Source organism: Methylovorus menthalis, assembly GCF_020523625.1.
Taxonomy (GTDB): domain Bacteria; phylum Pseudomonadota; class Gammaproteobacteria; order Burkholderiales; family Methylophilaceae; genus Methylovorus; species Methylovorus menthalis.
Map to the genome: position 1 here is coordinate 1 of NZ_JAJAQH010000003.1, position 54,886 is coordinate 54,886.

Below are 54,886 nucleotides of genomic sequence, written 5' to 3' on the forward strand. Positions count from 1 at the left end.
CGTATCCATCACCGTGGCGCTGATTGCCCCGATCGCGATGGAAGACGGTCTGCGCTTTGCGATTCGTGAAGGTGGCCGTACCGTAGGTGCTGGCGTCGTCGCGAAAATTATTGAGTAATTTATACTTCTCAGGCCGCAAGCTTATGCTTGCGGCCTTTTTGTTCTTTGGAAACATCGCTCTTTAAGGAAACAACATGGCTGCTCAAAAAATCCGTATTCGCCTCAAAGCATTTGACTATCGCCTGATCGATCAGTCTGCTCTGGAAATCGTAGAAACTGCCAAGCGCACCGGCGCAGTTGTCAAAGGCCCGGTTCCTTTGCCTACGCGTATTGAGCGTTTCGACTTGCTGCGCTCCCCTCACGTAAACAAGACTTCTCGTGACCAATTCGAAATTCGTACCCATCAGCGCCTGATGGACATTGTTGATCCTACGGATAAGACAGTGGATGCGCTGATGAAGCTGGATCTGCCAGCTGGTGTTGACGTAGAAATCAAGCTGTAATTTACAACTGTAAGTTGTGTTTGGTTGCAGGCTCGGATATAATCCCGGGCTTGCATTAAAAATCGGCCGATCAATTGTAATCGGCCTTTTAATTATTATAAGGAATTGATCATGAGCTTAGGGCTTATTGGTCGCAAAGTGGGTATGACCCGCGTATTTACCGATGAAGGCGAAAGCATTCCGGTAACTGTGCTCGAAGTTATACCTAACCGCGTGACACAAGTTAAGACACCGTCTAGCGACGGTTATGCTGGTCTCCAGGTTGCGCATGGCGAGCGTCGTGCTAGCCGTGTAACCAAGGCGCTGGCAGGTCACTATGCTAAGGCTGGCGTTGCTGCTGGTTCTGGCATCAAAGAATTCGCTGTTGCTGAGGATGTTCTGGCCAACTATGCAGTTGGCGGTCAGATCACCGTGGAGCTTTTCGAGGCTGGTCAGTATGTTGATGTAACTGGCGTATCACTTGGTAAGGGCTTCGCTGGTGCAATCAAGCGCCACAACTTCAGCTCCAACCGTGCTTCTCACGGTAACTCCCGTTCACACAATGTACCCGGCTCTATCGGTATGGCGCAGGATCCAGGTCGTGTATTCCCAGGTAAGCGTATGCCTGGTCACCTGGGCGCTGTGAAGACTACTGTGCAAAATCTGCAAATCGTTCGCGTTGATGCAGAGCGCAATCTGTTGCTGATCAAGGGTGCTGTTCCAGGATCCAAAGGTGGCGATGTTGTCGTTCGTCCCGCTGTTAAGGCAGGTGCATAATGGAACTCAAGTTAATCGATAAAAACGGCAAGCCGGCCAAAAGCGGTGTTGAAGTTTCCGAAGTAACCTTCGGTCGCGAATTCAACGAAGCCCTGGTGCATCAAGTGGTTGTTGCTTACCAGGCAAATGCGCGTACAGCTACGCGTGCACAACTGGGTCGTGGCAATGTAAGCCACACTACTCATAAGCCATGGAACCAAAAGGGTACTGGCCGTGCACGTGCAGGTATGAGCTCCAGCCCAATCTGGCGTGGAGGCGGTCGTGCTTTCCCAAATAGCCCTGATGAAAACTTCAGCCACAAGGTTAACCGCAAGGTTTACCGCGCTGGTATGCGTTCCATCCTGTCGGAATTGGTCCGTCAGGATCGTTTGAGCGTCATTGAAGAGTTTGTAGTTGATACTCCAAAAACCAAAGCTCTGGTCGAGAAGATCAAGGGTCTGGGTTACGGTGAAGGTGTTCTGGTGCTGGTTGATGGTTTTGATGAAAACCTTTACCTCTCCGCTCGCAATCTGCCTAACATTCTGGTTGTTGAAGCTCAATACGCTGATCCTGTTAGTCTGGTTCGCTTCCCGAACGTGGTGGCGACCAAGGCTGCAGTCAAGAAATTAGAGGAGATGCTGGCATGAGCGCAAATCTGAACCAGATCGCTACTCAAGATCGTTTGCTGCAAGTCATCCTGGCTCCGCAAATCACGGAAAAAGCGACTTACGTTGCTGACAAAAACCAACAGATCGCATTCAAGGTGCGTACTGATGCAACCAAGCCGGAAATCAAGGCTGCTGTTGAACTGGTTTTCAAGGTCGAAGTTGCCGCTGTTACTGTTGCCAATGTTAAGGGCAAAGTAAAGCGCGCAGGCCGTGTGCTGGGTCGTCGCAAGGACTGGAAAAAGGCTTATGTGAGCCTGAAGCCAGGCCAAGAAATTAACTTTGCAGCAGGCGAATAGGAGATATTATGGCACTGATTAAAGTCAAGCCGACTTCCCCTGGCCGTCGCGCAGTCGTTAAGGTTGTTACACCTGAGTTGCACAAGGGTAAGCCTTACGCGCCTCTGCTGGAGAAGCAAAGCAAAAAAGCTGGCCGTAACAACAACGGTCACATCACGACACGTCACCAAGGTGGCGGTCATAAGCAACACTACCGCGTGATTGATTTCCGTCGCAACAAAGATGGTATCGTCGCCAAGGTTGAGCATCTGGAATACGATCCAAACCGCAGCGCGCACATTGCGCTCTTGGTTTATTCGGATGGTGAGCGTCGCTACATCATCGCCCCTCGTGGCGTTTCTGCTGGTGCGCAACTGGTGAGCGGTTCTGATGCTCCGATCAAGGTGGGTAATGCATTGCCTTTGCGCAATATCCCGGTTGGTAGCACCATTCACTGCGTAGAGATCATGCCAGGCAAGGGCGCGCAAATTGCTCGCTCAGCCGGTACTTCGGTCCAGTTGCTGGCTCGCGAAGGCAGCTACGCTCAGTTGCGCCTTCGTTCCGGTGAAGTTCGTCGTGTACACGTTGATTGCAAGGCAACCATCGGTGAAGTGGGTAATGAAGAACATTCATTGCGCTCTATCGGTAAGGCTGGTGCGATGCGTTGGCGCGGTGTTCGCCCTACCGTCCGCGGTGTGGTGATGAACCCGGTTGATCACCCGCACGGTGGTGGTGAAGGTAAGACCGCTGCTGGTATGAATCCAGTAAGCCCATGGGGTACGCCTACCAAGGGTTATCGTACACGTAGCAACAAGCGCACCGACAACATGCGCGTAAGCCGTCGTCCGGCTAATAAGAGGTAAGGAAAATGGCACGTTCAATTAAAAAAGGCCCATTTATTGATGGGCACTTGGCTAAGAAGGTGGAAGTGGCTGTTGCTGCTCGCGATAGGAAGCCAATCAAAACTTGGTCCCGTCGTTCCACCATTCTTCCTGATTTCATTGGTCTGACGATCGCTGTACACAATGGCCGCCAACACGTGCCAGTGATGATCTCGGAAAATATGGTAGGCCACAAGCTCGGCGAATTCGCGCTGACCCGTACGTTCAAGGGTCACGCTGCCGATAAAAAAGCCAAGAAGTAGGAGATGACGATGCAAGTATCCGCAGTATTAAAAGGTGTTCATCTGTCCCCGCAAAAGGCTCGCTTGGTTGCTGACCTGATTCGCGGCAAGAAAGTTGATTACGCACTCAACATTCTGAATTTCACGCCTAAAAAGGGTGCTGAGATCATTAAGAAGGTTGTTGAGTCCGCTATCGCTAACGCTGAACACAACGAAGGTGCCGATATCGATGAGTTGAAGGTGACTTCAATTTATGTCGACAAAGGCATTGTTCTTAAACGTATTCGTGCGCGTGCCAAAGGTCGTGCTGGACGGATTATTAAGCCTACATGTCACATTACAGTGACTGTCGGTAACTAAAGGAATCGTTATGGGTCAGAAAATTCATCCGTTTGGTTTCCGTCTGAGTGTCCAGAAGAACTGGTCATCTCGTTGGTACGCCAACAGCAAGAACTTCCCGGCTATGCTGAATAGCGACATCAAGGTGCGTGAGTTTCTGAAGAAGAAGTTATCGCACGCCGCTGTTAGCAAGATCGTGATTGAGCGTCCTGCAAAGAATGCCAAGATCACTATCTACAGTGCCCGTCCAGGTGTGGTTATTGGTAAGAAGGGTGAAGACATTGAGTCTTTGCGTTCTAGCCTGCAAGGTCTGATGGGTGTGCCAGTTCACTTGAACATCGAAGAGGTGCGCAAGCCTGAAATCGATGCAACGCTGATCGCTGAGAGCATTGCTCAACAGCTTGAGAAGCGTGTGATGTTCCGTCGTGCAATGAAGCGTGCAATGCAAAATGCGATGCGTCTGGGTGCTCAAGGCATCAAGATCATGAGCTCGGGCCGTCTGAACGGTATCGAAATCGCGCGTACGGAATGGTATCGCGAAGGCCGTGTGCCGTTGCATACTCTGCGTGCTGACATCGATTATGGTGTTGCTGAAGCTAAAACCACCTACGGTATCATTGGCATCAAGGTGTGGGTATTCAAGGGCGAAGTGTTTGGCACTCATGCCGAGCAACAAGCTGCAGTACCTGCTGAACCAGAAAAGAAAGTAAGAAAGTCGGGGGCGAAAAATGCTGCAGCCAGCTAGACAGAAATTCCGTAAACAGCAGAAGGGCCGTAATAAAGGCATTGCTACTACCGGTAACAAGGTGAGCTTTGGTGAGTTTGGTCTGAAGGCTATTGGCCGTGGTCGTTTGACTGCGCGTCAAATTGAGGCTGCTCGTCGTGTGATGACACGTCACATCAAGCGTGGTGGTCGTGTGTGGATTCGTATTTTCCCCGACAAGCCAATCTCCAGCAAACCTGCTGAAGTTCGTATGGGTAACGGTAAAGGTAGTCCGGAATACTTCGTTGCTGAAATTCAACCGGGCAAGATGTTATACGAGATGGATGGTGTGAGTGAGCAGTTGGCCCGCGAAGCGTTCCGCTTGGCGGCAGCCAAGTTGCCAATCGAAACTACTTTCACAACTCGTCATATCGGGAGTTAAAGATGAAAGCTAGTGATTTAAGAAACAAGTCTGTTGATGAGTTGAACAATGAGTTGATCGACCTGCGTCGTGCTCAATTCTCGTTGCGTATGCAATTGTCTACTCAGCAATTAAACAAAGTTGATCAGGTAAGCAAGGTTCGCCGCGATATTGCTCGTGTACGTACCGTGCTGGCTGAAAAAGCTAAGCAAGCTTAAGGTGAGTAGATGATGACCGATACACAAGCAGATAAAGTTGTACGCAGTCTGACTGGTCGCGTAGTCAGCGACAAAATGGACAAGACCGTAACCGTATTGGTGGAGCGCAAAGTTAAGCATCCACTTATCGGCAAGGTCGTTCGCCGATCCAACAAATTCCATGCACACGATGAAAACAACGAGTGCAAGGAAGGTGACCTGGTAGTGATTGAGGAAAGCCGTCCGCTTTCTAAGACCAAAACCTGGAAAGTCAGCAAGATCGTAGAAAAAACACGCAACATATAATTTATATTGCATCCCGTCTGGGATGCAATATATAATGACGGACTTTTTGGCGCCCATGCAAGCTGGCGCCCCAATACTGACCGTAGTGCTGTCGGCCGTGATGCTCGCGGCCGGTGTTGGTTTAACGGATTAAGTTGGAGATTATTCTCATGATTCAAATGCAATCTCGGCTGGATGTTGCCGATAATACTGGTGCGCGTTCCGTAATGTGTATCAAGGTATTGGGTGGCTCCAAGCGTCGTTACGCCGGTATCGGTGATGTGATCAAGGTCACTATCAAGGATGCTGCGCCCCGCGGTCGTGTTAAAAAAGGCGAGGTATATAGTGCCGTAGTGGTTCGTACCACTAAGGGTGTTCGTCGTCCGGATGGTTCTCTGGTGAAGTTTGATGGCAATGCAGCAGTGTTGCTTAACAACAAGCTCGAGCCTATCGGTACGCGTATTTTCGGGCCTGTGACCCGTGAGCTTCGTGGTGAGCGTTTCATGAAGATCGTGTCTCTAGCCCCAGAAGTATTGTAGGAGCGTTGAGATGAGTAAGATTCGCAAAGGTGACGAAGTAATTCTGAATACTGGCAAGGATGCAGGTAAGCGCGGTACTGTATTGCGCATTCTGGATTCGGGCAAAGTGGTAGTTGAAGGCGTTAATTTGGTTAAGAAGCATGCTAAGCCTAACCCCATGCGTGGTGTGGCTGGCGGAATCATCAGCAAGGAAATGCCTGTTGATGCTTCTAATGTTGCTTTATTTAACCGCGCCACCCAAAAAGGTGATCGCGTGGGTTTCAAGACACTGGATGATGGCCGCAAGGTCCGTGTTTTTAAGTCCAGCGGCGAAGTTGTGGACGCGTAAGGGTTAATCATGGCTCGTTTAAAAGATTTTTATAAAGATACTGTGGTCAAGTCTATGACCGAGCAGTTCGGCTACACCTCGCCAATGCAAGTTCCACGCATTGAGAAGATCACTCTTAATATGGGTGTTGGTGAAGCGGTTGCTGACAAGAAGGTAATGGAAAACGCCGTTGGCGATATGGAGAAGATTGCTGGTCAAAAAGCTGTCATCACCAAGGCCCGTAAGTCCATTGCGTCATTCAAGATTCGTGATGATTATCCTGTTGGCTGCAAAGTCACCTTGCGTCGTGAGCGTATGTATGAGTTCCTGGATCGTTTGATTACTGTGGCTATTCCACGTATTCGTGACTTCCGCGGTATTTCCGCAAAGTCGTTCGATGGTCGCGGTAACTACAACATGGGTGTGCGCGAGCAGATTATTTTCCCAGAAATCGAGTACGACAAGATTGATGCTTTGCGTGGTATGAATATCACCATCACGACAACAGCAAAAACTGATGAAGAAGCGCGTGCACTGCTTGCAGCGTTCAACTTCCCGTTTAGGAACTGAGGCTAACAATGGCTAAAACCTGTTTAATTGAACGCGAACAAAAACGTCGCGATACAGTAGAAAAATTTGCCGCCAAGCGCGCTGAATTAACTGCTGCTATGAATAATGCTGCAGCAAGTCCTGAAGAGCGTCGCGCTGCACGCCTTAAGCTGCAAAGTCTGCCACGTAATTCCAGCCCAGTTCGCCTGCGTAATCGCTGCGCTCTGACTGGTCGTCCTCGTGGCGTATTTAGTAAGTTTGGTATTGCGCGCGGCAAGCTGCGCGAGTTGATGATGCGTGGCGAAGTGCCAGGCGTTACAAAAGCCAGCTGGTAACGGAGGAATTAGACGATGAGTATGAGTGATCCGATTGCCGATATGCTGACGCGCATTCGTAATGCGCAGAGCACCAACAAGCAAACTGTTTCTATGCCTTCTTCAAAGCTGAAGGGCGCTATTGCTAGCGTTCTGAAGGATGAAGGTTATATCGATGATTTTGCGGTGCAGTCTGTCGATGGCAAGCCACAATTGAATATCAGCCTCAAGTACTATGCTGGTCGCCCTGTAATTGAGAAGATCGAGCGCGTAAGTCGCCCTGGTCTTCGTATTTACCGTGGCAATCAGGATATTCCTGTGGTAATGAATGGTCTTGGTGTGACTATCGTGTCTACATCCAAGGGTGTGATGACTGATCGTAAAGCGCGTGCTGCCGGTGTTGGTGGTGAAGTGCTCTGCGTAGTAGCTTAAGGGGAATACAATGTCTCGTGTAGCTAAAAACCCAGTCGCTATTCCTGCCAAAGTTGAAGTTGCATTGACTGCAAGCAACATTGCAGTTAGCGGCCCTCTGGGCAAGCTGAATCAAGCGCTGACAGGTGTGGTTAATATTGTTCGCGAAGGAGATAGCCTGACATTTGCTGCCGCTAATGATAGCCAGCACTCTCGTGCAATGTCGGGCACCGTACGCGCTTTGGTCGCCAATATGGTGCAAGGCGTGTCACAAGGGTTTACCCGCAAGCTTAATCTGGTTGGTGTGGGCTATAAAGCTCAGGCGCAAGGCGCTACTCTTAATCTGGATCTGGGTTTTTCCCATCCGATTAACCACAAGATGCCAGAAGGTGTGACCGTGCAGACCCCAACGCAAACCGAAATCTTGTTGACCGGTGTCGACAAGCAGGTTGTTGGCCAGGTGGCTGCCCAGATTCGTGCATATCGTTCTCCAGAGCCTTATAAGGGCAAGGGTGTTCGTTATTCCGATGAAGTGGTCACTATCAAAGAAACCAAGAAGAAGTAAGGTTTAAGCCATGAATAACGTAAATTCACGCCTGCGTCGTGCACGTAAAACCCGTGCCAAAATCGCAGAATTAAAGGTAACGCGTTTGAGCGTTCACCGCAGTAATGGCCATATTTATGCCCAGATCATTGCGGAAACCGGCGACAAGGTGTTGGCAAGTGCCTCTACCCTTGAAGTGGAAGTTCGCAAAGACATCAAGAATGGTGGCAATGTGGCTGCTGCAGCTGTGATCGGCAAGCGTATTGCTGAAAAGGCGAAGGCTGCCGGCATTACTTCTGTGGCTTTTGACCGTTCGGGTTACAAATACCACGGCCGTATCAAAGCGCTGGCTGATGCTGCGCGCGAAAACGGTCTGTCCTTCTAATTACGAGGTTGATGATGGCTAAAGATATTGAACAACAGCAAACCGATGGTTTGCGCGAGAAAATGATCTCGGTCAACCGCGTCACTAAAGTGGTTAAGGGCGGTCGTATCATGTCCTTCGCTGCGCTGACAGTGGTTGGTGATGGCGACGGTGCCGTTGGCATGGGCAAGGGCAAGGCGCGTGAAGTTCCAGTTGCTGTACAAAAGGCAATGGATGAAGCGCGTCGCGGTATGGTTAAGGTAAGTTTGAATAACGGTACATTGCATCACGCAGTCACCGGTGTTCACGGTGCTGCCAAAGTATTCATCCAGCCAGCTTCTGAAGGTACCGGCATTATTGCTGGTGGCGCAATGCGCGCTATTTTTGAAGTGATGGGCATTACTAACGTGTTGGCTAAGTGCATTGGTTCTACCAATCCTTACAACGTTGTGCGTGCTACATTAAATGGCTTGCAGTCTATGAATACTCCGGCTGAAGTTGCTGCAAAACGCGGCAAGACCGTCGAAGAAATCAGAGGTTAATCATGGCTAAGGCAAAAAAAGCAGCAGCTACAGTAAAAGTGACTTTGGTAAAAAGTACCATTGGCCGTATTCAATCGCATCGTGCATGTGTTCGCGGCCTGGGTATTCGTCGTCTGCATCAAACCGTTGAAGTGCTGGATACACCAGCAAATCGCGGCATGATCAATACAGTCGGCTATCTGTTAAAGGTTGAAGCATAATGAAACTGAATTCCATCAAGCCCGCTGAAGGCAGCAAGCACGCCAAGCGTCGTGTTGGCCGCGGCATTGGTTCTGGCCTGGGTAAGACTGCAGGTCGTGGTCACAAGGGTCAAAAGTCCCGTACTGGTGGTTTCCACAAGGTTGGTTTTGAAGGCGGTCAAATGCCTATTCAGCGCCGTCTGCCTAAGCGTGGTTTCAACTCCCTGACCAAGGCTGACACTGCCCATGTGCGTACTAGCGAACTGGACAAAGTTCAGGCTGACGTAGTGGATCTGTTGGCATTGAAGCAAGCCAATGTTATCCCTGGATCTGCTCGTGCTGCAAAAGTATATCTTTCTGGCGACCTTTCCCGCGCGATCACTGTGCAGGGTTTGTTGCTGAGTAAAGGCGCCAAGGCTGCAGTTGAAGCCGCTGGCGGCAAGATCGTAGAGTAATTGCAAGTTGGCTAAGGATAATATTTTAGGTACGGTAAGCAAGACCAGTGAGCTGAAAAGCCGCTTGCTGTTTGTGCTTGGTGCCCTCGTTGTCTATCGCCTAGGTGCGCACATTCCGGTTCCTGGTATTGATCCGGATGTGCTCGCCAAGTTATTTGAATCGCAAAGTGGTGGCATTCTGGGCATGTTCAACATGTTCTCAGGTGGCGCTCTTTCCCGCTTCACTGTATTCGCGCTGGGTATCATGCCTTACATTTCGGCGTCCATCATCATGCAGTTGCTGACGGTGGTTTCCCCTCGCATGGAACAGTTGAAGAAGGAAGGTGAAGCTGGGCGTCGACAAATTACCAAATACACACGCTACGGCACGGTGTTCCTGGCTACTTTTCAGGCTCTGGGTATTGCGATTGCTCTGGAAGGTCAAGCTGGGTTGGTTTTGGATCCCGGTCTGATGTTCCGATTCACAGCGGTGATCACGCTGGTAAGTGGCACCATGTTCCTGATGTGGTTGGGTGAGCAGATTACGGAGCGTGGAATTGGTAATGGTATTTCGATTATCATTTTTGCCGGTATCGTTGCTGGTTTGCCACACGCTATTGGCGGAACGCTGGAGTTGGCTCGTACAGGGGCATTCTCCATACCACTTGTGATCTTCTTGTTTGCTGCTGCTGTTCTGGTCACTGCCTTTGTGGTGTTTGTAGAGCGCGGTCAACGCAAAATCACGGTGAACTATGCCAAACGTCAGGTTGGGCGCAAAGTATTTGGTGGCCAAACAAGTCATTTGCCTTTGAAGTTGAATATGGCGGGTGTTATTCCTCCTATCTTTGCTTCAAGCATTATTTTATTCCCTGCCACCATGGCAGGCTGGTTTGGAAGCAGTGAGAATTTTTCCTGGCTTAAGGATATTGGTACTACCTTATCGCCTGGTCAGCCGCTCTATATTATTTTCTTCGCTACTGCGATTGTGTTTTTCTGTTTCTTTTATACGGCATTGGTATTCAATCCAAAAGAAACAGCAGATAACTTGAAGAAGAGTGGTGCTTTTGTTCCAGGCATACGTCCTGGCGACCAAACTGCTAAGTACATTGATCGCATCATGGGTCGTTTGACTTTGGTAGGTGCACTTTATATTACTGCCGTATGTTTACTGCCTGAGTTCCTGATATTGAAATGGAACGTGCCGTTTTACTTTGGAGGGACTTCATTGCTGATTATTGTTGTTGTGACCATGGATTTCATGACACAAGTTCAAGCGCATTTGATGTCCAATCAATACGAAGGCTTACTCAAGAAAGCCAATTTTAAAGGCGGTGCGGGTATTACTCGCTAAACAGGCGCAGGTAGCGGCATGGCAAAAGAAGACAGAATCGAGATGCAGGGCGAGGTTCTTGAGAACCTTCCGAATGCAACGTTTAGAGTTAAGCTGGAAAACGGTCATGTAGTGTTGGGTTATATCTCTGGGAAAATGCGTATGCATTACATACGTATTCTCCCAGGTGACAAAGTCACAGTCGAAATGACCCCCTACGATTTATCGCGTGCGCGGATTATTTTCCGCGCCAAATAAAGTTTTTGCGAAGAGGTGAAATATGAGAGTTCGTGCTTCAGTCAAGGCGTTATGCCGTCATTGTAAAGTGGTTCGTCGCCGTGGTGTGGTACGTATTATTTGTACTGATCCACGTCACAAGCAGCGCCAAGGTTAATCAGGCAACGCATATTTAGTTGTGAAATCAGCGAATACGATTGTTAAAACTCGTACAAGCTGTTAAAATTTTGGGCTTTTTTGGCGATTTGTAAAAAAATTAAATGCGCCATTATTTTGGAGTAGGTACATGGCTCGTATAGCAGGGGTAAACATCCCAAATCATAAGCACACTGAAATCGCTTTAACTTCGATTTACGGTGTGGGTCGTAACACTGCGAAGCAGATTTGCTTGGCTGCTGGCGTTTCTGCCACTGCCAAGATCAAGGATCTGAATGATGCAGAAGTTGAAAAGCTGCGCGACGAAGTCGCTAAGCTCAAGGTTGAGGGTGACTTGCGTCGTGAAGTTACCATGAACATTAAGCGTCTGATGGATTTGGGCTGCTATCGCGGTGTACGTCATCGCCGTGGCCTGCCAGTCCGTGGTCAGCGCACCAAGACCAATGCGCGCACGCGCAAGGGTCCTATTAAGCCTATTAAGGCATCCAAGTAAGGAATAATGCAACATGGCTAAAGCTAACGTACGCGTACGCAAGAAAGTCAAAAAGAACATTGCCGAGGGCATCGCCCACGTGCACGCTTCTTTTAACAACACGATTATTACGATTACTGATCGTCAGGGTAATGCCTTGTCTTGGGCAACTTCTGGTGGTGCAGGTTTCAAGGGTTCACGTAAAAGTACTCCTTTTGCAGCGCAGGTTGCAGCTGAAGCCGCCGGTAAGGCAGCTCAGGAATGCGGCGTGAAGAACCTTGAAGTTCGTATCAAGGGCCCAGGTCCAGGTCGCGAATCTGCTGTTCGCGCACTGAACGCTGTTGGCTTTAAAATCACCAGCATTTCTGATGTGACGCCAGTCCCACATAATGGCTGCCGTCCACCCAAAAAGCGCCGCATCTAAGCCGCGCCTGATAGAACTAGGAGAATACCTTGGCTAGAAATCTTGATCCAAAGTGCCGTCAGTGCCGCCGCGAAGGCGAGAAGCTTTTCCTGAAAGGTGAAAAGTGCTTCACTGACAAATGCGCGATTGAAAAGCGTAACTTCCCACCTGGTCAGCATGGTCAGCGCCGTAATCAGCGTTTGTCCGACTATGGTGTGCAATTGCGTGAAAAGCAAAAAGTACGTCGTATCTACGGCATTCTTGAAGGCCAATTCCGCAGCTATTACGCTGAAGCTGATCGCCTGAAGGGCATCACAGGCGAAAACCTGCTGCAATTGCTGGAATGCCGTCTGGATAACGTTGCATATCGTATGGGTCTGGGTTCTTCCCGTACTGAAGCGCGTCAAATTGTTCGCCACAACAGCATTCTGGTGAACGGTAAGCGTGTGAATATTCCTTCATATCAGGTTCGTCCTGGTGATGTGGTGCAGGTTGCTGAAGCTTCCAAGTCACAACTGCGTATCAAGGGTGCTCTGGAAGCTGCTGAACAACGTGGTTTCCCTGAGTGGCTTGAAGTTGATGTCAAGGCTCTGAAGGGTACCTTCAAGGCTAAGCCTCAGCGTGATGAACTGCCTGCTACCATTAACGAATCGCTCGTGGTTGAACTTTACTCTAAGTAATCCAGGGCCGTAAGGAACATTATGCAAAACAGTCCTACCGAATATTTGAAGCCTCGCGTTGTTGACGTTGAAGTTATCTCGCCTGTGCGTGCACGGGTGACGCTTGAGCCGATGGAGCGTGGCTTTGGTTATACGCTGGGTAATGCGCTGCGCCGCGTATTGCTTTCTTCAATTCCTGGCTTTGCTATCACTGAAGTCAAGATCGACGGCGTGGTTCATGAATATTCCACGCTGGACGGCGTTCAGGAGGATGTCGTGGACATTCTGCTGAATCTGAAGGGTGTTGCCCTAAAGTTGAACAGCAAGTCGGAAACTACGCTGACACTGAAAAAGTCGGTTGAAGGCGTTGTAACTGCTGGTGACTTTGATACTGGTCACGATGCCGAGATCGCAAATCCTGGTCATGTCATTGCGCATCTGACCAAGGGTGGCAAGATTGATCTTGAAGTGAAGGTGGAAATGGGCCGTGGCTATCAGCCAGTTCCAGCTCGCCAGAAGACTGATGAAGATCGTATACTGGGTTTCATCATGGTGGATGCATCATTTAGTCCAATCAACAAGGTAAGCTACCATGTTGAAAGCGCTCGTGTTGAGCAACGTACTGATCTGGACAAGTTGATCATGGACGTTGAAACCAACGGTGTGGTTGAGCCTGAGCAAGCCATCCGTGATGCAGCTCGCATCCTGATGGGTCAGCTGTCTGTCTTTGCTGATCTGGAAGGTGCTCCAACCGAAGTTGAAGTGAAGCATACGCCGCAGGTTGATCCTATCCTGTTGCGTCCAGTTGATGATTTGGAATTGACTGTACGTTCGGCAAACTGCCTGAAAGCAGAAAATATTTATTACATTGGTGACTTGATTCAGCGCGGTGAAAACGAGCTGTTGAAGGCACCTAATCTGGGCCGCAAATCTCTGAACGAGATTAAGGACGTGTTGGCTTCCAAAGGGCTGACACTGGGCATGAAACTTGAAAACTGGCCACCTGTTGGCCTGGAAAAAGCATAACAGCAAAGGTGTGAGGGTATCACTATGCGTCATCGCAACAGCAATCGTAAATTAAACCGCACCAGCAGCCATCGTCAGGCAATGTTGCGGAACATGGCCACTTCACTGCTGCGTCATGAAGTTATTAAAACCACCTTACCCAAGGCTAAGGAGTTGCGTCGTGTCGCTGAGCCACTCATCACCTTGGGCAAGAATGCCACTCTGGCAAATCGTCGCCTGGCTTTCAGTCGCCTTCGTGACCGTGATATCGTTGGTAAACTGTTCAATGAACTGGGCCCACGCTATCTGACACGCAATGGTGGTTACCTGCGTATCCTGAAGTGCGGTTTCCGCGTTGGTGACAATGCGCCTATGGCACTGGTTGAGTTGGTAGATCGCCCAGATCTGAGCACTGAAGCTGTTGTTGCTGAGTAATTAGTCACAACATTGCTGTAAAAAAGGCCGGTTACCCCGGCCTTTTTTATTGGGCGCTTTCAATGAGTTTTGTTATCTCCCCAGCTGAAAATGGCCAGGACAGGCTAGCTTTATTCCCCATCGTAAGTACGGGAATTTTAAGGCTATACGCATTCATCAGTTCCTCGTCTTCGATAATGTCTATGTAATGCAGTGTTATGTTGGCATATGGTTGGGTAGCCTGGCTTACCAATTCAAATGCCTGATCGCACAAATGGCAACCTTCCGTACCGTATAGTTTCAATTGAATCATGCGTTTGTGCCAGTCATAGCAATGAGGAAGTGGCAGATTGCCTTCACCAGTGAATTTAAGGTTTTCGTTAAGTTTAAAAACCTCCATAATAACGAAGTTGCATGATGCACGCATAGGTTACCTGCAAAGCGCAGGCTGGATTTTCCTGATGTATTAAGTATTTCTTGGCGGGCTTTAAAGAATGGCTGATATTCAAGAATCAAAAGAAAGCTTGCAGGAAAGTTTACAGCAGGTCATTACCCTGTTGAGCAAACACAGGCTGGTCGAAGACCTGATCCACAAGCAGGACATGCCTAAGCAGCAGCTGGTAGAGACGCTAGTTCACAAGCAGAACCTGGCCGAACTGCAGAAAAAGCTCGATACACTACATCCGGCCGACGTTGCTTACATCCTTGAGGCCTTGCCGCTTGAGCAGCGTCTGGATGTATGGGAGCTGGTCAAGGCTGAGCGTGATGGTGAAATCCTTCTTGAGGTATCCGATGCCGTTCGACAAACTCTCATTGCCGACATGGACAGCGATGAGTTGCTCGCTGCTGCTGAACAGCTGGATACGGATGAACTGGCTGATCTGGCCCCCGATCTCCCTAAAGATGTGTTGCAAGAGCTCCTGGATAGTCTGGACATCCGCAATCGTGAGCGCCTGCAGTCAGCTCTGGGTTACGAGGATGACACCGTGGGTGCCCTCATGGACTTTGATATCGTCACAATCCGGGAAGACATAACCCTTGAAGTGGCCTTGCGGTATTTGCGGCGTATTGGCGGTTTGCCAGACCACACCGACAAACTGTTTGTAGTCGATCGCTATGACATATTGCGCGGAGTGCTACCGCTTAAGCGCATGGTGGTGAATGATCTTGATGCCGAAGTCGCCGACATCATGGCCGACGATGCCGTGGTATTTCATCCAGAAGATGAAGCCGATGAAGCTGCCAAGGCGTTTGAACGTTATGACCTGGTCACTGCGCCCGTGGTGGATGCCAATAACAAGCTGGTTGGCCGGCTAACGGTGGATACCGTCATGGATTACATCCGTGAAGAAGCCGAAAGCGACATGCTCTCGATGGCTGGTTTGCGCGAAGAAGAGGATCTGTTCTCGTCTGTATGGAAGTCGGTGCAAAACCGTTGGACCTGGTTGGCCATCAATCTTGTCACGGCGTTTGTCGCGTCACGTGTTATTGGCCTGTTCGAAGACTCCATTGAGAAAATCGTAGCGCTGGCGGCCCTCATGCCCATTGTGGCGGGTATAGGTGGCAACTCAGGCAATCAGACAACGACGATGATTGTGCGCGGCTTGGCGCTGGGCCAGATTGCATCACACAATATGAAGTCATTGCTCAAGAAAGAGTTAGGTGTCGCCTTGCTCAACGGTTTGCTCTGGGGCAGTGTGTTGGGCGTTGTAGCCTATGCGCTTTATCATAATATTGCCCTCGGGTTGGTAATGACCGGGGCGATGACCTTAAATCTGTTACTGGCCGCCATCATGGGTGTCATGATTCCTCTGGTCATGACCAAGGTCGGACGCGACCCCGCGGTAGGTTCGAGCGTATTGATTACCGCCATGACGGATAGCGGTGGCTTCTTTATTTTCCTGGGACTCGCGACGATTTTCTTGTTATGAACAGCGACATGCAGCAACTTTGGAAGGAGTTTCTTGCCGATCTGGCGACTCCTGTATTCACCTGGCAAGTGGGGATCATCATTGCCGGCTTGCTCTTTGCCTGGTCCATGAATGGAATCTTGCGGGCTTATGTCATGCGCAAAGCCCCTGAGACTTGGAAAGTCGGTATTGGCGGCATCAACAGGGTGCTGTTCCCGCTGACATCCCTCATATTCATTTACGTCAGTGAATTGATTCTGAAGCACTGGCAGCATACCAGCATGCTGCTGATCGCCATGAATCTGCTGGTGGCCATGGCCGTTATTCGGCTGGTAGTCTATGCCTTGCGTTATGTGTTTTCCCCCAGTGCCTGGGTAAGCACGATGGAAAATGCAATCTCGAGCACAGTGTGGCTGGTTCTGGCGCTCCATGTCAGTGGCATTCTGCCTGAAATATTGCACACGCTGGAAGATATCAGTTTCAATATCGGCAAGAGCAAGATGAATCTGCTGTTATTGATACAGGGGTTACTTACCGTATTGATCACCCTGTTTATCGCGCTTTGGCTAAGTCGCTGGCTGGAAAACCGCTTGATGCGTGCTCAGCAGATCAACATGAATGTGCGGGTGGTATTAAGCAAGCTGATCAGGATAGGGCTGTCGTTTATCGCTATCCTGATGGCGCTGTCAGCGGTGGGGCTGGATATCACATTGCTGTCGGTGTTTGGCGGCGCACTGGGGGTTGGCCTGGGTTTCGGTCTGCAAAAAATCGCCAGCAATTACGTGAGCGGTTTTATCATTTTGCTTGATCGTTCCATGCATATGGGTGACGTGATTACGGTGGATGCGCATTATGGCGTGGTGAGTGAAATGCGCTCCCGTTACATGGTGCTGCGCAAGCTGGATGGCACGCAGGTGGTTATTCCCAATGAAACACTCATCACCAGTGCTGTCATTAATCACTCCTACAGCGAACGCAAGGCGCAGGTCAAAATGCCTTTGCAAGTGAGTTACGAGAGCCCGTTGGAAAGAGCCATGGAGATCATGCAACACGCTGCCATGGCGCAAGATCGCGTGATGCAGGACCCGCTGCCGGATGTAAAGATCGCCGGCTTTGGCGAGAGTGGCATTGATCTGACCCTGACATTCTGGATACCCGACCCGGAAGAGGGCTCTGGACGGCTGCAATCCGATATTTATCTGGATATCTGGCGAGCATTCCAGAAGAACAACATCAGTATTCCATATCCGCAGCGCGAAGTGCGTATACTGAATTCAGGGACGCCGACAATACCTGCTGCCCAGGGATAAGTTGGCGCCCATTTTCGATTGGTTACAGAAAGGAAATCGTCATGACATTCTGGATGTTTGACTTGCCATGGTGGGGTTACATTCTGGTGGCTTTGGGCCTCACCCACATTACCATTGCTGCTGTCACTATTTACCTTCATCGTTGCCAGGCACACCGCGCGCTGGAGTTGCATCCTATTGTTAGCCATTTTTTCCGCTTCTGGTTATGGATGACCACCGGTATGGTGACCAAAGAGTGGGCTGCCATTCATCGCAAGCATCATGCGCATTGCGAGACGGTGAATGATCCCCATAGCCCGCAAATTCTGGGCATCAAGAAAGTCCTGCGTGAAGGCGCCGAGCTTTATCGTCAAGAAGCGGCTAATGAAGAAACCCTGCAGAAATATGGCAGCGGCACACCCGATGATTGGATGGAGCGCAATGTCTACAGCCGTCACAGTGGCCTAGGCATACGCCTGATGCTGGTGATTAATGTGCTGCTGTTTGGCCCGCTAGGGCTGACGATCTGGGCTGTGCAGATGGCCTGGATTCCGCTAACCGCGGCGGGCATCATTAATGGGCTGGGGCACTATTGGGGCTATCGCAATTTTGCCGCCGCCGATGCCAGTACCAACCTCGTGCCTTGGGGCATCATCATTGGGGGTGAAGAGTTGCATAACAACCACCATGCCTATGCCAGTTCCGCACGTCTATCCAGCAAGTGGTATGAGTTTGATATAGGCTGGATGTATATCCGTCTCATGCAGATGAGCCGCCTGGCCAAGGTCAAGAAAATAGCGCCCAAGGTCAAGTTTGACTGGGCCAAGACGCGGTGTGATCTTGACACCTTGCAAGCGGTCATTACTCATCGGTTTGATGTCATGGGCAAGTATGGTGTGATGCTCAAGCAGGCATATAAGGAAGAGATCAGCAAGATTCGTCTGGCGTACCAGCAGCATGGCCACGAAACCACGGTACTTGAGCGTTTGCGTCACTGGCTGCATCTGGATGCCAAGGATCTTGAAGTGCAGGACAAGCAAGCGCTTGAGCAGGCACTGACACATAGCGCCCGTTTGCAAACTATCTATCAGCTCAAGCAGGAGCTTGCGCAGGTTTGGGCGCGTTCCACAGCCTCTCAGGAGCAATTGCTGAAAGGGCTTGAGGACTGGTGCCAGCGGGCTGAAAAAAGTGGCATAGCCGCGCTGGAAGAGTTCTCGCGACGCCTGCGTTGCTACCGCATGGCGTAGATGCTTTTTACTTGTACTTGCTGCTGCCCAAAATTAAATTCGTATTGGGCGGAGCATCTTGGCAGAGCATCGGGAATGGCCTTTTGCTTCAAGAGGTAATGTATCTGGATCTGAAGCGTGTTAAATAAAACGTCGACTGGTGGTATTAAAAGCGCCAGGCAATAAAAAAGCCCGCATAAGCGGGCTTTTTTATTTAAAACCATATCTGAATTACTTCAGCTTGGTTTCCTTGTACAGCACATGCTTGCGAGCGACAGGATCAAACTTCTTGATTTCCATCTTTTCAGGCATGGTGCGCTTGTTCTTGGTCGTGGTGTAGAAGTGACCAGTGCCAGCGCTAGATTCCAGTTTGATTTTTTCACGCATGATGAATCCTTAGATTTTTTCGCCGCTGGCGCGCAGATCGGCCAGAACAGCGTCAATGCCGTTCTTGTCAATTGTACGCAAGGCTGCGTTGGTGATACGTAAGCTAACCCAGCGGTTTTCGCTTTCAACCCAGAACTTGCGGTTTTGCAAGTTAGGCAGGAAACGACGCTTGGTCTTGTTATTTGCGTGGGAAACGTTATTCCCAACCATCGGCTTTTTGCCGGTTACCTGACATACGCGTGCCATGGCGGACTCCGAAATTCGAAAAGACCGCATTTATACCATGAAACGAAGCGGCATTTCAAGTTAAATTGCTAGTTTTTAATGTTTTCCTGTACTGCCGAAACCGCCTTCGCCACGCTCGCTACTGGTGAAGTCCTGCACGATATTAAAGCTGGCTTGCATGACGGGTACGATGACCAGTTGGGCAATGCGCTCCATCGGGTTTAGCAGAAAAGCTTCCTTGCCACGGTTCCAGCACGAGACCAGCAGCTGGCCTTGATAATCCGAATCTATCAGTCCGACCAGATTGCCCAGCACGATGCCATGTTTATGGCCCAGGCCTGAGCGAGGCAGGATCATGGCGGCATAACCAGGGTCAGCCAGATGGATCGCCATGCCGGTGGGTATCAACGTGGTCTCGCCAGGATGCAGGGTTTGGGTATGCTCGATACAGGCGCGTAAATCCAGCCCGGCAGAACCCGGTGTGGCGTAGCCCGGCATCATGTGATGCAAGCGGTCATCGAGGATTTTCAAGTCAACTTGTAAGCTCATTCAGGGGTACTCGCGTCAGAAGTGGTTGAAGGAGGCAGCATGCCGGCCATATGTTGCAACAGCATGTGCGCCAGCATGGTCTTGGAGCCAGGGGGAAGTGGGTGTTCACCCTGATCGTCAATCAGGACAATACGACTATCGTCGCCACCCATGGCTTCACTGACCAGATTGGCGGCCAGTAGGGGGACATTTTTTTGCAGCCTTTTTTTGTGGGCATGATCAAGCAAGTGACCGCTCTCAGCTGCAAAGCCGACACAGAAAGGGGGACGGGGCAGGCTGGTCACAGCGGCCAGAATATCCGGATTACGCACCAGATCGAGCTGCAGGGTGTCTGCATGTTTCTTGATCTTCTGGCTTTGCACTTCGCGCGGGCGGTAGTCGGCCACGGCGGCTACTGCGATAAATACATCCTGGCCGATCACTTCGGCCATCACTGCATCATGCATTTGCTGCGCGCTGGTGACCTGAATGGTGGTGCAGTGCGGGGCTGCCAGTGCAGTCGGCCCGCTGATCAGGGTAACATCCGCGCCCATCTCAATAGCCGTCTGAGCAATGGCGTAGCCCATTTTGCCTGAGCTGAAATTGGTGATGCCGCGTACCGGATCAATGGCCTCGATGGTGGGGCCAGCCGTAATCAAGATGCGCTTTCCTGCCAGCAAGTTGCTCGGGCATGTAACTTGCAGCGCATCCACTATGGATTGCGGTTCCAGCATACGGCCGAGGCCGGTCTCGCCGCACGCCTGTTCGCCGCTATCCGGACCGATCAGGCGTACGCCATCTTTTTGCAATTGCGCGACATTGCGCTGGGTGGCAGGATGCTCCCACATCTGTCGGTTCATGGCTGGCGCTACAATCAAGGGGCAATCACGTGCCAGGCATAAGGTGGAAAGCAGGTCATCTGCAGCGCCGTGCACCAGTTTTGCCATGAAGTCAGCACTGGCAGGGGCAACCAGAATGGCATCCGCCTGGCGCGAGAGCTCGATGTGCGGCATGCCATTGGCAATGCGCTCATCCCATAAGTCGGTGTACACAGGGCGACCAGACAAGGCCTGCATGGTCAGCGGGGTGATAAAGCGGGTGGCGGCAGACGTCATTACCACGTCAACCCGTATGCCCTGTTTGACTAGCAGGCGTACCAGCTCAGCGGTTTTATAAGCGGCAATTCCGCCAGTCATGCCGACAACCAGGTGTTGAATTGGACGAGTCATGATAAATTCTTGAATTAGTGGGCTCATTTTAATACAAATTACGGCAGCGCCAGTCTGCCGATTGCACGATTTGAACGGGGACGCAGGGTATGTGGCGAAAACTCAGGATATTTGTATTGCTGTTTGTGTTGGTGACCGTGGCCCAGCAAGCCTGGTTGAAAAACGGGCAGCCTGACTGGCACCGCACGCTGTATGTCACGCTATATCCCGTCAATGCTGACCTCAGTGAAGCCTCTAATGTGGCCATACGCCGCCTGAACCAGGCACAACTGACGCAGATTGAAGAGTATTTTGCCGAGCAGGGCAAACGATACCATCTCGCCTTGGCACAGCCATTTGCCGTGCATCTTGGGCCTGTGGTCGCGGATATTCCACCACCGCCACCGCGCAATGCCAGCATGCTGTCTACCATGACCTGGAGCCTGCACTTTCGCTGGTGGACCTGGCGTCACAGTCCGCCTACCCCGGTAAAAGCCGATATTCGCCTCTATCTGCTCTATTTTGATGTGGCGGGTCATCCCACCTTGCCGCATTCCACCGCACTGAGCAAAGGCCGCGTCGGGCTGGTGAACGTATATGCCGACCCTGGTCAAACAGCTCAGAACAATATGGTGATTGCCCACGAATTGCTGCACACCGTGGGCGCGCGTGACAAGTACGACTTGAATACCACACAACCGCATTACCCAGAGGGATACGCCGAGCCGGACCGGCAGCCCTTATACCCGCAACGCTTTGCTGAACTCATGGCTGGACGCATTCCAGACAGCCAGCATGGCGCGCATATTCCGGCAAATTTGTCACAAACGTTGGTGGGGGACCTCACAGCCAGGGAAATCGGATGGCAACCATGAGGAAACATAACGTATGGCAATTATCGATTGGCCGGAAGGGGAGCGCCCGCGCGAAAAGCTGCTGACGCAAGGTAGTGGCGCACTGTCAGATGCCGAGTTACTGGCTATTTTTCTACGCGTGGGGGTGACTGGCAAAAGTGCAGTCGATCTGGCGCGTGAGCTATTGCAGGTGTTTGGTAGCCTGAATGGTATTTTTGCTGCCAGCCTCGAACAGATTTCCCTGATCAAGGGTATGGGTAGCAGCAAATATGTGCAGCTGCAGGCCATCTTCGAAATGAGCAGGCGTGCCCTCGCTGAAGAAATGCAGGCGCGCGATGTCATGAATTCGCCGCAACAGGTGCGCGATTTTCTCAGCCTCAAGCTGGGCGGGCTGCCGCGCGAAGTGTTCCTGGTGATGTTCCTGGATGCACAAAATCGGGTGCTGGCGCATGAGGAGATGTTTGCGGGTACATTGACACAGACCAGCGTGCATCCGCGTGAAATCGTCAAACGTGCACTGTATTACAACGCAGGCGCGGTGATTCTTGCCCACAATCACCCCTCCGGTGTCGCCGAGCCCAGCCGTGCCGATGAGATGATCACGGCGCAGCTCAAGAGTGCTCTAGCGCTTGTGGATGTACGGGTGCTGGATCATTTTGTCGTAGCGGGCAATACCACCTTGTCGTTTGCGGAACGCGGCCTGCTCTAGACTGTGCGTTGGCACGCAAGATTAGTACTGGTTGATAGGTGTGACGGTAACGCTGACATCCAGCTGCTGGGCACCACCGCCCAATACCACGCCACGCATCGGGGATATATCGCTGAAATCGCGTCCCCATGCGATGGTGATGTGATCCGTCTGCACCAGGCAATTGTTGGTCGGATCAAAATCCACCCAACCTGTATCCGGGCAGTAAACGGAAGCCCAGGCATGCGATGCATCGGCGCCGATCATACGCTCCTGGCCTTCCGGAGGGGTCGTCAGGATATAACCGCTGACGTACCGGCAAGCCAGGCCCAAGCTACGCATGCAGGCAATCATCAGGTGTGCAAAATCCTGGCAGACGCCGCGGCGCCCAGCCAGCACGTCGGATAGCGGCGTAGAAATGCTGGTGGCCTGGTCATCAAACTCAAAATCCTGATAGATGCGTTGGGTCAGGTCCAACGCGGCTTCCAGCAAAGGCCTGCCTGGCGTGAAGCTGGGGGCGGCGTAGTTCGCCAGCGTATGATGCCGCCCCGCTTTGGGGGAGCTGAACAGAAATGCCTGCGCCTCAATATGGGTGTTGTAATGCTGGATCAGCTCTTCTTTTACAAACTCCCAGCTCGGACTTTGGCTTAATGACGCTGGCAGCAGGCGCGGCAGTACTTCCACGGTGGATTCCGAAGTAACGGAAAGCGTCTGATGCGGGCTGTAAATAGAAAAATACAGCCGTGAATTGCCGAAATAATCCAGGCGCTGTGAAGTCTCGCTGGGATTGGGCGAGATCGTGATCTGATGCGCCAGCGTGTTTTGCCAGGCCAGGTGTCTTGGTGTCATGTGCAGCATATGCTGCGACAGGGTCACATCAAAATCGTACTGGTACTCGGTCTGGTGCTGAATGTGATAGCGCATGGCGGTTTAATTGGCGGTGGTATCCGAGAAGCTGAAAAAGCGATGCCCCAGCTGGAGGGAAATTTCTACGCTGGCCTGATAGGTATCCGCCAGCCAAGACATCAGCTCTGGGCTGTTGTGATGGAAAGACGCATCCACATCAAATGCACGCAGGCTTTCCATACGCTCCATCATGCGTCCTTCACCGCCACCGCCGTTGTAGGCAGAGGATATTTGCGACAGGTATTTCACCAGTCCACGCAACTGGAACATCATCGCATTCGGATTGTTTTCATCGATCAGCAACAAATAAAGCACCGGTAGCCACTCTGGCTGAGCGGCATACCGTGCCCGATAAGTGACGATGGAGTCTGTGAGCTCCAGCAGCCAGTCCAGGCTGCTTTCGGCAGGCATTGCCAGCGCCTTTTGCAACAGGATGCACAGAAACTGCAAGCGCTCGATGCGGCGACCCAGCGACAGAAAGCGCCAGCCCTGATCGCGCGTCATGCTGTCCAGCGTAAAGCCCGAGATGGTCACCAGCGACATATTGGTTTCATCCAGCACCGCCAGCGCTTCACTCAGCGAGGCTTGCGAATGCCGCTCGGCAAAGCGCAGGTGCAGCTGGTTGATCAGGCGCCAATGGTCGCCTGACAGACGTTCGCGCAAGCTGAAGGCCAGCTGGAAGAACTGTGTGATATGACTGGCGAGGCTGGAGCTATCATCGGCAAAAATGGCGGCGATCAGCAGGCACTCGATGGCATTTTCATCTTCGGCAAACAGGGGGTAGTTGCCGTCGTTTTCCTCATCCTCTTCGGCGGGCATCAGGTTATACCAGATGCACATCGCTTTTACCGTAGGCCACTCCACGGCGCGATGCTCGGGCGAGAAGTCCAGCAGGTAATGGATGGCTGTCCGCAGCAGGCGCGTGGCATGGTAGCTGCGTACCGAGTGACGGCCAAACCAGAACAGATTTTCAATGACGCGACTGGAAAGGTGGATATTGTCATGCACCAGCCCGGCGCTGGAGGTGGTCTTGCGCAGCAGGCTCGGCGTATTAGGCTTGAGCTCAGGTGTAATCACCCAAGTGTCCTTGCTGCAGCCGCTGCCCTGCATGGTGATCACGCGCTTGTTAGCACTGCTGGCCACCCGTGTCAGCCCGCCAGGCATGACGATATAGCCATTGGGGGTGGCACAGGCAAATACCCGCAGCCCCACCGACTGCGCCTGCATTTGCTGCAGCTGGCTGTTCCACACCGGTGCCTGCGATACCTTGACCAGCTCCTGCGCCAGGTAGTTTTCCGGGTTGGCGCGCAATTGGGCGATCAGTTCTTCGCGTGCCGCGCCGTCCAGGTCCTGGCCGTAAATCATGATTTCACGCGTGTGCAAAAAGGCATTCTTGATCAATAGACGATCAAGATTGGCAATCACGGCTTCCAGGGCCTTTGGCTCGCCACACCACCAGGTGGCGACCGAGGGCAGCATCAGCGGCTGTTTCAGCAGATGCTGGCTGAGCGCGGGCAAAAAGCCCATCAGGGCACCCGATTGCAGCACATTGCTGCCCAGACTGTTCGCCAGCAGGACATGGCCGCGGCGCGCTACTTCAGTAAGGCCCGCAATCCCCAGCAGGGATTCGGCATTGAGTTCCAGCGGATCACAGAAAATATCGTCAAGCCGCCTGAGGATGGCATGCACCGGCTTGAGCCCTGCCAGCGTTTTCAGCCAGACCACGCCTTCGCGTACGGTCAGGTCGTTACCCTGCACCAGTGGAAAGCCGAGGTAGCCCGCCAGATAGGATTGCTCGTGATAGGTTTCGTTGAACGGCCCCGCTGTCAGGATGACCGTGAGCGGCTGCTCGCTAGGGCTTAACGAGGCAATATTGGGATTCGCTTGCGACTGTCGATAAGCGCATGCGCGCCCCCAGTGGGCCAGGCTGTCGCGCAGGCTGGCAAAAAATCCGCTCAGGCGCTGAATGTTAAGGTCGCGAAACAGATCTGGAAATACGCTGGAAATCACCATGCGGTTTTCCAGCGCATAGCCAGTACCTGCGGGAGCCTGCGTGCGGTCAGACACCACCCACCAGCGACCATCCGCCGAGCGGGCGAGATCAACCGCATACATGTGCAAGGCCACCCCATCCGGCTGTGGAATGCCATGGCAGGGGCGCAGGAAACCGGCATTGCCGTGAATGAGTGCAGGCGGCAACATGCCCTGCGCCATCAGGGTCTGTTCGCCGTAAATATCGCGCAGCACCGTATTGAGGATGGTGGCGCGCTGAATCACCGCGGCTTCAATATGCGCCCATTCATCCTGCGGCAGAATAAACGGCAGGGGGTCCAGATCCCACGGACGTTGACCGCCCTGGGTGTCGGCGTAGGCGTTATAGGTGAGCCCGTTTTCGTAGACCAGCCGACGCACGTTTTCAACGCGCTTGCGCATCTCGGCAGGCTCTTCACCACTTAATGAGTCAATGAGTGGCTGCCAGTGAGGGCGAGGCGTTCCGGGCGATTGCAGCAACTCGTTATGAGAGTTTGCCGCAAACGGGTATTCGTTCAGTATCGAAGACAGCATGGCGCAATATTAAACAGCTTGCCACCGCAGGTCGAGCGTAAACGGGAATTTCGGGTTGCGCGGCTCTTCTGCAATCGATACCGGCCCTGGCGTGTGTCCGTGATCCCAGAAACGGGTAAAGCGTCGCGCCTCGGCCTCAAAGGCATTCACCGGGAAGCTATCGTAATTGCGTCCACCGGGATGGCTGACATGGTAAGTGCAGCCGCCTATCGCCCTTCCGCTCCAGGTATCGACCAGATCAAACACCAGCGGTACATGTGGCGCAATGGTGGGATGCAAGGCGGACCATGGGCTCCAGGCGCGGAAGCGCACGCCCGCAACATACTCGCCGGCAATGCCTGTGGCTTGCAGCGGCAGGGGTCTGCCATTGCAGGTGACGATGTGGCGTCCATCCGTGAGGCCGCGCACGCGCAACTGCATGCGCTCTACCGAAGAATCCACATAGCGCGAGGTGCCGCCGCCACTCATTTCTTCGCCCAGCACATTCCATGGCTCGATGGCCTGACGCAGTTCCAGCTCCACGCCGTGGTAATTCACCGTACCGTAACGCGGGAAGCGGAATTCGACAAAAGGATCAAACCAGTGTTTTTCGAAGACATAGCCAGCTTCGCGCAGATCCGCCACGACATCGGCAATATCCTGCGCAATAAAATGCGGTAGCATCCAGCGATCATGCAGCTCGGTGCCCCAATGCACCAGCTTGCCCTGATAGGGCTTGCGCCAGAAGTGCGCGACCAGTGCCCGCAGCAGCAGCATCTGCAGCAGGCTCATGCGGGCATGGGGCGGCATTTCAAAAGCGCGGAATTCCACCAGGCCCAGACGGCCCGTCGGGCCGTCTGGCGAATAGAGTTTGTCGATGGAAAATTCGGAGCGGTGCGTATTCCCCGTCAGATCCACCAGCAGATTGCGCAGCAGCCGGTCTACCAGCCACGGGCGCTCGCTTTCCTTGGTGTCGGGCAATACCTTGTCCATCTGCTGAAAGGCAATCGCCAGCTCGTAGAGATTATCGTCACGTGCTTCATCCACCCGCGGCGCCTGGCTGGTGGGGCCGATAAAGGTCCCCGAGAAGAGATAGGACAATGCCGGGTGGTTTTGCCAATAAGTAATCAGGCTTTTCAGCACATCCGGCCGGCGTAGCATGGGGCTGTCGGCCGGGGTGGCGCCGCCCAGGGTGGCGTGATTGCCACCACCAGTGCCGGTATGGCGGCCATCCAGCATGAATTTTTCGGTGCCCAGGCGGGTCTGCCGGGCTTCTTCATACAGGGTGGTGACGTTACTCACCAACTCCTGCCAGCTGGATGCCGGGTGAATATTCACCTCAATTACGCCCGGGTCAGGCGTGACGCTGAGCGACTTGATGCGGGCATCGCGTGGCGGCGGGTAGCCCTCCAGCCATAGTTTGAGTTGAAGTTTGGCTGCGGTAGCCTCAATCGCCGCGAGCAGGGCCAGATAATCCTCAATGCGCGAGACAGGGGGCATGAACACATGCAACCTTCCGCCACGCACTTCCACGCAAAGTGCGGTATGCACGACTTCGCGGGCTTCTGGCTTGCTCAGGCTGGCTTTGCCGGGTTTGTTGCGCACCAGGGGTTTTTCTGGCAACGCTTCTCTGGCTTCAAACGGGTCCACCGCAAATTCAGGCTCGACATCGTCTGGCAATACCCATGGCAGGGATGCCAGTGGCAGGCGCAGGCCCATGGGCGAGTCGCCGCTCAACAGGTAAAGATGTTCGCGGCGCAGTGGCCATTTGCTGCTACGCCAGGTGGTGGTTTTACTGGTGGATTCCGGCTTGAGCGGAATCACATAACCTGCGGCCTTGCCCAGGCCCACTTCCAGTAGTTGTGCCAGGCGCTTGCGCTCTTCGCTGGCGCCAAGGTCGGCCTGCAAGGGGTTGACGTTGTCTGGCAGGCGCTGCTCCAGCAAGGCTTGCTGCATCACATCCTCATAAGCCTCTATCATGCAAGCGGTGGGCAGGCCCAGTGTTTCCACCAGGCTGGTGGCAAACAGCTTCGCTTCAGCCACATTGTATTTTTCCGGCTGACCATCCATGGAAAACAGCGAGGCATCGTTCCACATCGGTTTGCCATCCACACGCCAGTACATATTGATGGCCCAGCGCGGCAAAGGCTCGCCCGGATACCATTTGCCCTGGCCATAATGCAGCAGGCCGCCCTCGGTAAAGCGGTCCTTGAGGCGCAAGGCAAGCTTGCCTGCCAGTTCGCGCTTCTTGTCGCCATGGGCCTGGGTGTTCCACTCAGGGCCGTCCATGTCGTCGATCGATACAAAAGTTGGTTCGCCGCCCTGGGTCAGCCGCACATCCTGCTTTTGCAGATCACGATCTACCTGCTGACCAATCAGGTCTATTTTCTGCCAGTCTTCTTCGCTATAGGGTTTGGTGACGCGCGGGTCTTCATGGATGCGCGTGACGCTCATTTCATGGTGAAACGTGACTTCGGCAACATCGGTAAAGCCAGTCACCGGCGCGGCCGAGGCGGGCATGGCCGTGCAAGCCAGCGGTATATGGCCTTCGCCTGCCAACAAGCCGGAGGTCGGGTCCAGGCCTATCCAGCCGGCACCGGGAATATACACTTCGGTCCAGGCGTGCAGGTCGGTAAAGTCTACCTCGGTGCCACTGGGGCCATCCAATGCCTTGATGTCGGCGGTGAGCTGAATCAGGTAGCCGGAGACAAAGCGCGCAGCCAGGCCAAGGTGGCGCAGTATCTGCACCAGCAGCCAGGCACTGTCGCGACAGGAGCCACTGCGTTTTTCCAGCGTGTCTTCCGGCGTTTGCACCCCGGGTTCCATGCGCACCAGATACCCGATATCGCCTTGCAGACGCTGGTTGATGGCAACCAGAAAATTGGCGATGGTGAGCGGCGCCGTCAATAACTGACTGCGCGTATCGTCCAGCCATTTGGCCAGTCTGGGGCCTGCCGGTTCGGCTTTCAGGTAGGGGGCGAGTTCGTATTCCAGTTGTTCGGTATAGGTAAAGGGAAACTGCTCAGCGTACTTTTCCACGAAAAAATCAAAGGGATTGATGACCGTCATGTCGGCTACCAGGGTCACCGTGAAATCCAGGCTGGTGACTTTTTCGGGGAACACGAAGCGTGCAATGTAATTGCCGTAAGGGTCCTGCTGCCAGTTGATGAAGTGCTTTTCCGGATTAACCGTCAGCGAATACGACAGCACCGGCGTGCGCGCATGAGCCGCGGGCTTGAGTCGTACTTCATGCGGGGAGAGATTAACCAGGCGGTCAAATGTGTAGCTGGTCTTATGGTGCAATGCAACGCGTATGGCCATGCGAATCCTTCACAACTGTTCTTAAGTTCACGACTCTTGGTTACGAACGTTCTTGGGCTTATTCAGATGGCAGGCCAACACGACCTGCCACGACCATGAATACCAGCATGAACCATGCCAGCAAGCGTCTGCTGAGCCTGTTTTCAGGCTGCGGGGGAATAGCGTGGTACTGCTCTCAGCCAGCGCATACCAGGAGTGAAGACTAACTTGGTTTGAGGTATGCGCCGGACATGAGCTTTAAAGCGCTTTATAGGGTCTTCTTTAAAAGGGTATCCATCGTTTTAAAGAGGACGTTAATTGCAGTGACTTAACGACCCTTGCCACTCATGGAGCCGCGGTTGTAATCCTTGTCGCCTTGTGGAATACAACGACCAAAGCCGAGGAAGCCGCCTTGCATATTGGATGGGCAACCCTGGTTTTCAGGAAACTGCTTGGCGATTTCCTTGGCTTCTGCTGCTTTGGCGGTATCCAAAAACTCCCAGCGGCCGTTCGGGTGCAGTACGATTTTCTCGCCCTTGTCGGTGGTGCCGGTGATGTCTTGTGGCTCACTGTCGGCGGCATGGGCAAAAGGAGTGAGGGCGGCCAGTAACAGGCCGAGGTAAACGAATTTCATGGATTGTCCTTATGGTTAAGCGGCAGTTCTGCCGTGCAGTTGTACCAGTTTTTTCAGTTCGGGCACGCATGAGCCGCATTGCGTACCGCACTTGAGCTTGTTTTGCAGGGTAATGAAATCAGCGCCCATCTGTATGGTATCAATAATTTCGTTCTCTGCCACATTCAGACAATTGCACACGATCTTGCCGCGACTCCTTTGGCCAGTGGGCGGTGCACTCAGCGGCGCCAGTGCCCAGCGTCGCAGCTCATCGCTGAGCTGGCCTTCTGACATCACTTCGCGCAGCCATTCGGCCGCCAGGGTTTCGCCTATCAGCCGCACACCAGTCACTTGCTGGCGCCCGGTCTCGGCGTCGGGTTCCACCAGAATACGCTTGCTGATGCCGCGCCGCGCATCCTGATAATTCAGCATGGGCGCGCCCTCTGTCATGCCCAGCAGCGCATCCAGCGCGTCAATCACCGCTGCATCGGGTGCCGCATGGTGCGCTGCCTGCAGCACGACCATGCCGTTGCCGCGCCCATAGAGCCCGCAACTTGCATAGTCGAAACCGGGCAGCAGGCGGCGAATCGCTTCCAGCAAGTGCATGTCGTCGCAGTTGCGCATCACGGTCATCTGCCATGCCAGCTCGACTTTTTCCAGCTTGACGGCAGTGTGCTTGAGTTCGGGCTGGCGCGAGGTTTTGTCAAAAGCGGATGGCATGAGCGCATTGCAGCCCAGCCCGCTCATGAACTGGCTGCCCCAGTGCATGGGAATAAAACTCTGAGCCGGCTGTATTTCATCCGAAGGCTGCGCGCGCAGGGTCAGGCTGCCACGCTTGTTGCTCACCTTGACCAGGTCGCCCGATTTGATCTGGCGCCTCTCCATATCTTGCTGGTTGAGCGAGATCACCGGCTCATCCACATGGTTGAACAGCTGGGCCACGGTTCCTGTGCGACTCATGCCATGCCACTGGTCGCGCAGGCGGCCGGTGAGCAAATGCAGGGGTAACCGCGCATCGGTTTTGTCGGCAGTGGGCTTGTAATGCGCAATATGGAATTGGGCGCGGCCATCCGGTTTGGGGAAAATGCCATCGCTGTACAAGCGTTGTAAGCCAGTACTTACCTTCTCGCCAAGCGGCCACTGCTGTGGACCTTGCTCATCCAGCTGCTGATAGCTGAGGCCCGTGATATCCAGATCGCGCCCCCGGGTCGATTCGCGATGCTCATTGAAAATGGTCTCTGGCACCAGGTAGTTGAACAGCGTGCTTGCCTTGCCCAATCGTTGCTCCAGACGCTGGGCAAAGTCGACCACGATCTCCCAGTCATGGCGGGCCGCTCCCGGTTTGGCTACCGCAGGGGTGATGTGGGTAATGCGCCGCTCCGAGTTGGTGACGGTGCCTTCTTTCTCGCCCCAACTGGTGGCGGGCAGCACGACGTCGGCATAAATATTCGTATCGGTATTGCCATAGGCATCTTGCAATACCACCAACTCGGCATTATCCAGCGCGGCTCGCACATGGTTGAGGTCAGGCATGGAATGCGCCGGATTGGTGCAGGCAATCCAGATTGCCTTGATTTCGCCTGATTTCAGGGCATCGAACATTTCCACGGCGGTCTTGCCGGGTTTTGCGGGAACATCGTCTACGCCCCACAAGGCGGCAACCTCGGCGCGATGCTCGGGATTATCCAGATCACGATGTCCGGAAAGCAGATTGGCCATGCCACCCACCTCACGGCCGCCCATGGCATTGGGCTGACCCGTGAGTGAAAAGGGCCCGGCGCCCGGTTTGCCGATCTGCCCGGTGGCAAGATGCAGGTTGATGAGCGCGGCATTTTTATCGCTGCCGTGGATGGATTGGTTGAGCCCCATGCAATACATCGAAAGTGAGGGACCACTACCAAACCATTTGGCAGCCGTCACCAGATCGGCCTCGCGAATGCCGCAAATGTCCGCCACCATCTTCGGCGTGTATTCGCGTACGGTTTCCTTGAGCGCATCAAAGCCGTTGGTGTGCTCGCGGATAAAGGTCTGATCGAGCATGCCTTCCCACAGCATGATGTGCAGCATGCCGTTGAACAGGGCAACGTCGGTGCCCGGCTGGATTGCCAGATGCAGGTCGGCCGCATTGGCGGTGTCGGTGCGGCGTGGGTCCACTACCACTATCTTCATGTCCGGGTTGCGTGCCTTGGCATCTTCAATCCGGCGAAAAATAATGGGGTGGGCGTAGGCGGTGTTTGAGCCCGCGATGAAGAGACAGCGGGTATGGTCTATGTCTTCATAGCAGGCGGGCGGGGCATCGGCGCCCAGCGTCAGTTTGTACCCACTGACGGCCGAACTCATGCACAGGCGCGAATTGGTATCGACGTTGTTAGTGCCGATCAAGCCCTTGGCCAGTTTGTTGAAGACGTAATAATCCTCGGTCAGCAACTGACCGGAGATATAAAACGCGACGCTGTCCGGCCCGTGCTGACGTATGGTGTCGGCAAAGCGGTCCGCCACATGGTCAAGTGCCGTATCCCAATCTGTGGGCTGGCGCGGCGCCTGACGGCTGGTGCGCAATTCGGGTTGCAATACGCGAGTATCCAGCTTGGCCGTGAGGTGCAGCGTGGAGCCTTTGGTGCATAGACGGCCGAAATTGGCAGGATGATCGGGGTCGCCGCGCACGCCGGTAATGCGGTCATCTTCACTGGAGATGATCACGCCGCAGCCGACGCCGCAGTAACAACAAGTGGATCTGGTTTCTTTTAGCATGATTCTGGGTACCGCTGGTTAACGCCAACGCTGCATGACAGGGTCGACAGCGCCTGCGGATGACAGGCCATCCTCGCGGCTGAAATTATCCTTGCATGATGGCGTTGCATGATCAAAAGCCTGTGCCGTGCCGTCTTCAGGACGGAATGTCCAGAAATACCATGCCGTCTTCAACCTTGACGGCGAAGCAGGCGGTTTCGCCGACATCCGGCTCTTCTGCCTTGCCGTCGATCAGGCTGATTTTCCAGCTATGCAGCGGGCAGGCCACCTTGTCACCATACACAATACCTTGCGACAGCGGGCCACCTTTATGCGGGCAGCTATTGTTCAGGGCAAACACGCGGTCATCCTCGGTGCGGAACACGCCGATGTCGCCCTTGGCTGTGCGCACCACGCGCGAACCCAGCTTGGGGATGTCGGTCAGGGGGGCAATTTTGGTCCAGGTACTCATAAAAAACTCCAAATCAAGAGATGGCAACGCAACAACAAAAACACAAAACGTACTAACAAAAACTTGACAAGCCGCTGTCCTGCACGCGCCTAAACCCGGCGGTATTACGAGACGATCAACAAGTACAGCAGCATGAAATTCACCATTAACGATACCAGCGCAATCCACTGCCATTTCACCAGTCGCGCCCGGGCAATCAGCGGTGTGCGTGGTGGCGGCAAAATCGGCCGGGTTTCGCCTATTTCCAATGCCAGCAGCATTTCTTCGGCGGTTTCAAAACGCTGCTCGGGCAGGCGGGCAACCGCTTTCAGCAGTATGTTTTCCAGCCAGCGCGGAATCTCCGGCCGATAACGTGTCGGCGGCACCGGCTCGCCAAAGCGCGGATGCTGAAAAGGCTCAATCTCGCCATAGGGGTATTTGCGCGTCAGCAGGTAATACAGGGTGACGCCCGCCGCATAAAGATCGCTGCTGACGGAGGCGCCTGCGCCATCAAACAGCTCGGGTGCCATAAAGCTCGGCGTGCCGGGGTTATCCATACTGGCGATATGGCCGGTCACCGGGCTTAGTGCCACGCCCAGATCGAGTATGCGCAGACGCTGATCCATCGCCATGTGCAGATTGGCTGGCTTGATATCGCGATGCAGTATCTGCAAACGGTGCAGGGCACCCAGGCCGCGCAGCAGGGCAATGCCAATGCCGGTAATGCCCGCGGTGGTGAAGTGATGGCCATTGTCCAGCCGATGTTGCAGGGTGGCGCCTTCATGCCAGCTCATCACGTAATACAGCTGGCTGCGTTGCTCGGCGGTCAGCGGCAGCACTTGTGGCAGGTATTGTGATACCACGCGCTTGGCCAGCCATTCTTCATTGAGCAAGGCCTGGCAGCTGTCGCGGTCTTCCGCCAGCAGCGGTTGCAGGGTTTTCAGCACCCACAGCTGACCGGTGATGCGGTGGCGCACTTTGTAGATCAGGCTGGCGCGCGATTCATGCAGCACGCTCAGCACTTCAAACTGATCAATCGCTTCGCCCGTTTTCATCTTGGGCGGTACCCGCAGGTGGCGGTGCTCGGCCAGCAGGTCAGTGAGGGTTTCCTCGCCCAGTTGCACCACATGCGCGGCCAGCACGGTGGCATTGTCGTGGCCGCCCTGGGCAATCGCCAGTCGGGTCAGCTCATCGCAGATTAGCTGCGGGTTATCGTAAAGCCCCATTACCTGATGCAGCGTCGGCTGGTCCAGCACATCCCATACACCATCGCTCATCAGCGCATACACATCGCCTACCTGCAGGGCGCCATCGGCATAGTCGACAGACAAATGCTGATCCAGTCCGATGGCCCGTTTCAATACATGCCGCATGTCGGGCCGCTCCCACACATGGTCGGTAGTGAGCTGTTGCAGCTCGCCATTGCGCAGACGATAGATGCGGGTGTCGCCCACGTGCGCCGAGTAAAACCGCTGTCCGCGAAACACCAGCAGCGACAAAGTGCTGGCCATGCCAGCAAAGTCCTTGTGCTGGGCGGCTTGCGCCAGCAGCCAGCGATTGGCGGCGGTGATCACCTTGTCCAGCGCGCTATGCACTTCCCAGGTATCGGGCGTGGCGTAGTAGTCAGACAAGATACTGCGTACCGTCATTTCGGCAGCTTCGCGCCCACCAGCATTGCCGCTGACACCATCGGCCAGGGCGATCAGCGCACCCTTGGTCTGCAGCTGCATGCCGACCGGCGTCACCATGCCCGCAAAATCCTCATTGCGTTCACGCGGGCCGGTGGCCGTGCTTTGGCCGAGCAGCAATTGCAGTGACATGGAAAGAAGCCTATACCTTGGCCGACGTCACGGCAGCCGAGCCCCAGGTGGTGCGCCAGCGTTTTTTGACGCTGGTGAGGCCGATGACCGCCAGGATGGCAAGGCCTGCAAACACGGTCAGCCCGATCTGGTAACTGCCCGTGACTTGCTTGGAATACCCGAGGCTGGAGGCCAGGTAAAAACCACCGACACCCCCGGCCATGCCCACCAGCCCAGTCATCACGCCGATTTCCTTGCGGAAACGTTGTGGTACCAGCTGGAACACAGCGCCATTGCCCATGCCCAGCGCCAGCATGGCAGCGATCACGACGGCCAGCCCGGCCACTTGTTGCGCGGGCCCAAAACTCAGCACGAACAGGAAAAACGCCGCGACGATATACATTACCGTTAGCGTGCGGATGCCACCGATGCGGTCAGCCAGATTGCCACCCAATGGGCGTACCAGCGAGCCAGCAAACACACAGGCTGCCGTAAAGTAACCGGCATGCACCGGCGACAGGCCATATTGATCGTGGAAATAAATGGTGAGCGACGATGCCATGCCAACAAAACCACCAAAGGTCACGCTGTAAAAGAACATGAACCACCAGGCATCGCGGTCTTTCAGCACCGCCACATACTGGCTGATGGACTTGGCGGCGGGAGCATCCGGCGCATCCTTGGCAAACATCATGTACACCACCAGCGCAAACCCCAGCGGGATCAGCGCCAGGCCGAACACATTGTTCCAGCCGAAGGCAATCGCCAGCCCGGGTGCAAACAGGGCGGCCAGCGCGGTACCGGAATTGCCTGCTCCGGCAATGCCCAGCGCCGTGCCCTGATGTTCAGGCGGATACCAGCGCGAAGCCAGCGGCAGCGCCACGGCAAAGGCCGCCCCGGCAAAGCCGAGAAACACGCCCAGCAGCAAAGTGTGCTGATAGCTGTGAATGCCATGCAGCCAGGCCACCAGTAGTGCGGCGATGACAATCAGTTGGCCGATCAGCCCGGCTTTTTTCGGTTTGATCTGATCCACCAGCACGCCCATGACGATGCGGAGCAGCGCCCCGGCCAGCACTGGCGTGGCGACCATCAGGCCTTTTTGCGCCGGTGTCAGTTGCAGGTCGGTGGCGATCTGCACCGCCAGTGGCCCCAGCAGTACCCAGACCATGAAGCTCAGGTCAAAGTACAGAAAGGATGAAAACAGGGTGGGCTTGTGCCCGGCCTGCCAGAAACTTGTTTGCATGCGAATCTCCTCAGCAATACCAGGTACCCGCGTAGGCCCGGGCTATCAACAGCCCTGCCCCGCGCATGGCACGCGGTGCGTTAAACGGTAATGGTGTCGAATTCCTTGTGCGTTTCGCGCTGGTTGGCACGCTCGGCCCAGGGGTCTGTAGCCCCTTGCAGGGCAAACATCAGCCGCTCATAGGCGGCCTTGCGGCCTTCGGCGTCTTCCAGAATGCGTTTCTTCACATAATCCAGTCCCACGCGTTCTATCCAGTGCACGGTGCGGTCGAGATAGCGCGCTTCTTCGCGGTAGATCTGGATAAAGGCGCCGGAATACTCGATGACTTCTTCCGCGGTTTTTACCTTGCACAGGAACTGCGCGACTTCGGTCTTGATACCGCCATTGCCGCCGACATAAATCTCCCAGCCAGAATCGACGCCGATCACGCCTACATCCTTGATGCCGGATTCGGCGCAGTTGCGCGGGCAGCCGGAGACGGCGAATTTCACCTTGTGCGGCGCCCACATGTGGTCAAAGGCTTTTTCGATATCAATGCCAAGCTGGGTGGAGTTTTGCGTGCCAAAGCGGCAGAACTCGGAGCCGACGCAGGTTTTCACCGTGCGGATGCTCTTGCCATAGGCATAGCCAGATGGCATGTCGAGGTCTTTCCACATATCCAGCAGGTCTTCTTTCTTCACACCCAGCAAGTCAATACGCTGACCGCCGGTGACCTTGACCATGGGCACGGCGTACTTGTCGGCCACATCGGCAATCTTGCGCAGCTGGTCTGGCGTGGTGACGCCGCCGTACATGCGGGGTACCACCGAGTAGGTGCCGTCTTTCTGGATATTGGCGTGAACTCTTTCATTAATAAATCTTGATTGCGGATCATCCTTGGCTTCGTGCGGCCAGGTGGAGATCAGGTAGTAGTTCAGTGCCGGGCGGCAGGTGGCGCAGCCATTCGGTGTGCGCCAGCCCATGCCCTTCATGGCATCGGGGATGCTGAGGTATTTGTGCTTGCGGATTTCATCGCGCACTTCTTCATGATTGAAATCGCTGCAGCCACACACGGCCTTGGAAGTGGAAGGTGGCGCATAGCCACCGCCCAGCGTGGAAGCCAGAATCTGCTCGACCAGCCCGGTGCAGGAGCCACAGCTGGAGCCGGCCTTGGTCTGTTTCTTGACTTCATCAATGGTAAACAGGCCTTGGCTCTTGATCGCCTTGACGATGGAGCCCTTGCATACGCCATTGCAGCCGCAGACTTCCATCTCGTCGGTCATGCTGGAGGCTTTGTCCTGGCCCTGGTGGCCGGTATTGCCCAGGCTGTCCTGGCCGAACATCAGGTGGTCACGAATCTCGTGGATAGGCTTGCCATCGCGCAGCAGCTGGAAGTACCAGCTGCCGTCGGTGGTGTCGCCATAGAGCACGCTGCCAATGATTTTGTCATCTTTGATGACGAGTTTTTTGTAAACCCCGCCAACTGCATCGTGTAAAACAATTTCTTCGGCGCCGTCAGTCCCGCTGAAGTCGCCTGCCGAGAACAGATCAATGCCCGTCACCTTGAGCTTGGTGGAGGTGACGGAACCCTTGTAGAGGCCAATGCCGAAATTGGCCAGGTGGGTGGCGCAGACTTTTGCCATCTCAAACAAGGGGGCAACCAGGCCATAGCTGATGCCGCGGTGCGCCACGCATTCGCCCACGGAGTAAATGCGGGGGTCATAGGTTTGCATGGTGTCATTGACCACAATGCCGCGGTTGCAATGAATGCCTGCCGATTCGGCCAGCGCATAGTTGGGGCGTATGCCCACCGCCATCACCACCAGGTCGGCGGCAATCTCGCTGCCATCCTTGAAACGTACGCCGATCACACGGCCGTTTTTACCCAGAATCTGCTCCGTGTGTTTTTCCAGCAGAAAGCTTAGGCCCTTGGCTTCCAGTGATTTTTGCAGCATCTTGCCAGCGGTCTTGTCCAGCTGGCGTTCCAGCAGCCAGCCGCCGATATGCACTACGGTGACTTCCATGCCCTGAATCTTGAGGCCATTGGCGGCTTCAAGCCCCAGCAGGCCGCCGCCAATCACCACCGCATGCTTGTGCGTTTTGGCGGTGTCTATCATGGTATCTACGTCTTTAATGTCGCGGAAACCGATCACACCATCCAGCTCCTTGCCGGGAATCGGCAGCATGAACGGTGTCGAGCCAGTGGCCAGCAGCATGCGGTCGTATTCGGCCTCGGTGCCATCTTCGGCATAGGCAATGCGGCGCGTGCGGTCTATCTTCGCAATGCGTTTGCCGGTATGCAGCGTGATGTTGTGCTCGGCATACCACTCGCGTGTATTCAGGATGATGTCATCGATGGTCTGCTCGCCCGCCAATACGGGGGACAGCATGATGCGGTTGTAATTGGGGTGCGGCTCATCGCCAAACACGGTGATTTCATAGAGATCCGGGGCTATCTTAAGCAGCTCTTCTACGGTTCTCATGCCAGCCATGCCATTGCCGACGACGACCAGTTTCATTTTCTTCATACTCATTCTCCTACCTCTTGAAAATCACGCAGCTGCAACGGCTGCCACGTCCAGGTTCAGTTGTGCCAGGCGTACCACATCGCCCACTACGATAATCGCCGGGCTACCCAGCCCGGCTTGCTTGACGGCCATGGGCAGCATGCCCAGGCTGGTGACGACTTGCTGCTGCTCCGGCAAGCTGCCTTGCTGTATCGCGGCTGCCGCCGTTTCTGCCGATAAGCCCGCCGCCAGCAGCTCGCTCACGATGCTGGCGAGATGCTTCATGCCCATGTAAATCACCAGCGTAGTGCCGCTGGCCGCCAGTGCTTGCCAGTTGGGTTGCTCACCATCGCGGGTGTGGCCGGTGACCAGCGTGACGCCATGTGTATACTCACGATGCGTTACCGGCACGCCAATCGCCGCCGCAGCGGCTATACCGCTGGTAATGCCGGGGATGATGTCGACTGCAATGCCAGCGGCACGCAGCTCCAGCATTTCCTCGCCGCCGCGCCCGAACAGGAAAGGATCGCCGCCCTTGAGCCGCGCCACGGTCTGGCCTTGTTCGGCGAGCGATACCATCAGGCGATTGATGAAGTGCTGCGGAGTCGACTTGCAGCCGCCGCGCTTGCCCACTTCCACAATGCGCGCTTGTGGCGCATGCGTTAGCAGGGCACGGTTCACCAGGTCATCCACCAGCACCACATCGGCAGCCTGCAAGGCCTTCACCGCCTTGAGCGTAATCAGCTCGGGGTCGCCGGGGCCTGCACCTATCAAATACACTTTTCCTGCCATCGCATTCACCGTTTCAATCTTGGTACATTGTGTTCAAGGTCCGTCGCATTAGCGCTGGGCCGACTTCATGGCGCTGACGATCAACTCGTCCAGCTCGCCCGTGATGGCAGTGAGCACACCGGCCACCACCGAAAATTCCTTGCCAGCCTCGCCTGCGCGCGCCGCCATGATCTGCGCATTGACCGACACGATCTTGGCCTGCTTGGCGATTTGCTGGATGTTGCCCATTAGCGCCCGCTGCTCTTTTTGCTGGGTATGGGCGTGCTGTCTGGCTTCCGCTTCATATACCTGCGTGATCTGGTTGAGCAAATTGACCAGCGGGGTGGCCTGCTTGCCGAGTTCCTCCACCAGGGTGATGGCAGCCTGCGTGCCCAGCGCTTCTATCGCCGACCGGGCTTGCAGAATGAAAGCGCGGATGCGCTTGTCCGCCAGCTGCTCGCCAAAATAGATGGCCTGCAGCGCGGGGAAAAACACGCCTGGCAGCGTGGCATTGCCTTTTGTCAGCTCGCCATGGCTGGTCTCAAACAGCGCGAGTGCCTGTTGGGCCACGCCCACTGCTTCTTCATGCTGTTGCGTCGCCAGAATGGCATTGAGGATGATGCGTTGCGACAACATGCGCTGACGCCCGGCAAGGTTGATCAGCGAGCTGAATGTCTCAGAGCTGACGGCCTTGGGCTCTGCGCGGTGCGGGCGGCGATGTTGTAAAACAGTATTCATGCATGCATCCATCTGGTTTAAGTTGCTAAACGGTATCTGCATCCCGGGATGCAGATACCACGGGGTGATGACAAGTCCTGGCGGATGTATCGGCCTAGAACGTGTACATCACGGTCAGCCACAACTTCTCGGTATCGCGGATCCGCCCACGATTGCCAGCAGTGGTATCGGCGGCTGCCAGCAAGGTGTAGTGGTCATCCTCGGTGTATTTGCCGTATTCCAGCTTGGTGACCAGATGCGGGTTCACGTTGTAGGTCACGGCGGTATTCCATTCGGTGCCGTACTTGTTACCAAAGCCGCCACCCACGGTGTTGAAGCGTTCGTCTGATTTCAGCACGTGGTAATCGGCAAAGAACAGGAAGTCGCCCCATTTGTAGGTGGCAGTGACAAAGCTGTCCTGGATGCCTTCTACTGGCGTGGTCAGGAATTTATCGACCCAGCCCTGGAACAGGTGGTTGGTGCCAAATGGAGTCTGGAAGGCATACTGGCCGTTGTTGCTGGACAAGAGCTCCTGATCGGCGCGAAGGCTGAAGTTATCAATGCCAACGCCGCCGCCCAGCTTGTAGTAGTGGGCATCAATGCGGGAGTCGCCACCGCTGTAATCGGTCTGCTTGGCGTATTCGGCAGTGTAAAGCGCGCGCAGGTTGGGGTTGAACGGGTGCACGCCATCCAGCCGCAGACCCAGGATTTTGTTGCCCTGGTCAGCGTTCTGGTTGATGTTGCCGTTCTTGCCCTGAGCGACACCGCCGGTAGCGGCAGCATTGCCAAACCACCCACGGCCATAGCCTAGGTCATCAAAGCCGGAGAAGTAGCCATAACCCACCAGGAATTCCGTGGGTGACAGGCGGTATTTGGCATTCAGGATTTCCAGCGCGCCGTTGTCGCGGGTTTCGGTGGTGATCTGCTTCACGCGCTCCATGTGGCCCACGAAGACTTCGGTATTGGGGATGGTCTTGTTGAGCAGGCTCACGCCGTCAAACACCTGCATGACCTGACGGAAACCGATGTCGCCAATAAAGCGTACATTATCCAGATTGATCTGCTGGCGGCCCAGGCGCACGCGGTTGTTCTTGATGCCGGTCCAGTCGATATACAGCTGGTTGATGCCGGTGTAGTCGGGGTCGACAATTTTGGCGTATTCAGCGTGGCTGGTTTGATTGGATACGCTGTTGATCAGGGTGCCATTGGTGCTGTCGTTGTAGTCATCCTGAAACTTGGCGACATCAATCATCTGTGCTGCAAAGCTGAAATTCTGGTAAGGCGCGGTTTGCCAGCCGATCAGGCTGCGTAGCGTCAGGCCCTCGCCATCCTTGAGGGCATTGTTGGCGGCGGAGGTGCCCGCTGGCCCCAGGCCGTCCTGATTCACGTTTTCATAGCGCAGGCGAAAACTGGTGAGGTTTTTGCCGGTCTTGATGGCATCCATGAAGGTATATTCGGGCAGAGTCTCTTCTGCCATGGCGATTGATGTCTGTGCGCTGCCTAAGGCCAGCAGTACGCAAATGCTGGCTTGACGCAAGGTGAAACTCGAATTACTTTGCATGTGTTGCTCCTTTTTTCTGATGAGGGGTAACTGCTGTACCGGCCCGTCCTGACCGACGGGCCACTTTTTTTGCCTGGTATTGCCTTCTCAAGCCGCCTTCTTTGCGTGGCGTTCATACAAAAACTTCAGCACTTCACTGCGCAGATGGTTGTAGTGGCTGTCTTCTGCCAGCTCCAGCCGCTTGCGCGGGCGGGCCAGTTCCACGTCCAGAATGTCGCCAATGGTGGCGGCCGGGCCGTTGGTCATCATCACAATGCGGTCTGAGAGCAGCACAGCCTCGTCCACATCGTGTGTCACCATCACTGCAGTGCAGCCTGATTTCGCCATGATGGCCATCAGTTCGTCCTGCAAATGCGCGCGGGTGAGGGCATCCAGCGCGCCAAACGGTTCATCTAGCAGCAGTACCTTGGGCTCCATGGCCAGTGCCCGGGCAATGCCCACGCGCTGCTTCATGCCGCCGGAAATCTCATTGGGGCGCTTGTCGGCGGCATGCGCCAGACCCACCAGCTCAATCGCGGCCTGTGTGCGCTTTTTCAGCTGGACCTTGGTTTCGGTGGCGCCAAATACGCGCTCGACCGCCAGGTAGACGTTTTCACTGCACGTGAGCCAGGGCAGCAGCGAGTGGTTCTGAAACACCACGGCGCGCTCGGGGCCAGGCCCAGCAATCTCGCGGCCTGCACAGAACAGGTTGCCGTCAGTGGGCTGTAACAACCCGGCAATCAGGTTGAGCACGGTGGATTTGCCGCAACCGGAGTGGCCGATGATGGAGATGAACTCGCCTTCGCGTATGCTGAAGTTCACATTTTTCAGCGCTTCAAACGTGCCTTTTTTGGTGAAGAAGGTCATGTTGACGTTTTCCAGCTGTACGTATTTTTCCTGCACGATTTTTTCCATGATGGGTTCCTTATTCGTAGCTGAAGCGGCGGGCGAGAGAGGTCAGCGCCAGTTCCAGCAAGAGGCCGACAATGCCGACGACGAAGATGGCGATGATGATGTGTTCCACATTGAGGTTGTTCCACTCATCCCACACCCAGAAGCCGATGCCCACACCGCCGGTCAGCATTTCTGCCGCCACGATCACCAGCCAGGCCACACCGATGGAGAGGCGCACGCCGGTCATCATGTAAGGCAGCACGAAGGGGAACAGGATTTTGGTGACGATCTTCCACTCCGAGAGGTTGAGCACCTTGGCGACGTTCATATAATCCTGCGGCACCTTGCTCACGCCCACAGCGGTATTGATGATCATGGGCCAGATGGCGGAGATGAAAATCACCCAGATGGCAGCGGGGTTGGCCGCCTTGAATACCAGCAGGCCGATAGGCAGCCAAGCCAGGGGCGACACCGGACGCAGGATGCCGATGATGGGCGCTGCCATGCGCGACATGAACTGGAAGCGGCCGATGATGAAACCCAGCGGTATGCCTACCAGCGCGGCCAGGCCAAAGCCCAGGCCCACACGTTCCAGCGAGGCCAGGATATTCCAGCCTATGCCCTGGTCATTGGGACTGTTGTTGTAGAACGGGTCGCTGAACAGCTCCACCGCCGAGTGCCAGGTGCTGACCGGGCCCGGCAGGTTGGGCGACTGATAGGAGATCAGCGTCCATACCGCGATCATGGCCAGCACCCCAAAAACAGGTGGTAGCAGCCATTCAAAAAACGAACGCAGTTTCAGGCTGCGCGCGCTGGGACGCTTGCTCGGCGCCATGCGTGCGGCTGCGGGCTGGGCAGCGGCTTTCACTGCCGTGGGCGTTGGGGTAGTTTGTTCATTCTGCATGATGGTCTTGATGCTTTCCTTGCTGATTCCGATTGCACTCATGATTATTTGCCTCGCATCACATGTTCGGGACTGGCGGCCCTGGCTACCAGGCCGCCGCTCGCCTTATCAGGCCTTGATCTTGAAGCCGTTGGCATAGGCTTTCGGGTCTTTGCCATCCCACACCACGCCATCGATCAGCTTGCTGCTGCGCATCGGATCGGTGGGCACGGCGATGCCCAGGGATTTGGCTGCTTCGGTGTAGATGTCGATACGGTTGACCTTTTTGGCGATGGCCAGGTAATCCGGGTCAGCTTTCAGCAAACCCCAGCGCTTGTGCTGGGTCAGGAACCACATGCCATCGGACAGGTAAGGGAAGGTCACCTTGCCGTCGTTGAAGAACTTCATGTAGTTGGGGTCTTCCCACTTCTTGCCGATGCCATTGTCGTAATGGCCGAGGAAGCGGCCTTCGATCACTTCTTCCGGCGCATTCACATAGGCCTTGCCGGCAATCAGCTTGGCAACGGCCGGGCGATTGGCCGTGGCGTCGATGTAGCGGCAGGCATCCAGAATGGCCTTGGTGATGGCGAGCGCGGTGTTGGGGTTCTTGGCCACAAACTCGGCGGTGGTGCCCAGTACCTTTTCCGGATGGTCGGTCCAGATATCCTGGGTGGTGGCAGCGGTGAAACCCACCTTGTCGTAAATGGCGCGCGCATTCCATGGTTCGCCTACACAGTAACCATCCATATTGCCGATACGCATGTTGGCGACCATTTGCGGTGGCGGTACCACGATGGTCTTCACATCCTGGAAGGGGTGGATGCCGTAAGTCGCCAGCCAGTAGTAGAGCCACATGGCGTGGGTACCGGTGGGGAAGGTCTGGGCGAAGGTGTAATCACGATTTTCGTTGTCGAGCAGGCGTTTCAGCGTAGCGCCACCGGTGACGCCCTTATCCTTCAGTTGATTGGCAAGCGTAATGCCCTGGCCGTTGTTGTTCAGCGTCAGCAGCACGTTCATGTCTTTCTGCTGGCCGCCTATGCCCATCTGCACGCCATACACCAGGCCATACAGCACATGTGCTGCATGCAGTTCGCCATTGACCACCTTGTCGCGCACACCGGCCCAAGAGGCTTCCTTGGAAGGCACGATCTTGATGCCGTATTTCTTGTCGAAGCCCATCTGCGCTGCCACGACAATAGGTGCGCAATCGGTCAGCGGGATAAAGCCGATTTTGACTTCGGTGAGTTCTGGAGCATCAGACCCAGCAGCCCATGCCTGATTGCGTATGGCGGCGGGTACCATGTTCATCATGGCGGCTGCGCCAAGCGCACCTGCGGCGGCGTTTTTAAAAAACTGGCGGCGACTGGTATCGACGGCAGGTGTGGCGTTATCTGCTGCAGTTTCTGGTGTTTTTTTCATGTCTGCTCCCTTAAAAGTGGTCCATCACGTATCAAAATCAAAATCGCAAAAACAAAAAAGGCGTCCAGCCTGCAAACAGTTTCCTGTCTACATGCTGGACGCCTTTGTCCATATTCGTGGAAGCTTAATCGCTTCGTTTAATGTATTGCTTTGTCAGCCTTACCCGTTCTGAATTAGTACCAATGTGGTGCTGTATTACTGGCGGTGCCATATCTTCGTTGATATGCACAAGCCTGCATAAACGCCAGACCGCCGTTGGCCTGACCTTTTGTCAAAACATAAGCAAGTGCTGTGCCAATCTTATTATTTAAAATAAGTTATTGTTTTTATGTGGATTTAAAAAATTTTCAGGGGAGGTGGGGCGATGGCGTGAATGTGATGCATCGCACTTATTGAGTGCGAATGCACCAGCTTGTATAACTAATTGGAACCTTGGTTGGATAAGGTAATGATGTTTTCCGCAATATCGATCAGCTTGCGATTCTGCTCCATGGCGGTATTGCGTAGCATTTTATAAGCCTCCATTTCGGTCAGGCCCAGTTTGCTCATCAGCAGGCCTTTGGCGCGTTCGATACGCTTTCTTTCGGCCAGTGATTTTTTGGTTTCCGACAGCTCGTTTTCAATTTCCGCCAGTTGCTGCGACTGCTGTTGCAGCAAGGCAATGATGGATTCCATGGGGTAGGGCGCAAGCTCATCATGGGCAAGAAAGGTAAAGGCATTCTCCAAGGGAATCGCCAGATTGAAAAATGTGCTATCCACGCTGGTCGTGGGCGTTTGCCTGGCTCTTAACTCGTCCAGATGCTGGCGTGTGTTTTCCAGATCCAGTTTGGCCTGGCTACTCAGATTCTCCAGGGTGCCATGCATGGCCGCCACCAATTGGCATTGGATATGCCATATTTCAGTGAGTCGCTTGCTGCAAAAGTCAAACCAGGCGTCGCTGTCTGCTCGCTGTAGCGCCTGCTGGTCTTTGGCCGCTGTCAATTTGCTGCGGTATTCATGCTGCATGCGGTGGGCTTCGGTCGCCAGCGAGGCACGCCAGGCATCGCGCAAGGCGTCGGTACCGAATTGGCAGAAGAGCTCAAAGTGCCGGTCTTGCTGCGCAATCAGCTCCAGCAGCTTGTGCTGGTGCTCCAGTTGCATATAGCCAGAGCCAAACAGATGCGAGCCTACAGCGCGCTCTTGCCCCGCAAACTCTTTGCCTTGCACTAGATTGTAGAGGGCGACCAGATAAGTGGAGATCTTGCTGTTGACGGCATTGTCGGTAATTTCAAAAATGAGCGAAATCAAACTGCCAATCAGCCGCGTATAGGATTGTATGCAGTCGCTGAACGGTATTTTTAGTAACGTAACCTGATGGCGAAAGGGCTTGAGCTGCTCAAACCCCAATAAAACCCATGAAACCAGGGTCAGTTGTTTGGCATCTGCCGACGTGTTATGGCTGAGGTAGCGTTGCAAAGCCTCGTTGAAACCAGACTCCAAAGCCTGATTCTGCTCAATGATGGCACCGCGTTCTTTGGCGAAGCGGCTACCGGCAGAGGCTAAATAAAGACAGCTGGCGCCGCGCTCGGCCTGCAACTGATGCACCATCCAGCCTATGCTCTCGACAAACTGAATGCTGACAGAGAGCCGTTCCAGTTCTTCGATATGGCGTGTTTTCGCCAATAAAATCGTATTGTCGGGTGAGATGTTCTGCATGGTAGTTGAGTGCAAGCAAGAACAGTGCTCAATGTATTAGCGCATTGAGCACTGAACGGCTTGAACTGCGAGACGTTGCCGGTGGCTTATGATTCGCCGAATTGTAGCTCAGCGAGGCGGCTATACAAACCGCCAGATTGCCTTAGCAACTCGGGCGTGCCTGTTTCCACGATTTTCCCCTGCTCCATGACGATGATGCGGTCTACCTGCTGCACCGTGGCAAGCCGGTGGGCAATGATCAAGGTGGTGCGCCCCTGCATGGCAGCTTGCAAGCCCTGCTGCACCAGGATTTCGGATTCTGCATCCAGTGCGCTGGTGGCCTCATCCAGCAGCAGGATAGGCGCGTTTTTGAGGATGGCGCGCGCGATGGCAATGCGTTGACGCTGACCACCCGACAGCCGCGTGCCGCGCTCGCCCAGGAAGGTATCGTAGCCCTTGGGCAGGCGGTGAATGAATTCATCGACCTGGGCGGCCTTGGCGGCCATCAGCACTTCGGCATCGGTGGCATAGGGGTAGCCATAGCGGATATTCTCCATGGCATTGGCCGAGAAAATCACCGGGTCCTGAGGCACCACGGCGATCATGCCGCGCAGGCTTTCCAGGCTGAGCTGGCGTATATCCTGACCATTGATGGTAATGCTGCCCGCGCTGGTATCGTAAAAGCGCAGCAGCAACTGAAACAAGGTGGTCTTGCCCGCGCCGGATGGGCCAACCAGTGCGATGTTTTCGCCCGCGGCGATCTCCAGTGTCAGCTCTTGCAATGCAGGCTGGGTGGGGCGTGAGGGGTAGTAAAAACTGACATGGTGAAAGCCGATGGTGGCTTCCGTGGTCGACTTCAATGCCATGGGTTCTGCCGGTGCCTGAATGGCAGGCTCGGCCTGCAATAGCTCGAGCAGGCGCTCGGTGGCGCCCGCTGCCCGCATGATGTCGCCCCAGACTTCGGCCATGGTGCCCACCGCTCCTGCCACCATGGCGGCATATAACACAAACGACGCCAGCTCGCCGCCGGTCATGGCGCCATCACTGACCTGACGTGCACCCAGCCACAGCACAAAAACGATGGTCCCCAGCACGGCGGTGATGATGAGTGCGGTTAGCGCTGCCCGCACGCGAACGCGGCGGATGGCGGTATCAAAGCTGAGCTCAGTGCTTTGCTTGAAGCGACCAATCTCGCGCTGCTCCTGTGTGTAGGACTGCACGGTGGGCATGGCATTCAGGATTTCACCGGCCATGGCCGAGCTGGCGGCGATCTTGTCCTGCGATTCGCGCGAGAGTTTCTTCACGGAGCGGCCAATCAGCATGATGGGCAACACCAGCAGGCACATCAGCCCGAGGTTGATGGAAAAGAGATAGGTGCTGGTGACCGCCAACATCACCATGCCGCCGACAAACTGGAAGAGGCTGCGTAGGCCCATGGAGGCAGAGCTGCCCACCACCGTCTGGATCAACGTGGTGTCGGTCGTCAGCCGCGACAGCACCTCGCCCGTCTGCAAGGTTTCAAAGAATTGAGGCGATTGCGTGAGCACGCGGGCATAGACCGCGCTGCGCAAATCTGCCGTCACCCGTTCCCCCACCCACGATACGGTGAAATAACGCGCCGCAACCAGCATGGCCCAGGCAAAGGCCAGCCCGAACAGCAGCAGGAAATGGCTGTTGAGGTCGCCATTGGCGCTGGGCCCTTGTTGGGGTGGTTTGTCAAAACCAAAATCCACCAGATCGCGGAATGCCAGGGGCACGGCGAGCAGGGTGGCGCTGGCAAGGCTGAGCAAGAGCAGGGCAAGAATGATCTGCCAGCGATAAGGCCGCAAAAATGGCCAGAGCCGACTCAAGGCGGAAAGGCGTTTGGCTGGTGCAGGTGCCGCAGGTGTATCGGCATTCATGTCTTGTATATCAGGCGAGGTGGTCATCTATGCGCAGACCTTGTGAAGGTTGGGAACGTTCCATTATCAAGATGGTACTCCACTAATCCTTGCGCAATGGGGGGGCCATGCGCAATGCGGGCCGTATGCTGGCGGCAGCGTTGCTCTCTTGACGGCAGGCGGCATCGCTTAGTACCTGTAAGCCTTCACTGACAGCAGTATCAGACCTACCCCTATGCGCGTTGCGGAGAAGCCTCTATACAGTAGAGGTGCGTGTCAAACAAACAAACGCTTAAAAATTAAGGAGGAATTCTGATGATTAAATATTTTATTGCCTGGCTGCTGGGCGTACCAGCATTCCTGCTCATCATCATCTATTTTTTCATGCACTAAATTAAATGCATTGAAATTCATGCATTAACACTGCTGGCCCTGGCCGGTGAAACGCATCACAAATTACCCCATAACCAGAACAGTTCACCTGTTCACTAATTTGAAGAAAAGAGGGAATTTATGTCCATCACGACCATTTTGCTTATCGTACTGATCCTGATGTTGCTGGGTGCGTTACCGACCTGGGGACATAGTCGTAACTGGGGCTATGCGCCAAGTGGCGGTCTGGGCCTGGTTGTCATCATTCTGTTGATTCTGTTACTCACCGGCCGCATCTAGCCAGCGTACTTGACGAAGTAAACAACTAAAACAGCTTTAGGAGATAGGCATGCATATCCTCAATAAAACTTGGCGGGTGACCGGCATCGTGTTGACGGTGGCATGTCTTTCCGCCTGTAGCAATATGTCCGCCCGTGACAAGAATACCGCCGTGGGCGCGGGTGTAGGCGCAGCCGCAGGTGCTGTGCTGACGGGCGGTAGCGCGGTTGGCACCGTCGGTGGCGCTGCGGTCGGCGGTATTATTGGTAACCAGGTGGGTAAAGATAAAAAGTAGGGAGGAAGCCACCAAGTGCCTGGCACAAGAAGGTGGTGATGGGTAGAAAAAGCCGGGGCATGACTGCTCCGGCTTTTTTTTGTGCATCCGTTTTTCTGTGCATCCAGAGTAGAGGTGCCATATCCATCCCAGGCAAGCTGCGGTAGAAACGGCATATCGCTCAGGTCTGTTTTATACTGTGAGCCCATTGCACATCACTCACGGTCATTATGAAAACTATCCTGAAGAATAGCGTGTGGCTACTCGTTGCCATCCTGGGGGCGGCAGCGGTTGGAGGCATCGCGCTGCATCGCGGCGAGAGCATCAACTCCCTGTGGTTTATTGCGGCGGCATTATGTGTGTATGCACTGGCCTACCGTTTCTATTCGGCATGGATCGCCGCCCGGGTGCTGATGCTGGATGCCTCGCGCGCGACCCCGGCCGTGCGGCTGGATAATGGTCGCGATTTTGTACCGACCAATAAATGGATCGTCTTCGGTCACCATTTCGCAGCGATTGCCGGGCCTGGCCCATTGGTAGGGCCAACACTGGCCGCCCAGTTTGGTTATCTGCCCGGTACCTTATGGATATTGTTTGGCGCCGTGCTGGGTGGGGCCGTGCAGGACATGGTGACCTTGTTCCTGTCCACGCGCCGCAATGGGCGCAGTCTGGGCCAGATGGCACGTGAGGAGCTGGGGGCGATAGGCGGAACCGCCGCCCTGGTCGGCACCTTTGCCATCATGATTATCCTGATTGCCGTGCTCGGGCTGGTGGTGGTAAACGCCATGAAGCACAGCCCATGGGCCACTTCCACTGTGGCGGCGACTATCCCTATCGCCATGATTGTCGGTTTATACATGCGTCACTTCCGTGCGGGCAAGGTGCTGGAGGCCTCTGCCCTGGGCGTGATCCTGCTGTTGCTGTCCGTAGCGGGTGGCGGCTGGGTGGATCACAACGCGACCTTGCGCGTATGGTTTGACCATGAAGGCCTGACCCTTGCCTGGTGGATTATTGCCTACGGCTTTGCCGCTGCCATCCTGCCGGTCTGGCTGCTGCTGGCGCCGCGCGATTATCTCTCCACCTTCATGAAACTGGGCACCGTTATCGTGCTGGCGATTGCGATTCTGATGTTGCAGCCGGAAGTCAAAATGCCGGCACTGACGCAATTTATTGATGGCACTGGCCCCATTTTTGGCGGCAAGCTGTTCCCGTTTGTCTTCATCACCATCGCCTGCGGCGCCATTTCCGGTTTTCATGCGCTGATTGCTTCCGGCACTACCCCCAAGCTGCTGGAAAACGAAGGCGACATTCGCATGATCGGCTATGGCGCCATGTTGCTGGAGTCTTTCGTTGCCATCATGGCGATGATCGCCGCTACCGTGCTTGATCCCGGCGTGTTTTTCGCCATCAATAGCCCGGCAGGTATCGTCGGCAAGGAAGCGGCCGACGCCGTTGCCACCATCAGCGGCTGGGGCTTCCCGGTGACCGTGGCGCAAATGGATACACTGGCGCGCGAGATGGGTGAGGCCACGCTGTTTGCCCGTACCGGCGGTGCGCCGTCGCTGGCAGTGGGCATGGCCAGCATTTTTGGCAGCGCCTTCGGCCAGGGCTTGCTGGCACTTTGGTACCACTTTGCCATCATGTTCGAGGCGATTTTCATCCTGACCACGCTGGATGCAGGTACGCGCGTCGGCCGCTTCATGCTGCAGGACATGCTGGGCAATATCTGGCCGAAGCTGGGCGAGACCTCTTGGTATCCCTCGGTATTGTTTACCAGCGCGCTGGTGGTCGCAGGCTGGGGCTATTTCCTCTACATCGGTGTGATTGATCCGAATGGCGGCGTCAATATCCTGTGGCCGCTGTTTGGTATTTCCAACCAGATGCTGGCGGCCATTGCCCTGTCGGTTGCCACGGGCATTTTTGTCAAATCCGGCCGCCTCAAATTTGCCTGGGTCACGGCACTTCCGCTTACCTGGCTGGTCATTATTACCAGTACTGCCGCCTGGCAAAAAATCATGAGCGATGATGTGCGCGTCGGTTTTTTTGCCGCTGCCAATGACATGGCGGCCAAACTGGCGGCAGGTGCTTTGCCACCAGAAAAAGCCGCCGTGGCACCGCAGCTGATTTTCAACCAGCAACTGGATGCCTGGCTGACACTGTTTTTTGTCGTGATACTGTGGGTGGTGATACTGGATATGCTGCGCGTGTGCTGGCGCTATCTGGCAGGCAAGCCGGTACGACCATCGACGGAGCACCCGCACGAACCAGCACCGCTGAATGCTCAATGGGTAAGGGATTAACCATGCTGAATAAGTTGAAAGCGTTTTGGCGCGTGGTGCGCCGCCTGTCAGGCGATGATGCCTACGAGCGTTACCTGCGGCATCACGCCGAGCAGCACGTGGATGAGCCGCCGCTGACGCGCGAAGCCTTTTTCAAACAATGGCAGGATGGCAAATGGAAAGGCATAAAGCGGTGCTGCTAACTCGTGATACCGCTGAGACCAACGTCTCCGGTCAGGAACTCAGTGCGGCCGATATTGGCCGGGTGATCGAAATGGCGTGGGAAGACCGCACGCCATTCGAGGCTATTGCCTTTCAATTTGGCTTATCAGAAGCTGCGGTCATTGATCTCATGCGGCGGCAGCTGCGCAGCTCCGCGTTCAGGTTATGGCGTAAGCGCATGCAAGGGCGAGCGACCAAGCATGCCGCCCTGCGCAGCCCCGAGGTGGCGCGCCATCGTGCCCGCCATCGGGTGCCAGCCCGTTAGCCCGCATTCGCTCACCAATTACCAGTAATATAGAGGTATTTCGTAAGGCTGCCATTTAACGTTAGCGGTCAAAATATGCCGAGTGCTGGATTTTTTGTAATTTCTTTCATTGCAATAATCTTGGTTGTTATTCCAAGCGCGATTTATTTTATCTATGGTTGGCGCTCTAGCAAACTTGGTCGAGTCTTTTCTTTGTTGGCAGTAACGTTTTTTGCTGCTTTAGTTTGGACAAGCTTTACTGACCCAGAAACGCCTGATTTTGAATCCAAAGCTATTACTCTTTATGAGGTATGGGCTGTCATTCTATATCTTGGCGCTGCTGTATATCTTGCAATCCGAGCCATAGCTCACTTTATTAAAAGGGGGCACGTTTAAGTATGTTTACTGCCCCCCTCCATCAAGCGGGACGCGCTAAAGCGCGCCCCTTATGTCACACATTGTGTGATTTTTGTGCCGCCTATTACTTGAGCTGAGCAAAAAATTGATCGTATTAGAGGAATTACTTTGAAACAGAAAAGAGACATGTATGAGATGCACAAATATTGGGGGAAGAAACCTTCCTCAAATCTAGGCGCACTTGTAAGAGAATACAGCAATGAAGGTGATACTGTGCTTGATCCATTTTCTGGGTATGGTGTTTTTTGCTGTGAAGCCTACATTCTTGGAAGAAATGTAATATCCAACGACTTAAACCCTGCCGCTAATTTTATAAACATTCAGCTTTTTGAAAGAAATGTTGATCTTGAAAAAGTTCAGAGTCAATGGGCTGAAATAAAAAAGAAATTTTCTCCTTTTGTGGAAAAGTGGTTTGAATGCAACTTTAATGGCGAGCCCGTTGTTTTAACTTCCGTATTGCGAAACAAAAACAACATACCACTTAAAGCAAAATGCAGACAAATAAATGAAAAAAAATCCAAGGAGATTGAAATTTCCATATCTGATGCACAGAAATTCTTAGAATATGAAAATAATCAAATAATAAATGATTGGTACCCGGATGTATTGTTAATCGAAAATTCTAGAATTTCTGCGCAAAAGGAAATGACAGTAGCCTCCCTATTTACAAAAAGGACACTTGCCTGTCATGCAAGGCTTCTTAGTTTGATTGAAAAATACTCCTCCGGAAAGGAGATGGAATTACTCAAGTTGGCTTTTACGGCAAATTTGGCAAATTGTTCAAAGTTAGTTCCTCCGATAAAAAGCAGAGGTGATATGGCTCCCGGGGCTTGGATGACAGGCTTTTATACTGGCGAAACATATATTGAAAATAATGTTCTTGATTATTACGAAAACAGATTAAAAAAAGCAATAAATGGAAAAAAAGAATATTTACAATTTTTTTCGAAGGACGGCGATCTATTTTCAGCTGAAAAAGAAATTAGCTCCTCCACATATAAAGTAACAAATAATGATGCAAAAAAACTTGATCTAGAAAATGAATCCATTGACTACGTGTTTGCGGATCCTCCCTATGGTGAGGCGGTTCCATATTTTGAGCAAAGTGTTATATGGAATTCTTGGCTGAAATGCAAACCGGACTATATAAATGAAATAGTCATAAGTGACAGCAAGACCAGGGGAAAAAGAAATTCTAACTTTGAAAACGATATTAATGCTGCGTTTTCTGAAATACGAAGAGTATTAAAGAAAAACAAATATTTTTCTCTAACCTATCATTCACTTTCTGGTCATGAGTGGAGTGCGATAACTAATGCGTGCGTTAAAAATGGGTTCGAGTTGCATAAATTTGAATGGTTAGTACAAAAGTCATTTACACCAAGACAGATTAATAGAATACAAAGCATTAAGGGCGATGTTTTAATTACCTTTAGAAATCTTCCAAAAATTCCCCGATTTGAAGAGGTTTCAAATGAGAAGTTATCTGAAATTTTGGTGGATAAAATCTATGAATGGCTACTAATTAAATCGCTAGATACAAATCAGATATTTCTTAAAGTAATGGAAATGATATTCAAAGAAAGGATCGTATCCTCCCCCTTTGATCTTTTAGGAATACTTCTAAATAATTTTGCCTTTACTGATGATCAATATTGGAAAATATATGACAAGCCTAAACTTCAAGCAATTAGATAAACTTTTTAGAGGCGATGACTTTCCAAAAATTGAAAATGATACTCGTGGAGTTCGTTTTTTAAAGTTGAGAAGCATGTCTCGGAAGGAGGCAATGGAGGAGTTCTGCAATCTTCATAATGTTGATATTGTGAGAATACCATCGAAGGATTATTTTGAGAGTGTGTTTAGCAATGAAAGTATTACTGATGCGCAAATCAATCAATATTTAAATCATAAATATCAAGAGGAGCGCTCAGTAAGAGCTGACAATCAGGAGTATTTAGTCGATCAGCTTAACAGGTTGCAGAATTTTGATTGGGGTGGATCTTTTGGAAACAGTCTGGAAAAAAATATTGTCAATAACTACGTTAAAAAAATTCAATCATTTGACAAAATTAATGATGAAATAGAAGGTAGGTTACTTGCTAGCATGAAGGGGTACACGCTTAATTCTTGGTACAATCATTGGACGTCTATAATAATAGAAGACCTATTCAAAGATCATGCGTCTGTTCTTCCAACCGTTGGGCTTGTCAAGAAGATTGATTTCTTTATAAATGATATTCCATTCGATTTAAAGGTCACGTATTTTCCTGAGCAATTATTGGTAGATAAGCTGCGCGAATGCGGCTTTGGCAATGAGTTAACCAAACTCAAGCAAACTTGTCGGGCGCTTCGCATTTTTATTCCAAACGATCTAAACTCTAAGGAACTAAAGTTACATCTTTTGAATAAGTTGCGAGAAGACCAAAGGCAGGGTGCAAAGAGCTTTATGAAAGAATTAAGTGATGCGAAAAAGGCAATAATTGGCGAATCAGAAAAAAATCCTGCTGATTTAAAGAAGTGGTT

65 protein-coding genes (1 of these 65 cut by a window edge) are annotated in these 54,886 nt (G+C 53.8%); 43 read left to right on the forward strand and 22 right to left on the reverse strand.

Features of this window, described 5'->3' with window-relative positions:
- From LG204_RS02555 to rplQ, 30 genes are all read left to right on the forward strand, one after another.
- Window positions 1–118, forward strand: a 118-nt coding sequence (locus LG204_RS02555; protein ID WP_456085625.1) for an EF-Tu C-terminal domain-related protein, incomplete at its 5' end; no start/stop codon positions are given.
- A gap of 76 nt (window positions 119–194) precedes the next feature.
- The gene (gene rpsJ / locus LG204_RS02560; protein WP_013441128.1) at window positions 195–503 is read left to right on the forward strand and encodes a 30S ribosomal protein S10; all 309 of its coding nucleotides are present in this window, start codon (window positions 195–197) and stop codon (window positions 501–503) included.
- A gap of 111 nt (window positions 504–614) precedes the next feature.
- Window positions 615–1,259, forward strand: a complete 645-nt coding sequence (gene rplC, locus LG204_RS02565; protein ID WP_230335814.1) for a 50S ribosomal protein L3 — start codon at window positions 615–617, stop codon at window positions 1,257–1,259.
- Window positions 1,259–1,885 (forward strand): 50S ribosomal protein L4, encoded by a 627-nt coding sequence (gene rplD, locus LG204_RS02570; protein WP_230335815.1) that lies wholly within the window; start codon window positions 1,259–1,261, stop codon window positions 1,883–1,885. Before rplC ends, rplD begins: the two co-directional genes overlap by 1 nt.
- On the forward strand, window positions 1,882–2,202 hold the full coding sequence (rplW, locus tag LG204_RS02575) for a 50S ribosomal protein L23 (RefSeq protein WP_015829261.1): 321 nt from the start codon (window positions 1,882–1,884) through the stop codon (window positions 2,200–2,202). Before rplD ends, rplW begins: the two co-directional genes overlap by 4 nt.
- Before the next feature lie 8 nt (window positions 2,203–2,210).
- Window positions 2,211–3,044, forward strand: coding sequence for a 50S ribosomal protein L2 (rplB, locus tag LG204_RS02580; protein ID WP_013441132.1), 834 nt, complete (start codon window positions 2,211–2,213; stop codon window positions 3,042–3,044).
- 5 nt (window positions 3,045–3,049) lie between these two features.
- On the forward strand, window positions 3,050–3,325 hold the full coding sequence (rpsS, locus tag LG204_RS02585) for a 30S ribosomal protein S19 (RefSeq protein ID WP_230335816.1): 276 nt from the start codon (window positions 3,050–3,052) through the stop codon (window positions 3,323–3,325).
- A gap of 9 nt (window positions 3,326–3,334) precedes the next feature.
- Complete coding sequence (rplV, locus tag LG204_RS02590; protein WP_015829262.1) at window positions 3,335–3,664, forward strand: 50S ribosomal protein L22; 330 nt, start codon at window positions 3,335–3,337, stop codon at window positions 3,662–3,664.
- 10 nt (window positions 3,665–3,674) lie between these two features.
- Window positions 3,675–4,388: a 30S ribosomal protein S3 gene (rpsC, locus tag LG204_RS02595; RefSeq protein ID WP_230335817.1), complete on the forward strand. Its 714-nt coding sequence runs from the start codon at window positions 3,675–3,677 to the stop codon at window positions 4,386–4,388.
- Window positions 4,372–4,788 carry a 50S ribosomal protein L16 gene (gene rplP, locus LG204_RS02600; protein WP_230335818.1) on the forward strand — a complete coding sequence of 139 codons (417 nt, stop codon included), beginning with the start codon at window positions 4,372–4,374 and terminating at the stop codon, window positions 4,786–4,788. Before rpsC ends, rplP begins: the two co-directional genes overlap by 17 nt.
- A 2-nt stretch (window positions 4,789–4,790) precedes the next feature.
- Window positions 4,791–4,985, forward strand: a complete 195-nt coding sequence (rpmC, locus tag LG204_RS02605) for a 50S ribosomal protein L29 (RefSeq protein WP_013441137.1) — start codon at window positions 4,791–4,793, stop codon at window positions 4,983–4,985.
- Between the two features lie 9 nt (window positions 4,986–4,994).
- Window positions 4,995–5,270: a 30S ribosomal protein S17 gene (gene rpsQ, locus LG204_RS02610; RefSeq protein ID WP_013441138.1), complete on the forward strand. Its 276-nt coding sequence runs from the start codon at window positions 4,995–4,997 to the stop codon at window positions 5,268–5,270.
- 149 nt (window positions 5,271–5,419) lie between these two features.
- Entirely contained in the window at window positions 5,420–5,788 is a 369-nt protein-coding gene (gene rplN / locus LG204_RS02615; protein ID WP_013441139.1) for a 50S ribosomal protein L14, read from the forward strand.
- Between the two features lie 10 nt (window positions 5,789–5,798).
- Complete coding sequence (gene rplX, locus LG204_RS02620; protein WP_230335819.1) at window positions 5,799–6,116, forward strand: 50S ribosomal protein L24; 318 nt, start codon at window positions 5,799–5,801, stop codon at window positions 6,114–6,116.
- Window positions 6,117–6,125: 9 nt separating this feature from the next.
- Window positions 6,126–6,665 (forward strand): 50S ribosomal protein L5, encoded by a 540-nt coding sequence (gene rplE, locus LG204_RS02625; protein WP_013441141.1) that lies wholly within the window; start codon window positions 6,126–6,128, stop codon window positions 6,663–6,665.
- Between the two features lie 8 nt (window positions 6,666–6,673).
- The gene (gene rpsN / locus LG204_RS02630) at window positions 6,674–6,979 is read left to right on the forward strand and encodes a 30S ribosomal protein S14 (protein WP_013441142.1); all 306 of its coding nucleotides are present in this window, start codon (window positions 6,674–6,676) and stop codon (window positions 6,977–6,979) included.
- 15 nt (window positions 6,980–6,994) lie between these two features.
- Window positions 6,995–7,390 carry a 30S ribosomal protein S8 gene (gene rpsH / locus LG204_RS02635; protein WP_013441143.1) on the forward strand — a complete coding sequence of 132 codons (396 nt, stop codon included), beginning with the start codon at window positions 6,995–6,997 and terminating at the stop codon, window positions 7,388–7,390.
- A 10-nt stretch (window positions 7,391–7,400) separates the two neighbouring features.
- A complete protein-coding gene (gene rplF, locus LG204_RS02640) occupies window positions 7,401–7,934 on the forward strand; it encodes a 50S ribosomal protein L6 (RefSeq protein ID WP_230335820.1) in 534 nt (177 codons plus the stop codon).
- 10 nt (window positions 7,935–7,944) lie between these two features.
- Entirely contained in the window at window positions 7,945–8,298 is a 354-nt protein-coding gene (rplR, locus tag LG204_RS02645; protein ID WP_230335821.1) for a 50S ribosomal protein L18, read from the forward strand.
- Window positions 8,299–8,312: 14 nt separating this feature from the next.
- Window positions 8,313–8,819, forward strand: coding sequence for a 30S ribosomal protein S5 (gene rpsE / locus LG204_RS02650; RefSeq protein ID WP_013441146.1), 507 nt, complete (start codon window positions 8,313–8,315; stop codon window positions 8,817–8,819).
- Window positions 8,820–8,821: 2 nt separating this feature from the next.
- Entirely contained in the window at window positions 8,822–9,019 is a 198-nt protein-coding gene (gene rpmD, locus LG204_RS02655) for a 50S ribosomal protein L30 (RefSeq protein WP_013441147.1), read from the forward strand.
- Window positions 9,019–9,453 (forward strand): 50S ribosomal protein L15, encoded by a 435-nt coding sequence (rplO, locus tag LG204_RS02660; protein ID WP_013441148.1) that lies wholly within the window; start codon window positions 9,019–9,021, stop codon window positions 9,451–9,453. The genes rpmD and rplO overlap by 1 nt, the downstream gene beginning before the upstream one ends.
- 7 nt (window positions 9,454–9,460) lie before the next feature.
- Window positions 9,461–10,783 carry a preprotein translocase subunit SecY gene (gene secY, locus LG204_RS02665; protein WP_230335822.1) on the forward strand — a complete coding sequence of 441 codons (1,323 nt, stop codon included), beginning with the start codon at window positions 9,461–9,463 and terminating at the stop codon, window positions 10,781–10,783.
- 18 nt (window positions 10,784–10,801) lie between these two features.
- On the forward strand, window positions 10,802–11,020 hold the full coding sequence (gene infA / locus LG204_RS02670) for a translation initiation factor IF-1 (protein WP_011478668.1): 219 nt from the start codon (window positions 10,802–10,804) through the stop codon (window positions 11,018–11,020).
- A 22-nt stretch (window positions 11,021–11,042) separates the two neighbouring features.
- Window positions 11,043–11,156, forward strand: coding sequence for a 50S ribosomal protein L36 (gene rpmJ, locus LG204_RS02675; protein WP_019899738.1), 114 nt, complete (start codon window positions 11,043–11,045; stop codon window positions 11,154–11,156).
- A gap of 129 nt (window positions 11,157–11,285) precedes the next feature.
- Entirely contained in the window at window positions 11,286–11,648 is a 363-nt protein-coding gene (rpsM, locus tag LG204_RS02680) for a 30S ribosomal protein S13 (RefSeq protein ID WP_230335823.1), read from the forward strand.
- A gap of 13 nt (window positions 11,649–11,661) precedes the next feature.
- A complete protein-coding gene (gene rpsK / locus LG204_RS02685; RefSeq protein WP_011478671.1) occupies window positions 11,662–12,051 on the forward strand; it encodes a 30S ribosomal protein S11 in 390 nt (129 codons plus the stop codon).
- Window positions 12,052–12,080: 29 nt separating this feature from the next.
- A complete protein-coding gene (gene rpsD, locus LG204_RS02690; RefSeq protein WP_013441151.1) occupies window positions 12,081–12,710 on the forward strand; it encodes a 30S ribosomal protein S4 in 630 nt (209 codons plus the stop codon).
- Window positions 12,711–12,731: 21 nt separating this feature from the next.
- Window positions 12,732–13,715, forward strand: coding sequence for a DNA-directed RNA polymerase subunit alpha (locus LG204_RS02695; protein ID WP_230335824.1), 984 nt, complete (start codon window positions 12,732–12,734; stop codon window positions 13,713–13,715).
- 24 nt (window positions 13,716–13,739) lie between these two features.
- Window positions 13,740–14,129 (forward strand): 50S ribosomal protein L17, encoded by a 390-nt coding sequence (gene rplQ / locus LG204_RS02700; protein WP_015829266.1) that lies wholly within the window; start codon window positions 13,740–13,742, stop codon window positions 14,127–14,129.
- Between the two features lie 46 nt (window positions 14,130–14,175).
- Here rplQ and LG204_RS02705 read toward each other — a convergent pair whose 3' ends face one another.
- Complete coding sequence (locus LG204_RS02705) at window positions 14,176–14,508, reverse strand: glutaredoxin family protein (RefSeq protein WP_230335825.1); 333 nt, start codon at window positions 14,506–14,508, stop codon at window positions 14,176–14,178.
- A 94-nt stretch (window positions 14,509–14,602) separates the two neighbouring features.
- Between LG204_RS02705 and mgtE the strand changes: the two genes are divergently transcribed.
- From mgtE to LG204_RS02720, 3 genes are read left to right on the forward strand one after another with little or no spacing between them, the layout of a single operon-like run.
- On the forward strand, window positions 14,603–16,039 hold the full coding sequence (mgtE, locus tag LG204_RS02710) for a magnesium transporter (RefSeq protein ID WP_230335826.1): 1,437 nt from the start codon (window positions 14,603–14,605) through the stop codon (window positions 16,037–16,039).
- On the forward strand, window positions 16,036–17,328 hold the full coding sequence (locus LG204_RS02715; protein WP_407664159.1) for a mechanosensitive ion channel family protein: 1,293 nt from the start codon (window positions 16,036–16,038) through the stop codon (window positions 17,326–17,328). The genes mgtE and LG204_RS02715 overlap by 4 nt, the downstream gene beginning before the upstream one ends.
- Before the next feature lie 41 nt (window positions 17,329–17,369).
- The gene (locus LG204_RS02720) at window positions 17,370–18,554 is read left to right on the forward strand and encodes a DesA family fatty acid desaturase (RefSeq protein ID WP_230335828.1); all 1,185 of its coding nucleotides are present in this window, start codon (window positions 17,370–17,372) and stop codon (window positions 18,552–18,554) included.
- A 210-nt stretch (window positions 18,555–18,764) separates the two neighbouring features.
- On the opposite strand, the gene rpmG is transcribed toward LG204_RS02720, so the two are convergent.
- The 4 genes from rpmG to coaBC all read right to left on the reverse strand — a co-directional run bounded on the left by rpmG (window position 18,765) and on the right by coaBC (window position 20,902).
- A complete protein-coding gene (rpmG, locus tag LG204_RS02725) occupies window positions 18,765–18,920 on the reverse strand; it encodes a 50S ribosomal protein L33 (RefSeq protein ID WP_011478679.1) in 156 nt (51 codons plus the stop codon).
- A 9-nt stretch (window positions 18,921–18,929) separates the two neighbouring features.
- Complete coding sequence (rpmB, locus tag LG204_RS02730; protein WP_011478680.1) at window positions 18,930–19,166, reverse strand: 50S ribosomal protein L28; 237 nt, start codon at window positions 19,164–19,166, stop codon at window positions 18,930–18,932.
- 75 nt (window positions 19,167–19,241) lie between these two features.
- The gene (gene dut, locus LG204_RS02735; protein WP_015829270.1) at window positions 19,242–19,694 is read right to left on the reverse strand and encodes a dUTP diphosphatase; all 453 of its coding nucleotides are present in this window, start codon (window positions 19,692–19,694) and stop codon (window positions 19,242–19,244) included.
- On the reverse strand, window positions 19,691–20,902 hold the full coding sequence (coaBC, locus tag LG204_RS02740; protein WP_230335829.1) for a bifunctional phosphopantothenoylcysteine decarboxylase/phosphopantothenate--cysteine ligase CoaBC: 1,212 nt from the start codon (window positions 20,900–20,902) through the stop codon (window positions 19,691–19,693). The genes dut and coaBC overlap by 4 nt, the downstream gene beginning before the upstream one ends.
- A gap of 89 nt (window positions 20,903–20,991) precedes the next feature.
- On the opposite strand from coaBC, the gene LG204_RS02745 reads away from it, so the two are divergent.
- On the forward strand, window positions 20,992–21,756 hold the full coding sequence (locus tag LG204_RS02745; protein WP_230335830.1) for a hypothetical protein: 765 nt from the start codon (window positions 20,992–20,994) through the stop codon (window positions 21,754–21,756).
- Window positions 21,757–21,769: 13 nt separating this feature from the next.
- The gene (gene radC, locus LG204_RS02750) at window positions 21,770–22,444 is read left to right on the forward strand and encodes a RadC family protein (protein WP_230335831.1); all 675 of its coding nucleotides are present in this window, start codon (window positions 21,770–21,772) and stop codon (window positions 22,442–22,444) included.
- A gap of 21 nt (window positions 22,445–22,465) precedes the next feature.
- On the opposite strand, the gene LG204_RS02755 is transcribed toward radC, so the two are convergent.
- The 17 genes from LG204_RS02755 to LG204_RS02835 form a co-directional block, all read right to left on the reverse strand.
- The gene (locus LG204_RS02755; RefSeq protein WP_230335832.1) at window positions 22,466–23,347 is read right to left on the reverse strand and encodes a transglutaminase family protein; all 882 of its coding nucleotides are present in this window, start codon (window positions 23,345–23,347) and stop codon (window positions 22,466–22,468) included.
- Between the two features lie 6 nt (window positions 23,348–23,353).
- On the reverse strand, window positions 23,354–25,894 hold the full coding sequence (locus LG204_RS02760) for a circularly permuted type 2 ATP-grasp protein (RefSeq protein ID WP_230335833.1): 2,541 nt from the start codon (window positions 25,892–25,894) through the stop codon (window positions 23,354–23,356).
- 9 nt (window positions 25,895–25,903) lie between these two features.
- Window positions 25,904–29,194 carry a transglutaminase family protein gene (locus tag LG204_RS02765; RefSeq protein WP_230335834.1) on the reverse strand — a complete coding sequence of 1,097 codons (3,291 nt, stop codon included), beginning with the start codon at window positions 29,192–29,194 and terminating at the stop codon, window positions 25,904–25,906.
- Window positions 29,195–29,501: 307 nt separating this feature from the next.
- Window positions 29,502–29,807, reverse strand: a complete 306-nt coding sequence (locus tag LG204_RS02770; RefSeq protein WP_230335835.1) for a hypothetical protein — start codon at window positions 29,805–29,807, stop codon at window positions 29,502–29,504.
- A 15-nt stretch (window positions 29,808–29,822) separates the two neighbouring features.
- Entirely contained in the window at window positions 29,823–32,537 is a 2,715-nt protein-coding gene (locus LG204_RS02775; RefSeq protein ID WP_230335836.1) for a nitrate reductase, read from the reverse strand.
- Window positions 32,538–32,673: 136 nt separating this feature from the next.
- Window positions 32,674–32,988: a nitrite reductase small subunit NirD gene (gene nirD, locus LG204_RS02780; protein WP_013441169.1), complete on the reverse strand. Its 315-nt coding sequence runs from the start codon at window positions 32,986–32,988 to the stop codon at window positions 32,674–32,676.
- A 104-nt stretch (window positions 32,989–33,092) separates the two neighbouring features.
- On the reverse strand, window positions 33,093–34,787 hold the full coding sequence (locus tag LG204_RS02785) for a bifunctional protein-serine/threonine kinase/phosphatase (RefSeq protein WP_230335837.1): 1,695 nt from the start codon (window positions 34,785–34,787) through the stop codon (window positions 33,093–33,095).
- A 10-nt stretch (window positions 34,788–34,797) separates the two neighbouring features.
- The gene (locus LG204_RS02790; protein ID WP_230335838.1) at window positions 34,798–36,009 is read right to left on the reverse strand and encodes a nitrate/nitrite transporter; all 1,212 of its coding nucleotides are present in this window, start codon (window positions 36,007–36,009) and stop codon (window positions 34,798–34,800) included.
- Window positions 36,010–36,089: 80 nt separating this feature from the next.
- The gene (nirB, locus tag LG204_RS02795; protein WP_230335839.1) at window positions 36,090–38,516 is read right to left on the reverse strand and encodes a nitrite reductase large subunit NirB; all 2,427 of its coding nucleotides are present in this window, start codon (window positions 38,514–38,516) and stop codon (window positions 36,090–36,092) included.
- A 24-nt stretch (window positions 38,517–38,540) separates the two neighbouring features.
- Window positions 38,541–39,287, reverse strand: a complete 747-nt coding sequence (cobA, locus tag LG204_RS02800) for a uroporphyrinogen-III C-methyltransferase (protein ID WP_230335840.1) — start codon at window positions 39,285–39,287, stop codon at window positions 38,541–38,543.
- Between the two features lie 48 nt (window positions 39,288–39,335).
- Entirely contained in the window at window positions 39,336–40,004 is a 669-nt protein-coding gene (locus tag LG204_RS02805) for a type IV pili methyl-accepting chemotaxis transducer N-terminal domain-containing protein (protein WP_230335841.1), read from the reverse strand.
- 94 nt (window positions 40,005–40,098) lie between these two features.
- The gene (locus LG204_RS02810; RefSeq protein WP_230335842.1) at window positions 40,099–41,544 is read right to left on the reverse strand and encodes an alginate export family protein; all 1,446 of its coding nucleotides are present in this window, start codon (window positions 41,542–41,544) and stop codon (window positions 40,099–40,101) included.
- Between the two features lie 87 nt (window positions 41,545–41,631).
- Window positions 41,632–42,438: an ABC transporter ATP-binding protein gene (locus LG204_RS02815; protein WP_230335843.1), complete on the reverse strand. Its 807-nt coding sequence runs from the start codon at window positions 42,436–42,438 to the stop codon at window positions 41,632–41,634.
- A gap of 10 nt (window positions 42,439–42,448) precedes the next feature.
- Window positions 42,449–43,363, reverse strand: coding sequence for a nitrate ABC transporter permease (gene ntrB / locus LG204_RS02820; protein ID WP_230335844.1), 915 nt, complete (start codon window positions 43,361–43,363; stop codon window positions 42,449–42,451).
- Window positions 43,364–43,429: 66 nt separating this feature from the next.
- Window positions 43,430–44,719 carry a CmpA/NrtA family ABC transporter substrate-binding protein gene (locus tag LG204_RS02825; RefSeq protein ID WP_230335845.1) on the reverse strand — a complete coding sequence of 430 codons (1,290 nt, stop codon included), beginning with the start codon at window positions 44,717–44,719 and terminating at the stop codon, window positions 43,430–43,432.
- A gap of 420 nt (window positions 44,720–45,139) precedes the next feature.
- Window positions 45,140–46,414, reverse strand: coding sequence for a nitrate regulatory protein (locus LG204_RS02830; protein ID WP_230335846.1), 1,275 nt, complete (start codon window positions 46,412–46,414; stop codon window positions 45,140–45,142).
- Window positions 46,415–46,500: 86 nt separating this feature from the next.
- A complete protein-coding gene (locus LG204_RS02835) occupies window positions 46,501–48,321 on the reverse strand; it encodes an ABC transporter transmembrane domain-containing protein (RefSeq protein ID WP_230335847.1) in 1,821 nt (606 codons plus the stop codon).
- 465 nt (window positions 48,322–48,786) lie between these two features.
- Here LG204_RS02835 and LG204_RS02840 point away from each other — a divergent pair, with 465 nt between their 5' ends.
- The 8 genes from LG204_RS02840 to LG204_RS02875 all read left to right on the forward strand — a co-directional run.
- Entirely contained in the window at window positions 48,787–48,945 is a 159-nt protein-coding gene (locus LG204_RS02840; protein ID WP_013441183.1) for a DUF3309 family protein, read from the forward strand.
- 49 nt (window positions 48,946–48,994) lie between these two features.
- Window positions 48,995–49,219, forward strand: a complete 225-nt coding sequence (locus LG204_RS02845) for a glycine zipper 2TM domain-containing protein (protein ID WP_230335848.1) — start codon at window positions 48,995–48,997, stop codon at window positions 49,217–49,219.
- A gap of 209 nt (window positions 49,220–49,428) precedes the next feature.
- A complete protein-coding gene (locus LG204_RS02850) occupies window positions 49,429–51,498 on the forward strand; it encodes a carbon starvation CstA family protein (protein ID WP_230335849.1) in 2,070 nt (689 codons plus the stop codon).
- A gap of 2 nt (window positions 51,499–51,500) precedes the next feature.
- Window positions 51,501–51,680, forward strand: coding sequence for a YbdD/YjiX family protein (locus LG204_RS02855; RefSeq protein ID WP_230335850.1), 180 nt, complete (start codon window positions 51,501–51,503; stop codon window positions 51,678–51,680).
- Window positions 51,653–51,964 (forward strand): TIGR03643 family protein, encoded by a 312-nt coding sequence (locus LG204_RS02860; RefSeq protein ID WP_230335851.1) that lies wholly within the window; start codon window positions 51,653–51,655, stop codon window positions 51,962–51,964. Before LG204_RS02855 ends, LG204_RS02860 begins: the two co-directional genes overlap by 28 nt.
- Before the next feature lie 75 nt (window positions 51,965–52,039).
- Window positions 52,040–52,339, forward strand: coding sequence for a hypothetical protein (locus LG204_RS02865; RefSeq protein WP_230335852.1), 300 nt, complete (start codon window positions 52,040–52,042; stop codon window positions 52,337–52,339).
- 129 nt (window positions 52,340–52,468) lie between these two features.
- Complete coding sequence (locus LG204_RS02870; protein ID WP_230335853.1) at window positions 52,469–54,058, forward strand: DNA methyltransferase; 1,590 nt, start codon at window positions 52,469–52,471, stop codon at window positions 54,056–54,058.
- Window positions 54,027–54,886: the 5' portion of a hypothetical protein gene (locus LG204_RS02875; RefSeq protein ID WP_230335854.1), read on the forward strand. 256 nt of this gene lie beyond the right edge of the window; 860 of the gene's 1,116 nt are visible here — the first part of the coding sequence; its start codon is at window positions 54,027–54,029; the stop codon falls past the right edge of the window. Before LG204_RS02870 ends, LG204_RS02875 begins: the two co-directional genes overlap by 32 nt.

Bases quoted from the DNA above. Each gene is read 5' to 3' on its own strand.
- rpsJ (WP_013441128.1), top strand. From the start codon at position 195: ATGGCTGCTCAAAAAATCCGTATTCGCCTCAAAGCATTTGACTATCGC.
- rplC (WP_230335814.1), top strand. From the start codon at position 615: ATGAGCTTAGGGCTTATTGGTCGCAAAGTGGGTATGACCCGCGTATTT.
- rplD (WP_230335815.1), top strand. From the start codon at position 1,259: ATGGAACTCAAGTTAATCGATAAAAACGGCAAGCCGGCCAAAAGCGGT.
- rplW (WP_015829261.1), top strand. From the start codon at position 1,882: ATGAGCGCAAATCTGAACCAGATCGCTACTCAAGATCGTTTGCTGCAA.
- rplB (WP_013441132.1), top strand. From the start codon at position 2,211: ATGGCACTGATTAAAGTCAAGCCGACTTCCCCTGGCCGTCGCGCAGTC.
- rpsS (WP_230335816.1), top strand. From the start codon at position 3,050: ATGGCACGTTCAATTAAAAAAGGCCCATTTATTGATGGGCACTTGGCT.
- rplV (WP_015829262.1), top strand. From the start codon at position 3,335: ATGCAAGTATCCGCAGTATTAAAAGGTGTTCATCTGTCCCCGCAAAAG.
- rpsC (WP_230335817.1), top strand. From the start codon at position 3,675: ATGGGTCAGAAAATTCATCCGTTTGGTTTCCGTCTGAGTGTCCAGAAG.
- rplP (WP_230335818.1), top strand. From the start codon at position 4,372: ATGCTGCAGCCAGCTAGACAGAAATTCCGTAAACAGCAGAAGGGCCGT.
- rpmC (WP_013441137.1), top strand. From the start codon at position 4,791: ATGAAAGCTAGTGATTTAAGAAACAAGTCTGTTGATGAGTTGAACAAT.
- rpsQ (WP_013441138.1), top strand. From the start codon at position 4,995: ATGATGACCGATACACAAGCAGATAAAGTTGTACGCAGTCTGACTGGT.
- rplN (WP_013441139.1), top strand. From the start codon at position 5,420: ATGATTCAAATGCAATCTCGGCTGGATGTTGCCGATAATACTGGTGCG.
- rplX (WP_230335819.1), top strand. From the start codon at position 5,799: ATGAGTAAGATTCGCAAAGGTGACGAAGTAATTCTGAATACTGGCAAG.
- rplE (WP_013441141.1), top strand. From the start codon at position 6,126: ATGGCTCGTTTAAAAGATTTTTATAAAGATACTGTGGTCAAGTCTATG.
- rpsN (WP_013441142.1), top strand. From the start codon at position 6,674: ATGGCTAAAACCTGTTTAATTGAACGCGAACAAAAACGTCGCGATACA.
- rpsH (WP_013441143.1), top strand. From the start codon at position 6,995: ATGAGTATGAGTGATCCGATTGCCGATATGCTGACGCGCATTCGTAAT.
- rplF (WP_230335820.1), top strand. From the start codon at position 7,401: ATGTCTCGTGTAGCTAAAAACCCAGTCGCTATTCCTGCCAAAGTTGAA.
- rplR (WP_230335821.1), top strand. From the start codon at position 7,945: ATGAATAACGTAAATTCACGCCTGCGTCGTGCACGTAAAACCCGTGCC.
- rpsE (WP_013441146.1), top strand. From the start codon at position 8,313: ATGGCTAAAGATATTGAACAACAGCAAACCGATGGTTTGCGCGAGAAA.
- rpmD (WP_013441147.1), top strand. From the start codon at position 8,822: ATGGCTAAGGCAAAAAAAGCAGCAGCTACAGTAAAAGTGACTTTGGTA.
- rplO (WP_013441148.1), top strand. From the start codon at position 9,019: ATGAAACTGAATTCCATCAAGCCCGCTGAAGGCAGCAAGCACGCCAAG.
- infA (WP_011478668.1), top strand. From the start codon at position 10,802: ATGGCAAAAGAAGACAGAATCGAGATGCAGGGCGAGGTTCTTGAGAAC.
- rpmJ (WP_019899738.1), top strand. From the start codon at position 11,043: ATGAGAGTTCGTGCTTCAGTCAAGGCGTTATGCCGTCATTGTAAAGTG.
- rpsM (WP_230335823.1), top strand. From the start codon at position 11,286: ATGGCTCGTATAGCAGGGGTAAACATCCCAAATCATAAGCACACTGAA.
- rpsK (WP_011478671.1), top strand. From the start codon at position 11,662: ATGGCTAAAGCTAACGTACGCGTACGCAAGAAAGTCAAAAAGAACATT.
- LG204_RS02695 (WP_230335824.1), top strand. From the start codon at position 12,732: ATGCAAAACAGTCCTACCGAATATTTGAAGCCTCGCGTTGTTGACGTT.
- rplQ (WP_015829266.1), top strand. From the start codon at position 13,740: ATGCGTCATCGCAACAGCAATCGTAAATTAAACCGCACCAGCAGCCAT.
- LG204_RS02705 (WP_230335825.1), bottom strand. From the start codon at position 14,508: ATGGAGGTTTTTAAACTTAACGAAAACCTTAAATTCACTGGTGAAGGC.
- mgtE (WP_230335826.1), top strand. From the start codon at position 14,603: ATGGCTGATATTCAAGAATCAAAAGAAAGCTTGCAGGAAAGTTTACAG.
- LG204_RS02715 (WP_407664159.1), top strand. From the start codon at position 16,036: ATGAACAGCGACATGCAGCAACTTTGGAAGGAGTTTCTTGCCGATCTG.
- LG204_RS02720 (WP_230335828.1), top strand. From the start codon at position 17,370: ATGACATTCTGGATGTTTGACTTGCCATGGTGGGGTTACATTCTGGTG.
- rpmG (WP_011478679.1), bottom strand. From the start codon at position 18,920: ATGCGTGAAAAAATCAAACTGGAATCTAGCGCTGGCACTGGTCACTTC.
- rpmB (WP_011478680.1), bottom strand. From the start codon at position 19,166: ATGGCACGCGTATGTCAGGTAACCGGCAAAAAGCCGATGGTTGGGAAT.
- dut (WP_015829270.1), bottom strand. From the start codon at position 19,694: ATGAGCTTACAAGTTGACTTGAAAATCCTCGATGACCGCTTGCATCAC.
- coaBC (WP_230335829.1), bottom strand. From the start codon at position 20,902: ATGACTCGTCCAATTCAACACCTGGTTGTCGGCATGACTGGCGGAATT.
- LG204_RS02745 (WP_230335830.1), top strand. From the start codon at position 20,992: ATGTGGCGAAAACTCAGGATATTTGTATTGCTGTTTGTGTTGGTGACC.
- radC (WP_230335831.1), top strand. From the start codon at position 21,770: ATGGCAATTATCGATTGGCCGGAAGGGGAGCGCCCGCGCGAAAAGCTG.
- LG204_RS02755 (WP_230335832.1), bottom strand. From the start codon at position 23,347: ATGCGCTATCACATTCAGCACCAGACCGAGTACCAGTACGATTTTGAT.
- LG204_RS02760 (WP_230335833.1), bottom strand. From the start codon at position 25,894: ATGCTGTCTTCGATACTGAACGAATACCCGTTTGCGGCAAACTCTCAT.
- LG204_RS02765 (WP_230335834.1), bottom strand. From the start codon at position 29,194: ATGGCCATACGCGTTGCATTGCACCATAAGACCAGCTACACATTTGAC.
- LG204_RS02770 (WP_230335835.1), bottom strand. From the start codon at position 29,807: ATGAAATTCGTTTACCTCGGCCTGTTACTGGCCGCCCTCACTCCTTTT.
- LG204_RS02775 (WP_230335836.1), bottom strand. From the start codon at position 32,537: ATGCTAAAAGAAACCAGATCCACTTGTTGTTACTGCGGCGTCGGCTGC.
- nirD (WP_013441169.1), bottom strand. From the start codon at position 32,988: ATGAGTACCTGGACCAAAATTGCCCCCCTGACCGACATCCCCAAGCTG.
- LG204_RS02785 (WP_230335837.1), bottom strand. From the start codon at position 34,787: ATGTCACTGCAATTGCTGCTCGGCCAAAGCACGGCCACCGGCCCGCGT.
- LG204_RS02790 (WP_230335838.1), bottom strand. From the start codon at position 36,009: ATGCAAACAAGTTTCTGGCAGGCCGGGCACAAGCCCACCCTGTTTTCA.
- nirB (WP_230335839.1), bottom strand. From the start codon at position 38,516: ATGAAGAAAATGAAACTGGTCGTCGTCGGCAATGGCATGGCTGGCATG.
- cobA (WP_230335840.1), bottom strand. From the start codon at position 39,287: ATGGCAGGAAAAGTGTATTTGATAGGTGCAGGCCCCGGCGACCCCGAG.
- LG204_RS02805 (WP_230335841.1), bottom strand. From the start codon at position 40,004: ATGAATACTGTTTTACAACATCGCCGCCCGCACCGCGCAGAGCCCAAG.
- LG204_RS02810 (WP_230335842.1), bottom strand. From the start codon at position 41,544: ATGCAAAGTAATTCGAGTTTCACCTTGCGTCAAGCCAGCATTTGCGTA.
- LG204_RS02815 (WP_230335843.1), bottom strand. From the start codon at position 42,438: ATGGAAAAAATCGTGCAGGAAAAATACGTACAGCTGGAAAACGTCAAC.
- ntrB (WP_230335844.1), bottom strand. From the start codon at position 43,363: ATGAGTGCAATCGGAATCAGCAAGGAAAGCATCAAGACCATCATGCAG.
- LG204_RS02825 (WP_230335845.1), bottom strand. From the start codon at position 44,719: ATGAAAAAAACACCAGAAACTGCAGCAGATAACGCCACACCTGCCGTC.
- LG204_RS02830 (WP_230335846.1), bottom strand. From the start codon at position 46,414: ATGCAGAACATCTCACCCGACAATACGATTTTATTGGCGAAAACACGC.
- LG204_RS02835 (WP_230335847.1), bottom strand. From the start codon at position 48,321: ATGACCACCTCGCCTGATATACAAGACATGAATGCCGATACACCTGCG.
- LG204_RS02840 (WP_013441183.1), top strand. From the start codon at position 48,787: ATGTCCATCACGACCATTTTGCTTATCGTACTGATCCTGATGTTGCTG.
- LG204_RS02845 (WP_230335848.1), top strand. From the start codon at position 48,995: ATGCATATCCTCAATAAAACTTGGCGGGTGACCGGCATCGTGTTGACG.
- LG204_RS02850 (WP_230335849.1), top strand. From the start codon at position 49,429: ATGAAAACTATCCTGAAGAATAGCGTGTGGCTACTCGTTGCCATCCTG.
- LG204_RS02855 (WP_230335850.1), top strand. From the start codon at position 51,501: ATGCTGAATAAGTTGAAAGCGTTTTGGCGCGTGGTGCGCCGCCTGTCA.
- LG204_RS02860 (WP_230335851.1), top strand. From the start codon at position 51,653: ATGGAAAGGCATAAAGCGGTGCTGCTAACTCGTGATACCGCTGAGACC.
- LG204_RS02865 (WP_230335852.1), top strand. From the start codon at position 52,040: ATGCCGAGTGCTGGATTTTTTGTAATTTCTTTCATTGCAATAATCTTG.